Source organism: Mesorhizobium sp. WSM4822 (assembly GCF_055811155.1).
Window position 1 is genome coordinate 347,974 of the sequence record NZ_JBVVQM010000005.1, and the last position, 52,746, is coordinate 400,719.

Annotated in this window: 58 protein-coding genes and 1 riboswitch (1 of these 59 only partly in view); of the genes, 10 read left to right on the plus strand and 48 right to left on the minus strand. The window is 62.2% G+C overall.

Translation table 11 applies throughout. The features are described from left to right. Positions 1 to 1,781, plus strand: the 3' portion of a protein-coding gene (locus tag AC0L3E_RS14705; RefSeq protein WP_473605035.1) for a TonB-dependent hemoglobin/transferrin/lactoferrin family receptor. It extends 346 nt beyond the left edge of the window; only the last 1,781 of its 2,127 coding nucleotides appear in the window; its start codon lies off the left edge, out of view; it ends in the stop codon at positions 1,779 to 1,781. 2 nt (positions 1,782 to 1,783) lie between these two features. Then, a complete protein-coding gene (locus AC0L3E_RS14710) occupies positions 1,784 to 2,869 on the plus strand; it encodes an SIP domain-containing protein (protein WP_473605036.1) in 1,086 nt (361 codons plus the stop codon). A gap of 242 nt (positions 2,870 to 3,111) precedes the next feature. Here AC0L3E_RS14710 and AC0L3E_RS14715 read toward each other — a convergent pair whose 3' ends face one another. The 10 genes from AC0L3E_RS14715 to AC0L3E_RS14760 form a co-directional block, all read right to left on the minus strand. Then, complete coding sequence (locus tag AC0L3E_RS14715) at positions 3,112 to 3,537, minus strand: aconitase X swivel domain-containing protein (RefSeq protein WP_128309943.1); 426 nt, start codon at positions 3,535 to 3,537, stop codon at positions 3,112 to 3,114. Next, on the minus strand, positions 3,534 to 4,784 hold the full coding sequence (locus AC0L3E_RS14720) for an aconitase X (RefSeq protein WP_473605037.1): 1,251 nt from the start codon (positions 4,782 to 4,784) through the stop codon (positions 3,534 to 3,536). Before AC0L3E_RS14720 ends, AC0L3E_RS14715 begins: the two co-directional genes overlap by 4 nt. Before the next feature lie 235 nt (positions 4,785 to 5,019). Then, positions 5,020 to 6,084 carry an ABC transporter ATP-binding protein gene (locus tag AC0L3E_RS14725; protein WP_473605038.1) on the minus strand — a complete coding sequence of 355 codons (1,065 nt, stop codon included), beginning with the start codon at positions 6,082 to 6,084 and terminating at the stop codon, positions 5,020 to 5,022. Beyond that, on the minus strand, positions 6,084 to 6,872 hold the full coding sequence (locus tag AC0L3E_RS14730; RefSeq protein ID WP_473605099.1) for an ABC transporter permease: 789 nt from the start codon (positions 6,870 to 6,872) through the stop codon (positions 6,084 to 6,086). The genes AC0L3E_RS14725 and AC0L3E_RS14730 overlap by 1 nt, the downstream gene beginning before the upstream one ends. Beyond that, positions 6,872 to 7,735 (minus strand): ABC transporter permease, encoded by an 864-nt coding sequence (locus tag AC0L3E_RS14735; protein ID WP_473605039.1) that lies wholly within the window; start codon positions 7,733 to 7,735, stop codon positions 6,872 to 6,874. Before AC0L3E_RS14735 ends, AC0L3E_RS14730 begins: the two co-directional genes overlap by 1 nt. Before the next feature lie 66 nt (positions 7,736 to 7,801). Beyond that, positions 7,802 to 8,863, minus strand: coding sequence for an ABC transporter substrate-binding protein (locus AC0L3E_RS14740; protein WP_127273265.1), 1,062 nt, complete (start codon positions 8,861 to 8,863; stop codon positions 7,802 to 7,804). A 58-nt stretch (positions 8,864 to 8,921) separates the two neighbouring features. Continuing rightward, positions 8,922 to 9,893 (minus strand): PfkB family carbohydrate kinase, encoded by a 972-nt coding sequence (locus AC0L3E_RS14745; protein WP_473605040.1) that lies wholly within the window; start codon positions 9,891 to 9,893, stop codon positions 8,922 to 8,924. After that, positions 9,890 to 10,930, minus strand: coding sequence for an ADP-ribosylglycohydrolase family protein (locus AC0L3E_RS14750; protein ID WP_473605042.1), 1,041 nt, complete (start codon positions 10,928 to 10,930; stop codon positions 9,890 to 9,892). The genes AC0L3E_RS14745 and AC0L3E_RS14750 overlap by 4 nt, the downstream gene beginning before the upstream one ends. A gap of 3 nt (positions 10,931 to 10,933) precedes the next feature. Next, positions 10,934 to 11,659 carry a GntR family transcriptional regulator gene (locus AC0L3E_RS14755; RefSeq protein WP_127268782.1) on the minus strand — a complete coding sequence of 242 codons (726 nt, stop codon included), beginning with the start codon at positions 11,657 to 11,659 and terminating at the stop codon, positions 10,934 to 10,936. A gap of 228 nt (positions 11,660 to 11,887) precedes the next feature. Then, positions 11,888 to 12,157 (minus strand): DUF982 domain-containing protein, encoded by a 270-nt coding sequence (locus tag AC0L3E_RS14760; protein ID WP_027035091.1) that lies wholly within the window; start codon positions 12,155 to 12,157, stop codon positions 11,888 to 11,890. An 84-nt stretch (positions 12,158 to 12,241) separates the two neighbouring features. Between AC0L3E_RS14760 and AC0L3E_RS14765 the strand changes: the two genes are divergently transcribed. Further along, positions 12,242 to 12,499, plus strand: a complete 258-nt coding sequence (locus AC0L3E_RS14765) for a hypothetical protein (RefSeq protein ID WP_127268781.1) — start codon at positions 12,242 to 12,244, stop codon at positions 12,497 to 12,499. Positions 12,500 to 12,833: 334 nt separating this feature from the next. Here AC0L3E_RS14765 and AC0L3E_RS14770 read toward each other — a convergent pair whose 3' ends face one another. From AC0L3E_RS14770 to AC0L3E_RS14800, 7 genes are all read right to left on the minus strand, one after another. After that, on the minus strand, positions 12,834 to 12,998 hold the full coding sequence (locus tag AC0L3E_RS14770) for a DUF3309 family protein (protein WP_127268780.1): 165 nt from the start codon (positions 12,996 to 12,998) through the stop codon (positions 12,834 to 12,836). A 272-nt stretch (positions 12,999 to 13,270) separates the two neighbouring features. After that, entirely contained in the window at positions 13,271 to 13,894 is a 624-nt protein-coding gene (locus tag AC0L3E_RS14775) for a hypothetical protein (protein WP_352584621.1), read from the minus strand. Positions 13,895 to 14,273: 379 nt separating this feature from the next. Further along, positions 14,274 to 14,969 (minus strand): methyltransferase family protein, encoded by a 696-nt coding sequence (locus AC0L3E_RS14780; protein WP_128309269.1) that lies wholly within the window; start codon positions 14,967 to 14,969, stop codon positions 14,274 to 14,276. A gap of 172 nt (positions 14,970 to 15,141) precedes the next feature. Further along, a complete protein-coding gene (locus AC0L3E_RS14785) occupies positions 15,142 to 16,161 on the minus strand; it encodes an ABC transporter substrate-binding protein (RefSeq protein ID WP_127268777.1) in 1,020 nt (339 codons plus the stop codon). Then, positions 16,154 to 16,921 carry an ABC transporter ATP-binding protein gene (locus AC0L3E_RS14790; protein WP_128309270.1) on the minus strand — a complete coding sequence of 256 codons (768 nt, stop codon included), beginning with the start codon at positions 16,919 to 16,921 and terminating at the stop codon, positions 16,154 to 16,156. The genes AC0L3E_RS14785 and AC0L3E_RS14790 overlap by 8 nt, the downstream gene beginning before the upstream one ends. Positions 16,922 to 16,923: 2 nt before the next feature. After that, a complete protein-coding gene (locus tag AC0L3E_RS14795) occupies positions 16,924 to 17,670 on the minus strand; it encodes an ABC transporter permease (RefSeq protein WP_128309272.1) in 747 nt (248 codons plus the stop codon). Positions 17,671 to 17,773: 103 nt separating this feature from the next. Continuing rightward, positions 17,774 to 18,382, minus strand: a complete 609-nt coding sequence (locus AC0L3E_RS14800; protein WP_127331098.1) for a YkoF family thiamine/hydroxymethylpyrimidine-binding protein — start codon at positions 18,380 to 18,382, stop codon at positions 17,774 to 17,776. Beyond that, positions 18,373 to 18,486, minus strand: a riboswitch (TPP riboswitch). Its footprint overlaps the gene before it by 10 nt. A gap of 195 nt (positions 18,487 to 18,681) precedes the next feature. On the opposite strand from AC0L3E_RS14800, the gene AC0L3E_RS14805 reads away from it, so the two are divergent. After that, the gene (locus AC0L3E_RS14805) at positions 18,682 to 19,002 is read left to right on the plus strand and encodes a RodZ family helix-turn-helix domain-containing protein (protein WP_127272385.1); all 321 of its coding nucleotides are present in this window, start codon (positions 18,682 to 18,684) and stop codon (positions 19,000 to 19,002) included. 39 nt (positions 19,003 to 19,041) lie between these two features. Here AC0L3E_RS14805 and AC0L3E_RS14810 read toward each other — a convergent pair whose 3' ends face one another. The 3 genes from AC0L3E_RS14810 to AC0L3E_RS14820 all read right to left on the minus strand — a co-directional run bounded on the left by AC0L3E_RS14810 (position 19,042) and on the right by AC0L3E_RS14820 (position 22,650). Continuing rightward, positions 19,042 to 20,073 (minus strand): formyltransferase family protein, encoded by a 1,032-nt coding sequence (locus AC0L3E_RS14810; RefSeq protein WP_128309271.1) that lies wholly within the window; start codon positions 20,071 to 20,073, stop codon positions 19,042 to 19,044. A gap of 381 nt (positions 20,074 to 20,454) precedes the next feature. After that, a complete protein-coding gene (gene msrA / locus AC0L3E_RS14815) occupies positions 20,455 to 20,973 on the minus strand; it encodes a peptide-methionine (S)-S-oxide reductase MsrA (protein ID WP_473605044.1) in 519 nt (172 codons plus the stop codon). Between the two features lie 132 nt (positions 20,974 to 21,105). Then, positions 21,106 to 22,650, minus strand: coding sequence for an ArnT family glycosyltransferase (locus AC0L3E_RS14820; RefSeq protein WP_127331102.1), 1,545 nt, complete (start codon positions 22,648 to 22,650; stop codon positions 21,106 to 21,108). Between the two features lie 89 nt (positions 22,651 to 22,739). On the opposite strand from AC0L3E_RS14820, the gene AC0L3E_RS14825 reads away from it, so the two are divergent. Together AC0L3E_RS14825 and AC0L3E_RS14830 are read left to right on the plus strand one after the other, a co-directional pair. Then, positions 22,740 to 22,910, plus strand: a complete 171-nt coding sequence (locus tag AC0L3E_RS14825) for a hypothetical protein (protein ID WP_164762750.1) — start codon at positions 22,740 to 22,742, stop codon at positions 22,908 to 22,910. Between the two features lie 38 nt (positions 22,911 to 22,948). Next, the gene (locus tag AC0L3E_RS14830; protein ID WP_127270889.1) at positions 22,949 to 23,656 is read left to right on the plus strand and encodes a hypothetical protein; all 708 of its coding nucleotides are present in this window, start codon (positions 22,949 to 22,951) and stop codon (positions 23,654 to 23,656) included. 126 nt (positions 23,657 to 23,782) lie between these two features. Here the strand turns inward: AC0L3E_RS14830 and AC0L3E_RS14835 are convergent, their stop codons facing one another. The 5 genes from AC0L3E_RS14835 to AC0L3E_RS14855 are packed head-to-tail and all read right to left on the minus strand — an operon-like array spanning position 23,783 to position 25,436. Further along, the gene (locus AC0L3E_RS14835) at positions 23,783 to 24,106 is read right to left on the minus strand and encodes a hypothetical protein (protein WP_127271121.1); all 324 of its coding nucleotides are present in this window, start codon (positions 24,104 to 24,106) and stop codon (positions 23,783 to 23,785) included. Further along, entirely contained in the window at positions 24,106 to 24,291 is a 186-nt protein-coding gene (locus AC0L3E_RS14840; protein ID WP_292634578.1) for a hypothetical protein, read from the minus strand. The genes AC0L3E_RS14835 and AC0L3E_RS14840 overlap by 1 nt, the downstream gene beginning before the upstream one ends. Beyond that, the gene (locus AC0L3E_RS14845; protein WP_127331701.1) at positions 24,276 to 24,509 is read right to left on the minus strand and encodes a hypothetical protein; all 234 of its coding nucleotides are present in this window, start codon (positions 24,507 to 24,509) and stop codon (positions 24,276 to 24,278) included. The genes AC0L3E_RS14840 and AC0L3E_RS14845 overlap by 16 nt, the downstream gene beginning before the upstream one ends. A gap of 1 nt (position 24,510) precedes the next feature. Then, positions 24,511 to 24,729, minus strand: a complete 219-nt coding sequence (locus AC0L3E_RS14850) for a hypothetical protein (RefSeq protein WP_473605046.1) — start codon at positions 24,727 to 24,729, stop codon at positions 24,511 to 24,513. Further along, complete coding sequence (locus AC0L3E_RS14855) at positions 24,726 to 25,436, minus strand: glycoside hydrolase family 108 protein (protein ID WP_128309389.1); 711 nt, start codon at positions 25,434 to 25,436, stop codon at positions 24,726 to 24,728. The genes AC0L3E_RS14850 and AC0L3E_RS14855 overlap by 4 nt, the downstream gene beginning before the upstream one ends. A gap of 55 nt (positions 25,437 to 25,491) precedes the next feature. Here AC0L3E_RS14855 and AC0L3E_RS14860 point away from each other — a divergent pair, with 55 nt between their 5' ends. Next, the gene (locus AC0L3E_RS14860; RefSeq protein WP_127320022.1) at positions 25,492 to 25,680 is read left to right on the plus strand and encodes a hypothetical protein; all 189 of its coding nucleotides are present in this window, start codon (positions 25,492 to 25,494) and stop codon (positions 25,678 to 25,680) included. A gap of 322 nt (positions 25,681 to 26,002) precedes the next feature. Here the strand turns inward: AC0L3E_RS14860 and AC0L3E_RS14865 are convergent, their stop codons facing one another. After that, on the minus strand, positions 26,003 to 27,007 hold the full coding sequence (locus AC0L3E_RS14865; RefSeq protein WP_256746888.1) for an EpsG family protein: 1,005 nt from the start codon (positions 27,005 to 27,007) through the stop codon (positions 26,003 to 26,005). A gap of 195 nt (positions 27,008 to 27,202) precedes the next feature. Here AC0L3E_RS14865 and AC0L3E_RS14870 point away from each other — a divergent pair, with 195 nt between their 5' ends. Then, entirely contained in the window at positions 27,203 to 27,367 is a 165-nt protein-coding gene (locus AC0L3E_RS14870; RefSeq protein ID WP_256746887.1) for a hypothetical protein, read from the plus strand. Between the two features lie 4 nt (positions 27,368 to 27,371). Here the strand turns inward: AC0L3E_RS14870 and AC0L3E_RS14875 are convergent, their stop codons facing one another. The 16 genes from AC0L3E_RS14875 to AC0L3E_RS14950 all read right to left on the minus strand — a co-directional run bounded on the left by AC0L3E_RS14875 (position 27,372) and on the right by AC0L3E_RS14950 (position 45,308). Continuing rightward, positions 27,372 to 30,338 carry a hypothetical protein gene (locus AC0L3E_RS14875; protein ID WP_473605047.1) on the minus strand — a complete coding sequence of 989 codons (2,967 nt, stop codon included), beginning with the start codon at positions 30,336 to 30,338 and terminating at the stop codon, positions 27,372 to 27,374. Then, positions 30,301 to 31,773 (minus strand): hypothetical protein, encoded by a 1,473-nt coding sequence (locus AC0L3E_RS14880; protein WP_473605049.1) that lies wholly within the window; start codon positions 31,771 to 31,773, stop codon positions 30,301 to 30,303. The genes AC0L3E_RS14875 and AC0L3E_RS14880 overlap by 38 nt, the downstream gene beginning before the upstream one ends. Before the next feature lie 83 nt (positions 31,774 to 31,856). Beyond that, the gene (locus tag AC0L3E_RS14885) at positions 31,857 to 32,648 is read right to left on the minus strand and encodes a hypothetical protein (protein WP_473605050.1); all 792 of its coding nucleotides are present in this window, start codon (positions 32,646 to 32,648) and stop codon (positions 31,857 to 31,859) included. A gap of 156 nt (positions 32,649 to 32,804) precedes the next feature. Further along, positions 32,805 to 33,296 carry a hypothetical protein gene (locus tag AC0L3E_RS14890; protein ID WP_473605051.1) on the minus strand — a complete coding sequence of 164 codons (492 nt, stop codon included), beginning with the start codon at positions 33,294 to 33,296 and terminating at the stop codon, positions 32,805 to 32,807. Continuing rightward, positions 33,208 to 33,825: a T6SS immunity protein Tdi1 domain-containing protein gene (locus tag AC0L3E_RS14895; RefSeq protein ID WP_473605052.1), complete on the minus strand. Its 618-nt coding sequence runs from the start codon at positions 33,823 to 33,825 to the stop codon at positions 33,208 to 33,210. The genes AC0L3E_RS14890 and AC0L3E_RS14895 overlap by 89 nt, the downstream gene beginning before the upstream one ends. 362 nt (positions 33,826 to 34,187) lie before the next feature. Then, complete coding sequence (locus AC0L3E_RS14900; protein ID WP_473605053.1) at positions 34,188 to 34,613, minus strand: hypothetical protein; 426 nt, start codon at positions 34,611 to 34,613, stop codon at positions 34,188 to 34,190. Beyond that, positions 34,613 to 35,959 carry a hypothetical protein gene (locus tag AC0L3E_RS14905; RefSeq protein ID WP_473605054.1) on the minus strand — a complete coding sequence of 449 codons (1,347 nt, stop codon included), beginning with the start codon at positions 35,957 to 35,959 and terminating at the stop codon, positions 34,613 to 34,615. The genes AC0L3E_RS14900 and AC0L3E_RS14905 overlap by 1 nt, the downstream gene beginning before the upstream one ends. 198 nt (positions 35,960 to 36,157) lie before the next feature. Beyond that, positions 36,158 to 37,129 (minus strand): hypothetical protein, encoded by a 972-nt coding sequence (locus AC0L3E_RS14910; RefSeq protein ID WP_473605055.1) that lies wholly within the window; start codon positions 37,127 to 37,129, stop codon positions 36,158 to 36,160. Position 37,130: 1 nt separating this feature from the next. After that, entirely contained in the window at positions 37,131 to 37,643 is a 513-nt protein-coding gene (locus AC0L3E_RS14915; RefSeq protein ID WP_127809890.1) for a hypothetical protein, read from the minus strand. Between the two features lie 3 nt (positions 37,644 to 37,646). Further along, positions 37,647 to 38,315, minus strand: a complete 669-nt coding sequence (locus AC0L3E_RS14920) for a hypothetical protein (protein ID WP_473605056.1) — start codon at positions 38,313 to 38,315, stop codon at positions 37,647 to 37,649. 257 nt (positions 38,316 to 38,572) lie between these two features. Continuing rightward, on the minus strand, positions 38,573 to 41,056 hold the full coding sequence (locus tag AC0L3E_RS14925; protein ID WP_473605057.1) for a phage tail protein: 2,484 nt from the start codon (positions 41,054 to 41,056) through the stop codon (positions 38,573 to 38,575). Next, complete coding sequence (locus AC0L3E_RS14930) at positions 41,056 to 41,667, minus strand: phage connector family protein (protein WP_127408835.1); 612 nt, start codon at positions 41,665 to 41,667, stop codon at positions 41,056 to 41,058. Before AC0L3E_RS14930 ends, AC0L3E_RS14925 begins: the two co-directional genes overlap by 1 nt. 120 nt (positions 41,668 to 41,787) lie before the next feature. After that, positions 41,788 to 42,072 carry a hypothetical protein gene (locus AC0L3E_RS14935; protein ID WP_473605058.1) on the minus strand — a complete coding sequence of 95 codons (285 nt, stop codon included), beginning with the start codon at positions 42,070 to 42,072 and terminating at the stop codon, positions 41,788 to 41,790. Positions 42,073 to 42,349: 277 nt separating this feature from the next. Further along, positions 42,350 to 42,577 (minus strand): hypothetical protein, encoded by a 228-nt coding sequence (locus AC0L3E_RS14940; RefSeq protein ID WP_473605059.1) that lies wholly within the window; start codon positions 42,575 to 42,577, stop codon positions 42,350 to 42,352. A 134-nt stretch (positions 42,578 to 42,711) separates the two neighbouring features. Then, entirely contained in the window at positions 42,712 to 42,897 is a 186-nt protein-coding gene (locus AC0L3E_RS14945; protein ID WP_473605060.1) for a hypothetical protein, read from the minus strand. Positions 42,898 to 43,100: 203 nt separating this feature from the next. Then, a complete protein-coding gene (locus AC0L3E_RS14950) occupies positions 43,101 to 45,308 on the minus strand; it encodes an LPD3 domain-containing protein (RefSeq protein ID WP_473605061.1) in 2,208 nt (735 codons plus the stop codon). Between the two features lie 83 nt (positions 45,309 to 45,391). Between AC0L3E_RS14950 and AC0L3E_RS14955 the strand changes: the two genes are divergently transcribed. Next, complete coding sequence (locus AC0L3E_RS14955) at positions 45,392 to 45,847, plus strand: hypothetical protein (RefSeq protein WP_473605062.1); 456 nt, start codon at positions 45,392 to 45,394, stop codon at positions 45,845 to 45,847. Between the two features lie 102 nt (positions 45,848 to 45,949). Here AC0L3E_RS14955 and AC0L3E_RS14960 read toward each other — a convergent pair whose 3' ends face one another. The 3 genes from AC0L3E_RS14960 to AC0L3E_RS14970 form a co-directional block, all read right to left on the minus strand. Next, the gene (locus tag AC0L3E_RS14960; protein WP_027052511.1) at positions 45,950 to 46,939 is read right to left on the minus strand and encodes a hypothetical protein; all 990 of its coding nucleotides are present in this window, start codon (positions 46,937 to 46,939) and stop codon (positions 45,950 to 45,952) included. A gap of 186 nt (positions 46,940 to 47,125) precedes the next feature. Beyond that, on the minus strand, positions 47,126 to 48,037 hold the full coding sequence (locus AC0L3E_RS14965) for a hypothetical protein (protein ID WP_473605063.1): 912 nt from the start codon (positions 48,035 to 48,037) through the stop codon (positions 47,126 to 47,128). 203 nt (positions 48,038 to 48,240) lie between these two features. Beyond that, positions 48,241 to 48,810, minus strand: a complete 570-nt coding sequence (locus tag AC0L3E_RS14970; protein ID WP_473605064.1) for a hypothetical protein — start codon at positions 48,808 to 48,810, stop codon at positions 48,241 to 48,243. A gap of 255 nt (positions 48,811 to 49,065) precedes the next feature. Between AC0L3E_RS14970 and AC0L3E_RS14975 the strand changes: the two genes are divergently transcribed. Continuing rightward, the gene (locus tag AC0L3E_RS14975; protein WP_127809883.1) at positions 49,066 to 49,380 is read left to right on the plus strand and encodes a YMGG-like glycine zipper-containing protein; all 315 of its coding nucleotides are present in this window, start codon (positions 49,066 to 49,068) and stop codon (positions 49,378 to 49,380) included. Between the two features lie 275 nt (positions 49,381 to 49,655). On the opposite strand, the gene AC0L3E_RS14980 is transcribed toward AC0L3E_RS14975, so the two are convergent. Genes AC0L3E_RS14980 through AC0L3E_RS14990 form a run of 3 tightly spaced genes read right to left on the minus strand, consistent with a single transcriptional unit; the run spans position 49,656 to position 52,544 of the window. Beyond that, the gene (locus tag AC0L3E_RS14980; protein WP_127366055.1) at positions 49,656 to 49,970 is read right to left on the minus strand and encodes a hypothetical protein; all 315 of its coding nucleotides are present in this window, start codon (positions 49,968 to 49,970) and stop codon (positions 49,656 to 49,658) included. Beyond that, complete coding sequence (locus AC0L3E_RS14985; protein WP_473605065.1) at positions 49,960 to 50,277, minus strand: hypothetical protein; 318 nt, start codon at positions 50,275 to 50,277, stop codon at positions 49,960 to 49,962. Before AC0L3E_RS14985 ends, AC0L3E_RS14980 begins: the two co-directional genes overlap by 11 nt. Next, positions 50,274 to 52,544: an HNH endonuclease gene (locus AC0L3E_RS14990; RefSeq protein ID WP_473605066.1), complete on the minus strand. Its 2,271-nt coding sequence runs from the start codon at positions 52,542 to 52,544 to the stop codon at positions 50,274 to 50,276. Before AC0L3E_RS14990 ends, AC0L3E_RS14985 begins: the two co-directional genes overlap by 4 nt. Positions 52,545 to 52,746 lie beyond the last annotated feature (202 nt).

Below are 52,746 nucleotides of genomic sequence, written 5' to 3' on the forward strand. Positions count from 1 at the left end.
CAACCGCCATCAACATTCGCGGCCTGGAACAATATGGCCGCGTCGTCGTGACACTCGATGGCGCTCGTCAGGATTACTGGCGCGTCGGTCACGGTTCGGGCTCGTTCTATGTCGAACCCGACCTGATCAAGGAAGCCACTGTCATTCGCGGTCCGGTGTCGAATGCTTATGGTTCCGGCGGCATCGGCGGCGTCGTCTCCTTCGAGACCAAGGATGCCGGCGACTTCCTCAAGAAGGACGAGCGCTGGGCGCTGAGCGAAAAGCTCGGCTATGAGGACAATGGCGACGGCTTCACCACCAGCACCACCGGCGCCTACCGTTTCAGCGACGATGCCGACATCATCGGCAACCTCATCTATCGCGACCGCGACAGCTACACCGACGGCAATGGCGACACCGTGCCGTGGACCGGCGAGCGGGTGACCAGCGGCTATCTGAAGACGACTCTGCGGCCGGCCGATGGCCACGAGCTGAAGCTCGGCGCCATCCTGCAGCGCTACAACGACCAGATCACCGGATCCAGCGGCTCGACCTCGCCAACGCTGAGCCGCTACGACACCAACACCACCAACCAGACCTACACCGCTGCCTACACCTGGAGACCCGACGACAACGCGCTGATCGACTTCAGCGCCAATGCCTACCACAACCGCACCCGCGCCGAGCAGACGCAGGTCGCGCCCGCCTCAGGGATCGGCAATTTCCGTTTCTATGATGTCGCCACCTCGGGCTTCAACGTGAAGAACTCCTCGCGCTTCGACGCCTGGGGGCTGGCCCACACGCTGACCTACGGACTCGATTACTACTATCTCGAAGCCTCCTCGGAAGCGGCGCATTTCGGCGCTGGCCAACAGCAGGGCTATGGCGGCTTCCTGCAGTGGCAGGGCGATTACGAGGACTGGCTGCAGGCCATAGCTGCGATGCGCTATGACGGCTACCAGCTCGATGGCGAGACGCGCATCCCGTCGCCACAGGAAGCCTCGATCTCCGGCGATCGCTGGTCGCCGCGCCTCACCGTCGGCGTCACGCCGTTTGACGGCTTTCAGCTCTATGGCACCTACTCCGAAGGCTACCGGGCGCCTGGCCTGCAGGATGTCTTCCGTGGCGGCGGCGCGCATGGCGGCGGCGACACCTATCGGCCCAATCTCCTGCTGCAGCCCGAAACGGCGAAGAGCTGGGAAGCCGGCATCAATGTCAAATACGATGATTTGCTGACGCCGGGCGACCGGTTGCGCGCCAAGCTCAACGTCTTCCACACCGACGTCGAGGACTATATCGACGTCGACCTCACCGTCCTGCCGCGCACGGCAATCAACATCGGCGACGCCCGCCTGAAGGGCGTCGAGGCCGAGATGGTCTATGACTACAACTGGGGTTTCGTGAACCTCGCCGGTGCGCTGATCAACGCCAAGGTCGTCAGCGGCGTCTATTCCGGCCAGGCGCTGAACAACACGCCGCTCGACCGCTTCTCGGCCACAATCGGCTTTCGCATGCTGGAGGACCAGCTCACGGTCGGCGCGCAATATCTCAGCGTCGGCAAGATCACCCGCACCAGCCGCACCAATCCCAACGCCGTGCCGATTGTCGACGACGCCTTCGATCTGGTCAATGTCTTCGCCAACTGGCGCGTCAACGACAACCTCAAGCTCGATTTCGGCGTCGATAACATCTTCAACACCGCCTACACCGACCCGCAAAGCGCATGGTCGACCTCGGCGGCAACCGAACAGGGCAAGGGCCGCACCTTCAAGGTGGCCCTCACCGGCAGGATCGGAGGCTGACAATGAACGAAGCATCGGTGCGTGAACTGGCCTGCGAGGCGCGGCTCAACCTGAGGCGTCTGCCGGACTACATGGACAGCATCTCAGACAGGCTGCGGAGCTTCGAGGCCGATGCCTCGCATGAGGGAAAGCGCATCGATTTCCGCTTTGCCTTCGGCGGGGCCTCTTTCGACATGGAACGGCTGGTGATGCGGGCCAATGCTGCCGACCGCGACGGGCTCGCCCGTATCAAGGACCTGCTGGCCACAGCCGTACAGGTCTACGCCAAGGAGGAAAACCCCGAGATCGTCTGGACCGGCGATCTCTCAGGCGAAACCAGCCTCGCCCAGTTCCGCGAGATGGTGGTGACGGATATTCGCGACCTCACCCCGCACATGCGCCGCATCCGGCTGGCCGGCGAGAATCTCTCGCGTTTCACCAAATTCGGCGGCATGCACATCCGCATGCTGTTTCCGACCAGGGAGGTGCCCGATCCGCTGTGGCCAGTGCTGGGCGGCAATGGCCTGCCGGCTTGGCCCGCCGACGACCGGCGCCCGGTGGCGCGCGTCTACACCATCCGCACGCTGGACGTGGCCAAGGGCATCATCGATGTCGACTTCCTCGTCCATCCCGGCGAGAGCGTTGGCTCCGCCTGGGCCATGCAGGCAGCGCCCGGCACGAAAGTCGGCATCATGGGACCGGTCGGCCGCCCGGTGCGGCAGGCGGAGTGGTACGTCATGGGCGCCGACGAAACCGGCCTGCCGGCGCTGGCGCGGCTGCTGGAGACGCTACCAGCCGAGACAAAGGGCGTCGCCTTTGTCGAGATCGCCAATGATGGCGAAAGGCAAGCGATCAACAATGCCACGGGCATCGAGTTGCATTGGCTGACAAGGAACGGCGTGCCGGCGGGCGAGGACAAACTGCTGGCCGAGGCTGTCCGCTCGGTAGCGTGGCCGCAGGACGGTTCGGCCTTCGGCTGGTTCGCGGCGGAAGCCGCTGCCGCCAAGATCGTGCGCGAATATTGGCGCGACACGCTGGGCCTTGGTCGCGATCAAACGCTGGCGGCTGCCTATTGGCGGCGTGGTGCTGCCGGATTGATGGCTGGTTGAGGTCTGAAGCGCGGTTGATGGCAGCGTGAACTGAGAGGCGTCGGCGGTGCCCCTCATCTGCCTGCCGGCATCTTCTCCCCGTAAACGGGGCGAAGGACACTGTCGCCGATGATTTCGCCAATCACCAACGTCACAAAAAACAGCGCCGGCGTTGCAACAAGCCCCTTCGCCCCGTTTACGGGGAGAAGATGGCGGCAGCCAGATGAGGGGCGGCGCTGAGTTCGGTTAGCAAGCGCTCGTCCCTAGACTTTGCGAATGACCGCCTCGCCATCCTCGCCAACACCAATCATGATCTTGTCGCCGGAAGCTATGCCGGCAATGTCGCACACCACCAGCGGCATGCGGATGTCATAAAGAAATTCGGCAACGATGGCGCCGACCGCCAGGATCGGGTCCGGCCGCTCCAGAAGAATCCCGGTTGGCGCGGTTCCCCTGCGGATCGCCTCGGCCAGGACCGAGGATGAAGACGATGAGCCGCGCCCGCTCGGCATGACCAGGATCTTGCCAGCGACATTCTGGCCGAGACCGGGATGCGAATGGTCTGTTATGTCGCCCGTCTCGGCATCGATGCCGCCCCAGAAGCTCAGCGGTTGCGAATACACCAGCGCCTGGCCCCTGGCTTCGCCGGCCAACTGGAAGATGCCGGTTCGTTCCACCGGTCGCGTCATGAGGCGCTCCGCACGACATGCCCGACGGCAGCGGAGCGGATGCAATCCTCCATCTCGGCGAAGGCGACGGACACGCCGATATTGCCCGGCGCGTAATGCGCCCACTTGCCGGAATTGGTCATCACCACGCCGTCAAGGCGTTCCAGGATCGAGGTGACATAGGTGCAGGTGTCGGTGACCGGGATCAGGCCGAATGCCTCCATGCCGGCCAGCGCGCCCTCCTCCTGCAGTCGCGTCAGGGTCGCGCGCCCGGTGTTGACATAGATCGGGATGTGCCGGCCCGGTGCAACCTCGCGCAGCAACGGCAACAGGCGCATCCACTCCTCATGCGAAAAATGCGGAGTGCCGAGCGACACGGCCGCCAGCGGCGAGCCGTCCGGCACACTCGATAGCCTGGCCAGCGCATGGTCGATATCGGCGCGGGTGATGCGGATCGTCTCGTTAGGCGCATGACCCTGGAACGCCTCATCGAGCGTCATCGCTTCCGGCGTGATGCCGACCGCATGGAACAGCGCCACAGCACCCGTCGTTGCAGCCGCCGCGCCCAGCGCCTTCAGCTGGTCCTCATCGCGCGGCTGCGGCAGACCGGCAATCACCGGAACGCGGTCGCCACTCGCTTGCCCAATGAATAGCCCGACGCCGACGAAAAGGCTGTCGCTCGGCTCGCCGTCCGGAACATCCAGCTCAAACAGGATCCGGCCGCGCCGGTCCTCGCTCAGATGCAGACCCCAAGCCGGCGCGCGTCCGGTCATGGCGCAGCACAGATCGATGAAATCGCCATAGCGGTTGGTGCGCGCGCCGATCACCGAATTGGCAAAGACGATGGCGTTGGACTCACCCCAGGCGATCTGCTGGCCAAAGCTTGGCCGAAAGCGCGTCTGGTAGGGCGCGCAGGTGAAGGTCGCCTGGCAGCCGAGTTCCAGATGCGCCTTCATCAGCCGCCGCGCCGGCACCTCTTCCGCTAGGGGCATCTTGACCATGCCGGGATGGATGAGATCGAACGAACCGACATTCAGCGTCGTCGGCACCTGAACGCGGCCACCGCCTTCGACCAGCCGCTCGACGAAATCGAGACCGGCCTTGCCGTGATAGAGACAGCCATCGATATGGGCGCCGGTAATGTCGAGTAGGCCGCCCGCCCCGACAGCATTGGAAAACGCGGCCAGGATTTTCATGGCAGCGGCGGCGGACGGACCCTGCTCGCCGTCGAGCATGGATCGGTCCTGTGCGGTCAATTTAAGCGTCATCAGTACTCCAGCCACTTACGCGATCGTATGGCGGGGCAGCGCCCCCTCTGCCCTGCCGGGCATCTCCCCCACACGTGGGGAGATCGGCAGCTTCGGCCTTATTGCACTTTTTGCAATGTGGGAGATTTGCGAAACCAACGATGACAGCCGATCTCCCCACTTGAGGGGGAGATGTACGGCAGGACAGAGGGGGCCGCCACGGAACGCCAACCATCCGATCCGTCCACAGTCCTACTTAACCCGCCGCGATCAACACCGTACTCTCCGGCGACCAGCGCAGAACGACGTCCTGACCTTCCGCCAGCCTGTCGACACCCGTGTTCTGTACAATCACCTTCAACGTCTGGCCGCCACGCTCGACGAAATAGGTGCTGTTGTTGCCGGCGAAGATGCGCTTGGAAACCTGCCCCTTGAGCATGTTGGCAGTGCCATCCGGTGCTCCGGCATCCGTGGCGATGCGGATGCGTTCGGGGCGCACGGCACAGCTCGCCTTGGCGCCGGCGGCAAGCTTGGCACCCGCGCCGGCGGCAATCGCCGTGCCGTCCGGCAGCCGGATGCCATCGCCCGTCGTATCGCCGCGAAAAATGTTGGCGTCGCCGAGGAAGGTGGCAGCGAACTCGCTCTTCGGCCTGTTATAGATCTCCTCCGGCGGCCCCTCCTGCACCAGCCTTCCGTCGCGCAATATGCCGATGCGGTCGCTCATCGTCAGCGCTTCTTCCTGGTCGTGCGTGACGAAGATCGTGGTGATGCCGATCTCGCGCTGGATGCGCTTGAGCTCAATCTGCATGTCGACGCGCAACGCCTTGTCGAGCGCACCCAATGGCTCGTCGAGCAGCAGCACGCGCGGCTTGGTGACGATGGCGCGGGCGAGAGCCACACGCTGCCGCTGCCCGCCGGAGAGCTGGTGCGGCCGGCGGCCACCAAGCTTGCCAAGCTGCACCAGATCGAGCGCGCGTTGCACCTCCGTCGCAATCACAGCCTTGGCCTCGCCACGCACCGACAGGCCGAAAGCGACATTGTCGGCGACGCTCATATTGGGAAACAGCGCATAGTTCTGGAACACCATGCCGATACGGCGCTTCTCGACGGGCACCCGCTCGACGCTCTCGCCGCCGATGGTGATGCGACCCGAGTCAGGAAAATCGAAACCGGCGATCTGCCGCAGCAGCGTGGTCTTGCCGCTGCCCGACGGCCCGAGCAGCGCGTAGAAGCCGCCATCGGCGAAGTCGATGGAGACGTTGTCCAGCGCCTTGTGTGCGCCAAAGCTGCGCGAGACATCGGATACCTGCACGCCGGCCATTATTTCTCTCCGCCGAATTTGAAGAACCGCGCCGTCAGCAGCATCAGCGCCATCGACACGACAATGATGATGGTCGAGACCGCGTTGATCTCGGGCGTGAAACCCTTGCGGATCGCGGCGTAGATTTCGACCGGCAGCGTCGTCTGGCCCGGCGTCGCCAGGAAATAGGACACCACGAACTGGTCGAACGAAACGGCAAACGCGAACAGCCCGCCGGCGATGACGCCGGGCATGATCCAGGGCAGCGTGATGCGGCGCGTCACCTGCCACTGGTTGGCGCCTAGTGAGCGCGCCGCCTCTTCCAGCTCCGGCGCGAAGGTCTGCAGCCGGGCCGAGACGACGACGATGACATAGGGCAGCGCCAGTGCGACATGGCCGAGCAGGATCGCATGCAGGCCACGGCCGATGCCAACGCCGAAGAAAAAGATCAGCATCGCCGTGCCGGTGATCAGCCACGGTATGGCGATCGGCGGAAACAGCAGCGCCTGCAGGAATTTCTTGCCACGAAACTCATAGCGGTAGAGCGCCAATGATGCCGCCGAGCCGAGCACGACGCATATGATGGTGGTGATGACCGCGATCTCGACGCTGTTCCAAGTGGCCGCGATCAGCTGGTCGTTCTGCCACAGCGAGGCGTACCATTCGGTCGTCCATTCGAACGGCAGCTGGTAGAAGGGCGAGACGTTGAACGACATCAGCGCCATGATGATGATCGGCAGATAAAGAAAGGCGAGCAGCAGCCAGATGTAGAGGCGGCCGAGCCATTCAAGGATGCGGGTTGTCGCCATCACGCGGCCCTCCGCAGCACCGGCGAGGCGATCGCCAGGATGACCAGCACTACCGCCAGCAGGATGAAGGAGAGCGCGGCACCGAGCGGCCAGTTGAACACGGCGACGAACTGGTCCTCGATGACCGTGCCGTAGAAGGTGCCGGTGCGGCCGCCAAGGATGCGCGGCTCCATGAACGAACCGACGACCGGCACGAAGATCAGCGCCGCACCCGCGACCAATCCGGGCATCGACAGCGGGATGATCACCCGCTTCAGCACCTGCAACCGCGATGCGCCAAGCGAGCGCCCGGCCTCGATCAGCGAGTCGTCGATGGCCTGTAGCGTGAGATAACAGGTCAGCACCATGTAAGGCACATAGGAATGCACCAGCCCGATGATGACGGCCGGATAGGAATACATGAGGTCGATGTTGATCTTGAACGGCAGCACGGCATTAAGCGCGGTGTCGAGGATGCCGCCTTCGCGCAAAACCATCGCCCAGGAAAAGATGCGCACCAACCCATTCGACCAGAACGGCAGGATGACGAGCAGGAAGATCGCCTCGCGGCTGCGCCCCTTCAGCACCTTGGCCAGCACGTAAGCGGCGGGATAGCCGATGACGACGCACCACAGCGTCACTTCGAGGCCAAGGCGCAGCGAGGCCAGCAGCAGCGTCAGATAGAGGCTCTGCGAGAAGAAGGCGGCATAGTTGCCAAGCGTGAACGCCCACGGCTTTCCCGACAGCGGCAGCTCGGTCATGAACGAGAAGAAGACCATAGCGGATAGCGGCAGGAAAATCGCCACCGTCAGCCAGAGATAGGCCGGTGCCAGCAGCGGCAATGCCGATCTCAGCCCGCTTCGCGACGCTGTCGCAGCTGCCATGGTACCCTCCTCCCAGGATTGGAAGAACCAGCCGGCGCGTACCGCCGGCTGATCCGGATGTCGGCTTTATTTCACGTCGACCTTGAGCTGCTGCCACAGCGCCAGATAGGCTTCACGCTGCGCGTCGGTGATCGGCGCCTGGAACTGGATGCGCTTGGCCACTTCGGGGTCGCCCATGACCTTGCGGTTGAAGGCATCCTCGGGCAGCGCTTCCACCGCCTTGGTGTTGGCCGAGACCGGAGCGCCGACCTTGGTGACCCATTCGACGTAGAATTTCGGGTCGATCATGTAGTTGATGAAGGCCTCGGCCCCGGCGACGTTCTTGGCGCCGACCGGAATGGAAAACGCGTCGAGCCAGGCAACGGCACCTTCCTGCGGCACCACCAGCGAGACCGGCAGCTTGAAATGCGTCTTGGCGCGGTCGGCCGAGCCGCTCCAATAGGTGCCGATGTCGATCTGGTTGGAGGCGACCATCTGGTTCCAGTCGTTTTCCGAGCTCCAGAAGGTCTTGATCTGCGGCATCAGCGAGGTCAGCTTCGTCTTGACCGCATCCATATCCTTGATGTCGTTGATGTTCTGGCCGGTGGCGATGGCGCCGAACTGCACCGCTTCAACGGCATCATCGCGAATGACGACGCGGCCCTTATGGGCGGCATCCCACATTTCGGCGATGCTCGTCGGTGGCTTGTCGAAGGACTTTTCGTTGATGGCGAGTGCGGTGAGGCCCCATACCCACGGCACGCCATAGACCTTGCCGTCGTGGACGAGCATCGGCGATCCCGCCTTGTCCTTGCTGATGTCGGCGTAGTTCGGCAGCTTGGAAACGTCGATCGGCTGGATCAGTTTCCCGGCCATCGCCTGGTCGTTGAAGGCGGCGTTGATCATGACCACGTCATAGAGGCCGGGATTGGTCCGGATCTTGGTCAGCATTTCCTGTTCGGAATTGAAGAAATCGTTGACGACCTTGTTGCCGGTCGCCTTTTCGAAAGCCTCGACGGCCCACGGTTCGTCGGCGCCGTAACCCTTCCAGTTGAGCACATGCACTTCGTCGGCCTTGGCGGCGAACGCGAGTGCGGAGGTAAAGACGGCGGTCGCCGTCAGCAGAGCAGTCAAATCAGGCATGCGCATGGTTGGTTCCTCTCTGTGGGTTTGCCCGGTTCCCGGGCTTGTCAGGCTTTTCCAGCTGTTATGCATTGGCCTTCTGTGTCCGGCCTGCTCCCGATGGGTCGGCGGCATGGCTCAGGAATGTCTGGATTTCACGGTTCGTCGGCGCCGACGAGCCACCATGGCGGGTAACCGAAATGGCCGCCGCAGCATTGGCATAGCGCGCTGCCTCGAAGGGCGGGGTGCCGCGCGCCAACGCGCTGACAAAAGCGCCGATATGGGTGTCGCCGGCGCCATTGGTGTCGACGGCGTTGACCTTGAAGCCGACAATGGTCTGCGCTGAGCCATCGGCCAGCCTGATATGGCAACCCTTCGCGCCGGCGCGGATGACCACGCCCGCAGCGCGTGGGCAATGGTCGACCAGAAGTCGTGCAGCGACAGCCTCGACATTGCCCGAACCGGCGATCTCAGCCGCCTCCGTCGTGTTGCAGCTCAGCCATGTGGTGCGGGCGAGCACCCGCGACAGGATGGAGCGTGGAATGTCCGAGATGACCGGCGTCGGATCGAAGACGAAAGGGGTTTCGTCCGGCAGTGCCTCGATCCAGTCGGTGAGCGCATCGCGGCTCTTGGGATAGCTCAGCGTATAGCCGGAGGTGAACACCCAATCACCCGGTGCCACCGCGACCGGCGCCATCATTTCGAGGCTGAGTATGCTCTCCGCACCTGGCCATGACACGAAGGTGCGTTCGGCGTCGCTGGAGATCATGGCGACGCAATTGCCACTGTCCATCAAGGGCGATGGCGGCGTCAGTGTCGCGATGTTCTCGGCCATGAAGGCGGCGTGCAGGAAGTCGCCATTCGGCCCACTGCCGAGCTGGCCGCCGAACACCACCTGCATGCCGGTGCGGCTGGCCGCCACCATCATGTTGAAGCCGCCGCCGGCGACCTGGGCGAAGCTCGATGCCGTCTTTTCCATGCCGGGCGCCGGCAAAGCGTCGATGCGGTAGACATAATCGACCACGGCACTGCCGATATGGACGAGACGGCCGCTCACGCCGCCGCGTCCTTGCTGGAGCCGGCTTTCGCCGCCCTTGCCGCGACAAGGTCGGCGGCGAGCGCGCCAACCTCTGACAAGTCGATGCCGACAAGCCGGAGGATGTGCTCTTGCGGCAATCGGGAAAAGCCGGTGCAGGCGCCGGCCATGCCGGCAGCGATGGCGCCGATCGTATCGGTGTCGCCGCCGAGATTGGCGCTGATGATGGCTGCTTGCCAGGGGTCGCCACGGGCGACTTCCAGCACGGCGAAAGCCGCCGGAACGGATTCCTGGCTGGCGACGCCGGTGCCGACCAGATCGGTGATCAGCCGGAGCGCATCCCGCATCGCCTTGCCACGCACGATGTCCTGCGCCCAGACGATACGCGCGGCGATGTCGCCGCCGGTGACCCAATGTCCGAGCGTCGCCCCTCGCCTCGCCGCCGCGACCGCGCTGGCCGAAGCATCGCGCCAACCGCCGCCGGCGACGCCGCGGCTGACGGCGGCTGCGACGGCTGCGGCCGAGGCTATGGCGATCGAGGTGTTGTGCGTCGCCCGGCAAGTCTCCGCCACCTTGCCGACGAACGTCTCCAACGGTTCAAGCGGCATCATGATGCCGACAGGCGCGATACGCATGGCCGCGCCATTGGTGTCGCCGCTGCGTCCCGCTTCCTCGGCCGGTACGCCATTGTTGATGGCATTGATGGCACGCTTGGTCGACGGCCCCAAAAGATCATAGCTGCCGCGCGCCTTGACCTCGCGCTCCCAGTCGAGCAGCGCATTGACCCAGCGCGCGTGGTCGAAACGGTCGCCGGATTCGACCAGGATGCGGCCGAGCAGCAGCGCCTGTTCGGTATCGTCGGTGATGGTTCCAGCGGCCAGGCCCTTCGACACCGGATGATCGGCGAAAGGCTCGATGAAATCCTCTACATGGCCGTAGAGTTCGGCAATGCGAGCCGGCGACAAAAGCTGCGTCGGCATGCCGAGCGCGTCTCCCAGCGCTCCGCCGACAAGCGCGCCCATGGCGCGATCGATGGTCTTGCTGGTTGCATCCGACATCGCTCAGAACCTCATATGCAGCGCAAAATGTGCCGGATTGAGCAGGCTGGTGACATACTCGATCGGCCGATCGTCAGCCGCACGCGTCAACCGGCGCCCGCGCAGGAAGGGCGTGCCTTGTGGGCAACCGAGGATGGCCGCATCCTCGGCATTGAGCATCTCGATCTCGACCCATTCCTCGCCATGGTCGGGAATGAGGCCGGCGGCGCGCAGCGTCTGGTGCAGCGAGCCCTCGCGCAGTCCGCGCAACGGTACGTCCTCAAGCTCGGAGGACAATGGCAGCCGGCTGCGCTCGATGGAGATCGCATGGCCGTCGCTGGCGTTGGTGCGCACCCGGTCAACGGCAATGAAGAACGGGCTTTCGATAGCAAGCAGCGCAGCCAGATCGGGGTCTTCGATGACCTCCAGCCGCAGCGTCCGCGTCTCGGCATTGGCGCCGGCATCGGCCAGCGCGCGCGACCAGCCGATGGAGTCATCGACCGGCTTGCCGTCGAAGGTGACGAACGAGCCGATACCAACCCTGGTCGTGATCAGCCCCCGGCTGGACAATTCCTCAAGGCCCTTGCGGACCGTATTGCGACTGACGGAGAAGCGCTGGACAAGTTCATTCTCGCTTTGCAGGCGGTCGCCGAAGCCGAGAACACCGGAGCGGATTTCATGTTCGAGAACGGTGGCGATCTGCTCGGGTTTGCCCGTGCCGGGAGACAGCTGAACCGCGCGCCGCTTCATAAGGGTACCTGTTCAATGAACCTGTATAATCCTGTTCAATACAGAGGCCCGGACGCCTTGTCAACGGATGCTGAAGACTGACCGAAAGGCAGCGGAATGGGCGGAATAACCATGCAGGGCGTGCCGAGAGGCAGGTCAATAGCCCCGAAAAGCCGGTCGGCCGTCGCCAAAAGAGGCACACATCCAAGGGGATGGAGCCAAATCCTGATTCAATTTCACCGGGGCAGGCTACGGGATCGACACCTCACGCGGTTCGACGAGGATGTCCGCCTCGATCGCCGCGTTGATGAACGCCGCCCTTGCCGCCGAGACTTCTTTCTTTCCCTCGAGCACGGCCAGACAGACCTTGCGGGCAACCATATGCTTTTGCCCGGTCGCAACCGGCCAGCGGTTCAGCAGGATGTCTGCAGCCTGAGCGACCCGCTCGACGTTGAAGATCGAGTTTCGCGATCGGCCGAGCGCAATCCTGACCGGCTCATCGAAACGCTGATCTTGCACGATGCCACTCCCCAAAGTCGGCATTCATCGATTCGCGGCCTTCAACCCCGAGCAATGTGATAGGTTCCGCGCCAAAGGTGCAAGATGTCCGATTCCAGTGGCCAGAAAAATCCCAGGCTGATCGTCGTGGTCGCCTTCGATCGCGGTGAGGATGGCGAGCTGTTCCCAGCCTTTGGACCCGCCGACCAGCAAAGCGAAGACCGCGCTATACGCACCGCCAAGGCTCTGGCGGCAAAGCATGCCGGCGTCATCGCCTGGAGCCGTGAGGCCGATCCGACGCTAGGCGAATACGGCCCGCCGAACACGCTCTTCGTCAGCGGCGACGTACCTGACATGGAGTAATCTGGCGTCAGGATCGGGCCTGCGCTCAATGCCGCAGCCAGAACGGAGACTTCTCAGAAAACACCCGCCTTTCCTTGAAGCTTGATGCAAGCCGGTTCCCTCGCCCATCAAGCAAAAGCCCGCCACGGTGAACCGGAGCGGGCCTTGGAGGAGGATAAGGGGTGGGACCCTCTCCTCTTGTTTCCACGGGGGGGGTGTGGACCGCAATGACCATACGAAAGTTTTGCAGAGTGCAGGATCACAAGCCGGCTTGCCTGCATCACAATCCGGTGCGCGCCGACATTGGGGGCGCTCACGAGATTGCGATCTGTCGGCGACAACCGGGCGGGCCTGGCTAGATGCGCCCGAGCACGACAAGCACGATGACGATGAGCAGCACGAGCCCGAGGCCGCCGCCGCCATAGTAGCCGGCGCCATAAAAAGGACCTCCGCCGAGGCCGCTGAAGCCGCCAAGCAGGGCAAGGATAAGAATGATGATCAGTATGGTTCCAAGGCTCATGGCTTTCAGCTCCCGTTAGCGCTGACGCATTGGGTCGAACATCGCGGCCGCGATGTTCGAGGACGAGAACGTTCCCAAGGCTCTACCGTTCCGTGCGATCGTGGCAACGGAAACGGCCATCCAACGTGATGGAAGCCAGAACTTTGATACCGGCACGCCAATGAACGCGGAAAGCCCGCCAGTGTGGCGGGCCTTCCGACCAGCCGGAGGCCAGGAACATGCGGCCGGGCCTCAGGGCCGGTTCGGCACCTCCAGTCCCGGCACCTCCAGCATCAGCGGCGCGCGATCAGGAGGCAGAGTTGCCGGAGGTCGCGGTCGTAAGCGCCTTCGCTGCCGAGCACGTCGACGCAGCGCTTCTTCATTCGCGCCACGTTGCTATCCGACATCTGGGCCACGACACCCGGCAGGCTCGGCCTGCTGGGGTTTGACGGATTGGACGGATTGCTCGGGTTCGACGGATTGGACGGATTGATGCCGCCCCCAATACCCACGCCGACACCGACACCGACGCCGACGCCGCTCGTCCCGCCCACATTGGCGCCGAGTCCGGCAGCAATGCCGCCAGATCCTCCAACATTGGCGCCCGCGCCGGCATTGATGCCATTGCTGCCGCCGACCGAAGCGCCGAGACCAGCATTGACACCGCTCGAGCCGCCGACATTGGCACCGGCCCCGGCCTTTACACCACCGCTGCCGCCCACCGAGGCGCCCACTCCGGCGCTGATGCCGCCACTGCCGCCAACGGAAGCCCCGACGCCGGCATTGACGCCGCCGCTACCACCCACCGAGGCACCAACGCCAAGGCCGATTCCCGCAGCATTGGCGGGCAGGGAAAGGGCTAAGATTACCGCACTACCCGCCAACATGTTGGCGACTGTCTTGATGGTGTGAGCCATAACACTCTCCTGTTGTCGTTGCGCTAAAGCAATTGGCGAGAGCCGATTGCAAGATCAACTACGCGAGGTGGTGAATTTCAGTTTCAGAGAGAGAATACTGAACCTGAAGCGTGGTATACATCAACAAAATTTCTGAAATAAAATTGTAATAAAGTTGGAATAATTTCTCTTTACACAGTGCGTAAGACCATTGATGATCGGACGTTACTCTGCTCGTCTTACTGCGAGGCCGTACACCGCACCGGACAGCGCACGAGCCTCTCGCAAGATCAGCAAGACCGCCACGATGATTGCAAGTGGCCAGAGTCTGTCGGCGGATGCGGGAGCGAGAGAGTGCAAGCGTGATTGCAGGCCGAACGATTCTGCGCTGGCCGGCTTGTTAGACGATCCCGTAGAACAGCCTGTAGTGGACGCGCTTCATATAGTCCCGGTATTCCGGCGTCGCGGCTAACAGCGCCTCTTCGCGCAGGATGCGATGAACCTGGAAGAAGGTGATCGCGGCGTAGACAGCAAGATTGTAGAAGGAAAAGGCCGACAGCAGGAACAGGACATGACCGGCAAGGTATCCGGCATAGATCGGGTGCCGCACCAGGCGGTAGGCACCGTCGGTCATCACGCCGCGATTGCCCGGCAGAATGGCGAAAGAACGCCCTAGCGATATCTTCCCCCAGATCACGAACCCCAACGCCAGGACTTGCAGCGGCGCGGCGGCATAGATCGGGATGATGGCCACGCCCGGTTCCAGGTCGATGAAGCCGACACCGAAGCTGGCGACCACCGAAACAACCACCGTCAGCGGGTTCCAGTCGCGAACCTGCGGTCGCCGCGACAGAAGCAGCCAGGTAAAGGTCAGGATCTCGGAAATTGCCACCAGCGCCACATTGATGCGGGTCGGGTCGAGCATCAGGTGAGATACGCCGCGGTAGACGAACATGCCCGCGAAGGCCAGCGCGCAGATCCGAAAGAAACCTTCGCGCAAATCCACCAGGATTTCGCGCTTTCGGGCTGCGGACAAAATCCTGCCGTCACTGACGTGCGAAAGCGCCTCGCTTTTTGATATGAGCAATGCAAACACCCCAATGATCCCTCAGGGCGACCTTTGCACGCAACCATTGCCGGGCAGTTAATCAACAAGATCAGTTCGGCATTAAACTGGCTGTCGGGGAGCCAGGGCGCCACTTCCAGACGACCTGCTCCACGCGGTCGCCCAGAAAGACTGGCGACCCATCTCATTTGGTTTTGCCAGACTAGCTCAGATAGTCGTTGCGGAAATAGCTCCCGAAATCCGGGCGTTGAGCAACCAGCTTGCCGTCGGCATCACGCAAAATGCCGGACGCGAAGAGATAGCCGCCGATCGCTCCCATCTTGGCCGGATCCATCGTCCCGATGGCGCCGCTTTGGCTGCGCAGATAATGGCCGTCGATCAGCGCCTTCAGTGAGGCGTGGATCAGCGCCGGATTGGTCAACGCATCCTTGTTGGCCGCGATCAGCAGGGCTGCCGCATCTTCGGGGTGATCGACCGCGAACTGGTAGCCGCGCCGCGTCGCCTGGACAAAGGCGGCCGCAGGCTTGGGGTTTGCCTGGAGATAGGCTTCGCTCGAAGAGATCAGTGTCGTGTGCTCGTCAGGCACGCCGTAATCGGCATAGACGAAGCTGCGTTGTTTGACGCCCTTGAGCTCGGCGTCGACACCCTCCCAGGTCGAGACTTCGAGCGTGAAATCGACCGAACCATTGGCCAGCGCCTCATAGGCTGAGGTGCCGAGCGTCACCGTCTCGAAATTGCCCTTGCCGCCATCATGGCGGATGATGGTCGATATCAGGGCGTTTTCCCAGGCGCTGCCGAAGCCGCCATAGGTCAGGCCGTCGAGGTTTCTCGGGCTTACGATCTCGCTGCGGGCCGCATTGAAGACCACGCGGCCGGTTTCCGATTGCACCACCGCATAGACGCCCTTCAGGTCCGCTCCGGCGGTTCTCTGGGTGAACAGGCTGATGGTGCCGTTGATGCCGAAATCGGCGACGCGATTTGCAACCAGCGTGCCCGCACCGGTATCGCTGTAAGGCAGGATGTCGACCTCGAGCCCGGCCTCGCGATAGAAGCCCTTGTCGCGGGCGACGAACAGTCCGATGTGGTTGGTGTTGACAGTCCAGTCGAGGGCAACGGTGACCTTTTGTGCCGATTGTGCTTGGGCTCGCCCCGATCCGGCAACGAGCGGAAGGCCTGTGGCAAGGGTCAGCAACAAGGCCTGCCGGCGCGTCAAGTCAGTCATGATCGTGTCCTTTGGATGGGGTGGCGTTGAGGATGATGTCGAGAATCTCGGCCTCGAGCGTACTTGCCTGGCGCGCGGCATCGCCGCCAAGGCTGCGCGGGCGCGGCAGCGGCACCTTGATTTCACGCACGATGCGGGCCGGGCGCGCCGACAGCAGATAGATGCGGTCGGACAGGAACACGGCTTCGCGCACGTCATGGGTGATCAGGAGCGCCGTCCAGCGATGATGCCGCCACATCTGTTCCAGCCAGCGCTGCATGGCCGTGCGGGTCAGCGCGTCGAGCGCGCCGAACGGCTCGTCGAGCAAAAGCATGTCGCGTTGCTGCACCACCGTGCGCAGCAAGGCCGCGCGCTGGCGCATACCGCCGGACAGTTGCGCTGGAAAATGCCGCTCGAAGCCGGCAAGCCCGAATTCGGCAAACAACGGCGCAACGCGCGCCCGCGCCGCCTGTCTCCTCATGCCTTGCACTTCGAGCCCGAGCGTCGCGTTTTCGAGGATGCGCCGCCACGGCATCAGCGCGTCACGCTGCGGCATGAAGGCGAAATGCCTGCCGTGGTCGTCGAGCGGCGCGCCGTCGAACAACATCTCGCCCTCGCCATGCTCGGCGCCGGTCAGGAGCTGGAAGAGTGTCGATTTGCCGGCGCCCGAGGGTCCAAGGATCGAGACGAATTCACCAGCGCCGACGCTAAGCGAAATATCGGCCAGCACGTCGAGCCCACCGAACGCCTTGCGCACATGCCGCAGTTCGAGCCGGCTCATCGCTAGGCCCCCTTCCCGGCGGTTTCCTTGCCGGCCCGCTCCCAGGGCATCGCAAGGCGCTGCAGCAGTACAGTCAACCCGAACAGGACAAGGGTCAGGGCAGCGCTCACTCCGACGGCGGCAAGAACCAGGTCAGGACGGAAATTGTTCTTGGCGTTGAGCATGTAGATGCCCAGCCCCTTCGCGGCCCCCGCATATTCGGCGAAGATCGCGCCGACCACGGCGTAGGTGATGGAGATCCTCAAACCAGCGAAGAAATAGGGCAGCGCCGAAGGCAGCCGTGCCAGCATGAAGATGCGCCAGCGCCCTGCTCCCATGGCGCGCAGCATTTGCCCGATCTCGGCCTCGGTCGACTCATAACCCTCGACTAATGCAACCAGCATCGGAAAGAAGGTAACCAGCGCCACCAGCATGATCTTGGGCGCCAGCCCGAAGCCGAACCAGAGCACCACCAGCGGCGCGATCGCCACCAGCGGCAAGGTCTGGCTGACGATTAAGACAGGAAACAGCGCACGCCGCAGCGGCTGGAAGAAGTCGACCAGCATCGACAGCACGAAGGCAGCGCTGAGCGAACAGGAGAAGCCGAGCAGCGTGGCGCCGATGGTCGGAATGGCGTTGTCGGCCAGCGCCTGGCGATTGAGCAGCGCTTGCTCGAAAACGCGCGACGGCGCCGGCAGTGTCGTCGGCCTGATGCCGGAATAGGTGGCATAAAGCTCCCACGCCAGCAGGAGCAAACCGACCGAGATCATGGCCGGCATTGCCTTGACAAGAAGGCTCGCGATCGGGCGCGAAGCGACTGATGATGTGGCCACGGGAGACAACCTTTGACGGCAGCGCGAAAGCGCGGCTGGCTCAGACAGCCGACGGGCTGTTGGCCGAGACCGTGACGTCGAGGGTTACGTGGCCGGCGCCTGGTCCGAAGCGGCAGAAGGCCTCGTCCAGCGCCGAAAAGATCGCACCGGCATCACCGCGCAGTTTCGTGCAGAAATGCTTGGAACGCTCATAGACGCCGGACTGCTTGAGAAAATCGATGCAGCCGTAGATCTCGTCCATGTGGTCGTCGGTGCCCATCACATAGAGCGAGAACTGCGCCGCCGCCGACTGGCCGGTGGCAGCAGCATTGCGCACCGCCGCGATGGCCGCATCCTTGCGCGGGCCGAGTGGCCCGACAGGCCCGCCAAGTGCATCGGAGCGGCAGATCGGGTCATCCGGCTCGCCAGGGCACCCGCGCGAGATGGCGGCCGACAACACGCAATGTTTGCCGCTGCGTGCCGCCGCCACGAAGAGGTCGCGCATGGCGGGAAACAGCACTTCGGGCGGCCCGACCAGCAAGGTCGAGATGTCGTCGGTCTCGATCCTGAGCTTGTCGCGCCAGGGATCGAGCGCACCGAGCGCGCCAAGAATGACACCGACGAATTCGTCGGTCATGGGGTATAGGGAAATCTGTGCGCCTGAAAACATCGCCCGCCTCGCTCCGCTGGTATTACCCAGATCAGCTTCTAGGGTCTGTGGGCTTGCCGCCCCCGTCTCAGCCCCGACCGTACGGAGCACCCCTGTGGATGTGCGCCTTAAAGCATCATTCGAGTTCAAGGGAAAGCCGTTTTTTCAGAGCACTGCGCCAAAAGCATTGCGCCAGTCACGGTGCGCCTGAGCGGAATTTTGTCGGGAACCTTCGCCGCCGCGACCGGTTGTCCCCACAGTCGCAACGCGATCACTTTCGTAGAAAACAAGCGACGACTTCACAGAAATGGAGACAAACCATGTTCATGAAAATCCTCGCAGCTTCCGTTCTCACCATTGGTCTGGCCACGTCAGCCATGGCGCAAAGCGCCGGCAGCAACAACGCAAATGGAAGCGGCAGCGGCAAATCGGTGACGGTTGAGCCGAACACGCCGGCTTCACCGAATACGGTCGAGCCGGACACTGTCGACCCGGGCACGACCAACAGCACGACTGGCACGGTAGGGGACATGAATTCGAACGCGGATCAGAATTGCCCGACCAACCCGCAAGGCGCACAGACGGACGCCGATGGTAACGCGACGGCGCCAACGGTAAACGATAATAATTGTGGCAAGTAACCGCACACAGATGAAGCCGCTGGGCATCGCCCAGCGGCTTCATCCGTTTCTCTGGTCCGCAGCACTCGTTTTGCCGAACAGCCGGATTTGTGGAGCGGGTTTTCCGGCGGGCGGGCGCAAAAACAGGTGTTTTGAATTGAGCAGCCGTTTGAGCACTCTACCGTAGGTAAAATACAGGACCCGACCGTTGGCGAGATCGAATTCCACTGTTCCCCACCGCCTGACCGGAGCCTTTCCTGTGCAAGGCCCCAGCCTTCTGATCTGGAATCCCAGTCTGACTTTGCGCGTTCCGATTTCAAGATAGATGCCTGGCAGAAGGCCGAGCACATGCCATAGCCGTACAACATGCTCGACCGACATGGCCGGCGAGATTATCAGGTGGCTGGGCTGAAGCCGTGCCCAGACGAAGTCGCCTTTCGGCTGCGGCATTCCTGACAACAGCCCCCGGCAGTAGGCCGGCACCGCCTCGCTCACCAGAATCCGCATAGCGGTTGCCGTGCTGTCGGCCAAGGCTTCTCTCGAGGTCCAGTCAGCTTCGGAAAACGGCACCTGCCCGAGAATGTCACCCTCGTCAAAACCGGCGGACATCTTGTGGAGCGTGACGCCGCCATGAGCCGCACACCGGCCGTCCACGGCCAAGCGCTGGGTCGGATGTGGCCCTCGATAGTCGGGGAGCAGCGCCGGGTGGAGGTTGACCCCGCCTTTGGAAAAATGGCCAAGAACCTCTTGAGGGATCAAGACAGGCAAAGTGTAGCAGACCAGCACATCGGCGCGGAGGTCAGACAATTGGCGACCAAGCGCATTCCAATCGTAAGGGCGGCCAAATTCGATCAACTTGACAGGCGTGTTACCGACAAACCGCCTGAGCAGCAGCTTGCGTTGAAGCCTTCGTCGGAAATTGCCGATGCTGAAACCGGTGGGACGACGCCGGAACCCGGGCACGATGATCGCGCCAATTGCATTTCCAGCCTCTAGCCAGCCGGCGAGCAGAGGCCCCGTATGGTTAGAGATATCGAGGACAAAAACGGCTGTGATCGGCTCCGAGTGATCGGTCGATTCGATCGGCCTCATCTTCGGCGGCTCAAACGGGCCGACAGATCAGGGCGAGCTTGTCAGGTCGGCTGAGTGGAAGGCGATGCCAAGGCAGTGACAACCGAAAGACGCTCGCGTTTTACAAACACTGGCTTTTCGTAGATTTTCTTCACGGCCCGTCTCCCGAAATCAACTCTTCCTGCGCAATTGGACCGCGATACGGCAGGCTGTCAACCACCTGACCGTGTTTGCCTACCGCATCCGCATTCGCCGTTGACGAAGGCGTTCGAAGAGCGCTCGGACGTTGTGAAAGCTCAATGGCCGACGCGACACGGTGCGCTGACTGAAAGGGGTTTGGATGCGATGACCTGCTCGACGACACCGTCGAGCAGCAATGCAGGGCAAATCGCAGTTGCGAATCTACGAAACCGCCGTCTCGCGAACCGGCAGCTTCCAGCCTGGCCTGACGAAGTGGCAGGTGTATCCGTTGGGATATTTCTCCAGATAATCCTGATGCTCGGGCTCGGCTTCCCAGAACGGACCAACGGGTGCGACCTCGGTGACGACCCTGCCCGGCCACAGGCCCGAGGCATCGACATCGGCGATGGTGTCCTCGGCGACGCGCTTCTGTTCGTCGCTGGTGTAATAGATCGCCGAGCGATAACTCGTCCCGACATCGTTGCCCTGGCGGTTGCGGGTCGTCGGATCGTGGATCTGGAAAAAGCGTTCCAGCAGCGTGCGATAGCTTGTGATGGCCGGATCGAAATTGATCTCGATGGCTTCGGCGTGGGTGCCGTGGTTGCGGTAGGTGGCGTTGGGCACGTCGCCGCCGCTGTAGCCGACACGGGTGGAGATGACGCCGGGATAGCGCCGTATCAAATCCTGCATGCCCCAGAAACAGCCGCCGGCAAGGACTGCACGTTCGGTCGAAGTCGCCATGTCACGTCTCCTCAAAAGCAATTCCAGGAAAAGTGTGTAGCGGTTTTCCGTCTGGAATTGCGTGAAAGCAAGTGGTCTCGCCATAAATGGGCATTGTCACCTGCTTCGTCCAGCGGACGCGGTGGATCTACCTCAATTGCTCGGTTGGGCGAGGCTGTCGATCAAACCCGGTAGCTTCATGCCAGGCGGAATGGCGGCAAAGCTGATCGCCACCGGTGGTGCCCTGAGCGACCAGTCGAAAAGAACGGTCTTGACCGGGATGTTTCCCAGCCACGCCAGCAGCCGAGGTGGCACGCCGCTCCCGGGCCAGACCAGAAGCATACCGTGATCGCGCAGCCGCTGGCTGGTGATCCAGGGGGCGAGCCGCATGTCGAGGTCTGTGAAGATCGACGGCTTGTCATAGGCGTTGAGGCCCGCCAGCAACGCGATACGGGTATCGCCGCCGACGATGTCGAGCCGACCGGGCACCGCCGCGTGCCAGACCGCCTCGGCTTCGTCCGAAATCTGCCGCGCTGGCCAGCAGACGGCATCCATGCGCCCGCGCAAATTGCAACTCGTCCAGCGGATGCCCGCATAGGCACCGGACATGCCGAGGATGCAGGCGAACGCGCAGATCGCCAGCCGTCGCAGTTCGACGGCGCCAAGCCGATGACCCAGCAAGGCGATCGCCACAACGCCGACCAGATTGTACATCGGCGCGCCCCACGCCTCGCCGGCGCCGGTAAACAGCGAGGCCACCATGACAAGCACCGCCGGACCAAGCCCCATCCACACGAGATAGGCCAGCGCGCCGCGCTCAATGGGCTGTTCCGGCGCGGGCGAACGCCGCAACAGCCCCGATATCGACAGCACCAGCAATAGGCCGCAGAGCCCCGCCATTTGGACACCGATATAGTAAAGGCGGGCGCGGTGGACCAGCACCCATTCATCGCGGCCGGCGACATAGGTCAGCGGCAGGAAATCGATTCGGTAGAGCTGGATGGCCAGTGGCGCGGCAACGGCGAGGAAAACCGCGAGCCCAAGCCAGGGCCAGGGCGTGGCGAGCCGATTGCGTGCCCGCGTGTCCGACAACAGCCAGATCGCCCCGAAGAGCAACAGCAGCCCGGTGGAAAACTTGGCATAGAGCCCGACGCCCGACACCAATCCGAGCGCCAGCCACCAGCCCGGCCCACCGCTACGGCCCGCACGCCACAGCAGCCAGCAGATTGCGGCCCAGAAGGGCATCTGCGCGTAATCATGATTGAACTGCGGTGTCGGCCAGCCGAAGAAATACAATGACGGCATCAAAAGCACGGCGGCCAGCGCGCGGGTTCTCCCGAGCATGTCGCGGGCCAGCAGGTAGACGAAGACGAAGGTCGCCGAGACGACAAGCTGGGCGAGCAGATATTGCGGCCAGCGGAACGATCCGGTCAGAAGATGGCTGATCTCGAGCAGCCAGCCGGGGAGCTGCGGATGCTTATAGGTCAAAAGCACCCATTCGCGGCCCCACATGAAGCTCTCGACGACATCGCCGGGCGGGGCGGCATCGACAAGCGCCGGCACCACGGTCCAGCACAGGATCTGCGTCAGGCATAAAAGCGCCAGGGCGGCTTCTGGATAGCGCGTCAGCCCCGGCCAGATCGACGACTGCCACCAGTCGCCTGGAACAGAACTGCCGACCGGCAGCCAACCGTTCATGGGTTCGTCGATTCGCGTCATGCGGTGGATAAATCACACCGGACGGTTTTACGAACAGCCCAGAACTTGAAGCTTACGAAAATGTATACTTGGCCGACCATGGCAAAACCAAGATTGAGGCAGAGTTTCGCGCCACCATGCCGCCTCTCCCGTCATCACATGCCAGCAAGACAACAATGGAACACGCCATCCCGCAGCACCCTGAACATGCCGGGCATGGCGCCTTGGGCGTGATCGCGGCAGGCGTCGCCTACGCCTGACCGGTTACCGTCCCCAAAAAGCATCCAGGATTTGAAAAATGCGCCACCACCATGCCGTCATTCACTACCGCGCGCTCGATTTCTGGATGGCCCGGGCGGCCGTTCTCGTCATCATCTGCCTGCAGCTTCTGGTCATCAACAATCTCTCATTCGGGCCGCGCTGGGTGGCGCCCGCGCTGGAGGCGGCCCTGCTGCTGCCCTTGTCGGTGGCCACCGCCTGGACGCAGGCCGCCACCCGAAAGGCGGTCGAGGACCACGAGTGGCATGCGATCGGCCAGTTTCGGGTCATGATCCGCAGAACAGCCCTGACCATGACCGCCATCATCAGCATCATCAATTGCGGTTCGCTGGTCCTGCTGGTGCGTGCCTTGCTGGAGGGCCATGCCGGCAGTAGCGGTACGACGCTGCTGATCGACGCGCTCAACATCTGGGTCACCAACGTCATCGTTTTTGCCTTGTGGTTCTGGAGCACCGACCGCGGCGGTCCGCCGACCTGCGGCCTCGTCAAGCTCGCACAGGCCGATTTCCTGTTCGCGCAGATGACGTTGAACGACCGTGAGCTTCGAGATTGGCTGCCCGGCTTCGTCGATTATTTCTTCCTCGCCTTCACCAATGCGACCGCATTTTCGCCGACCGATACCTTGCCACTCTCCCAGCGCGCCAAGCTGCTGATGATGGCCGAGGCCATGATCTCGCTGCTGACCATCGCGCTGGTCGCGGCACGCGCGGTCAACATTCTGGCTTGATCAGGCCAAAACGCAAAAATGGCCCGCCCGGCGAACCGGAACGGGCTATTTTGGGTTGTCTTCGATGGTTCGATGCCGCGGGAAACGTGCCTCGGCAATTCCGCCAAGCAATCGCCGCCGCACCAGCTATTCGTCCCGGGCGCGGCTGACTCTCCGCACCACGAACTCGAACAGGACGTCCGAAATCCACATGGCGCAGACGCCGATCAGGAAGGCGGCCGCCAGCGTGGTGGTGTCGTCGGCGGGATCGGGCATCGGCAGGCCGGCGATCCTGGCGTAGGAAACCGCCGGCAGCGTCAGATAGGCCGCCGCAAGCGCGCCGCAGATCGGCGAGGCCACCATTTCGCGCAGCTTGTAGCGATGCCGCGACAGCGCGCGCAGAACGCCGCCGGCGAGGCCCGCCGCCACGACCGGTCCCTTGATGCCGAGCAGGTCGAAAAGATCGTTCATCATGGCCTCCAGCCGCAAAGCTTCTGGCCCTTTTCGTTGTGAGCCAGGATCGCCGCCACCGACGCGTCGGAAAGGGTCGCCGCCTCCGCCCTTGTCGGCCGGAGGGGATGCCCGGCCGCGCAGAACGACCCGCCTGATGTGGTGCAGGCGGCCAGCAGGAGCGAGAGCGCTATGATTTTGACCATCTGGCCAGCCTCCCTCTGTTGTCGTCCGGCGTCCGGCCGGCGACGGCATCGTCGATCTTCTGGGCTTCGGTGCGCGCCGCGGCGTCGGCGGCATCCTGCCTGGCCTTCTGGCTGGCCTTGCCCTTGGCATAGGCCGTCCAGACACCGGCAAGCGCGGCGCCAATTGCCAGAAGATACGGCCAGGCCTGGCCAAGCAGCGCGAGGGTGAGTGTTCCCATCTCATGTCTCCTTGGCCGGCGGCGCGACCATGCCGCGCGGCCCGTCACGCACCGCGTTGATGATGATCTTGGCAAGGGCAATGGCGCCGCTGATCTGAAGCGCGGTGCGGTCGCTCACCCCGAGCAGCGTCCAGTCGAAGCCGGCGAGCGCGCCGCCGCAGATGATGGCGATCAGCGTGCTGAGGAGATTGTGCAGCGCATTGGTGTTGAACCATCTCATCGAAACAGGCTCCCGAAAAGAGCGGCGACCTGATGCCGGAAGGCAGCGAGCGCTCCGGCCAGGAGAACGAGGATGCCGGCCGCGGCAGCCGCCTTGCCGCCGGGCGCCGGCGGCACGGGCTGGATCGACGACGCCCCATTGGGCGATGTTTCGACCCTGGGCGGCGGCGACGCGGTCACCGGCGCCGCGGGGCGCTGCGCCGACATCAGCAGGGCCTGAACCCGCACCGACCTGACCCGATCGGACCAGCCGCGACCGAATGTTGCCCATGTCGGCAACCGCTTGAGGAACGCCAGCCGCGCATCGCAAAGCGCATCGATGGTCACACCGGCCGGCTTTGCCTTGGCCGCCGCGACGGTGACCGGTCCGATCCGCCCGTCCTGCGCAACGCCGACGGCCGCCTGCAAATATATGGCCGCCCGGCCAGGCCCGCTGTTGACGGCGAAATCGAACACAGCGTGGTCGACGCCATCGGGCAATTCGGCGCCGAGCACAGCGTCCCAGTAGAAGCGGCGATAGACGGTGGCGACCTGCGCGTCGCTGATCGCACGCAGATCCGCCTTCGTCGCGTCGGCCTTCACATAACGACGGAAGCTGGCAAGCGTCACGCCCTTCATGGTGGCGCCGCCGGGATCAGCCGGATTGTCCGACCACCCGCCTTCCGATTTGAGAACAAGCGCAAGCGCCCGCGCGAAGTTGCGGTCCATGGTGGTTTTCCTTCTTCGGATGATTTGGCTATGGTCGGCGCCGGGGAGCGGGCTGATGGATGATGAGCGACGCAAAGACCTAGTGATACTCGCCGCGCCGTGGGCTAAGCACAACGCTAAGTTTCGTGCGAACGCAGCGGCGAAGGCTGGCGAAATCAGAACCCACGACGGCGGGCTCTTGCTTCCCTACGACGGCGGGTGGGAAGTCATTCGACCCGGCGACAGCAACGCGGAAACTGGCTGACACAACCCGAGCGCCCGCCGTCCCTGCCGGCTTACGGGACGGGGAACGTCCCATTGCTCTCAGACTGTCTGGTTTGTCTGGTTTGTCTGGTTTGTCTGGTTTGTCTGGTTTGTCTGGAACAGGTACGACCCTCTGAGGCTGCATACCCATGCCGAGCGGCGCAGCCTACATAAGGTTGACGATGGCGCTCGCACTATTTGGCCCTTGGTAGCGAGCCGCGACGGTTCTTCGGTTGGTTGCGAAAATTCCGGCAATTCTTGCGGAACGGCTATAGCCGATGGCCGATGAACCGGCCTGCGAAGAAGGGTTGGCGAGATCGTCTTTACCCGACGCGCCGCAAGAACGGATAGTTCCCGGGATCAAGCATTGATCTCAGCCCCCAGCGAGGCAAAGTTATTCGGGAACACAGGGTCACGACCACCACCGGCAGCAGCAGCATCGGCATCATCGCCACTCGATTGTAATAAGGCAGGCCGCTCGCTGCCATGTAGATCACGGTCATGACAATGCAGTATTTAGCCAAGCGCGCATCCGATTGCTTCTCGGCCTTGTGAAGCAGCAGGACGCTCACGACGCACTGAAACAGTGAGTAGTAGAAGAACAGCGCCTTGTAGCCCACCTGATAAGTCAAGAACGCGTCGGTTGAGTACTGGGTGTAAAGCCCAGTCCATAAGAGGATCGGGGTGACGATCATCCCAGATAGAACAGTGATGTAATCGGTGACATAGCCGACGAACGTCAGGACAACGACCGCGACAAACAGCTTGCCGGACCTCGGCAAGAAGTCGGTGAGGATGTACACGCTCACGAACAATGCGGCGCTGTAATGGCTACCTATAGCGAGCGCCGCGAAGAGGACGGCCCAACGTTTTTGCTGATAATTCACCGCGCGAAAAAAGGTGAGAATGAATATCAGCGAAAACCCTTGCCTTAGCGTGTTTTGCCCGAGCTGTTCAAACCATGGCAGCATGATGAAGGCCACGGTAGCTAGTGCGCCAAGAAGCACATTGTTGCACTGCCGGGAGGCATAGAAGAAATAGGCTGCGATCATCATCATGCTGTTTGCCAGCATACTGTCGGAGAGCGAAAATCCCAGGTTTGCATACAGCCAGTGCATTGCTAGGAACACGCGCTCGTGCGCTACAGATGTCATATAGAGGACAAAGCCAGTTCGCGTCGCATAGGAGAAACCACGCGAATAGCTGACGATGTCACCATCGGCTGTGTATGCCACGTAATTGGCATAGTCAGTCCTCGAAACCGCAAATAGCATCACTGGCACTAAGCAGGCCAGTGCCGGGAACCAATTCTGGCGAACGGGCCGCATTCGAAGGACTCTCTCGTATAACGATGGCTGCAACCATTGCTCAACTCTTGCAATTTAATCAATGCCCACGGCGGCCGGCTGCCCAAAAACCGGCAACAGCCCCGGCGCCGCGTCGATACGCGTTATTGACGTTCTTTGCTTGGCTAGCCGCTCCTTGATATGGGTCTGCGCTCGTGCTGCTGGCGAGGATGGACCATGATCGAAAGAGGCGCCAAGGACAAAGACGCCCCATTCGATGAAGAAGCTGAGCTTCAGATCATGACCAACGAGAAGGTATGGTTGGCGATCATCGTGCTTGGCCCGACCGCAACCTATTTCGTCTACCTGTGGATCGTCCTGCTGTTCAGCGCGCTTCGGTAGCCGATCAATACTCGATATAGTCGACCGTCACGCCAAGCCCGGACAGAGCGACCCCGGACCCGGCAGAGTTGGAGTTGAGGATCAACACGTCCCCAGGCTCCAGATATGCGCCGGCCGGGCTCGCAGTGACCCCGGCATCTCGCGACACAAAGGCAGTGAACCCGGTTGCGGTCGTGTCGATTGTCGCAGCGTTCGCAGATGAGCCCGCCCGATACCGCCGCAGGATGAGGTTCCGGTAGTTGGAGCCGCTTGCGGCAACGTCGGCGAGCACCTGATAGCTGGCCCGGGCGACAAGGCACCGACGCCGCGCGACGAACACGCACTTGTTCACGGTGCCGGTCGCCGAGTAGTCGCCCGCGATCGCCGTGATGCTCTCGCCGAACGTGTGCTTCTGCGCATCCCCTTGAAAAGTGACGGTGCCCCTGACGCGGTTGTTTTTGCCCCACCGGATGGAGTAGGGGTGGAGGAGATATTCCCACCTTACCAGCCCCTCAATGGTACGCCAGACAGCCGTGCCGTCGGCAATCCGCTGGTCGGTTCCGCTCGGGCCACCCGACGCCGCAGAGGTGCCGGCAGTCATGCAGATAAAGTAGGCACTCCCATTCCTCCGCACAGCATCAACCGCATAAGGTGTAAAGGCAGCCCACGCGGCAATGGATGCGCTGCCATCGTCAGTCACGGACAGTGCCGTCCCGGTTGGTCCCCCGCTGCTTGCCGAACGGCCCTCGGTGGTCGCACGGTAGAAATTTCCCCCGTTCGTCACCATGGCGTTGCGCTTGTAGATCGTGTCGGCAGCCCACGAGGCAATTGCGGTGCTGTCCCCATTGAGGTTCACGCTGCCCTCAATGTCGCACTCATCGACGGTAGCGCAACCCGCTCGCTGGTGTAGCGCGGTGATGACAAGGTCAGCCTGGGTTGATCCTGAAGTGTTGTTGCCCCGAGTGATAAGGCGACGCACTTTTACGCTCGATGGGGATTGAATACTGATGCCACCTTTATCGGAAGCCTCGATGCGCATTCCATCGATGTCGATATCAAGGTCTGACCATCCTATCTGATCGGCGTTGGCTACGCTTGAAAAGCAAGTAAAGGCGTGGTTGAAACCGCAGATCGCACGATAGGACGTTATGTCCTTGAGCTTCAGGTTGACGGCTTCGCGGATCCAGAAATACCCATGATCATCAAGCGTGATGTTCTGTAGCGTGATGTCCTGCACCGGACCCGTGCCTGCATGGCCGCCAGCCGCCCAATCCCACCCGATGTAGAAGGCAGGGGCCGTGGTCGAGCCGATGGCCGAGCCGCTGATGTTGGACAAAATAATGCGCTTGCTGACCTGAAAATTTCTGACAGCAGTACCGGCCACGTACTCTGCAAAAGTATCTGGCGTCGTCGTCTTGTAGTTGATGGTCGCGATGTTGCCGGTGTTGTGGACCGAGAAATCGCCGATCGACGCATCGATCTGGTCGTTGATATCTATGCACTGGTTAACGCGCGCGACCGATTTAAAGACCCCGCCTCGGATCACGACAAGCTGGCTTGTGCCGTCGAGATCGATCGCCTCCGAGAAGTCCTCGAAAATGAAGTTGGTCATCACGAAGCTGTCGACATAGCGGACATTGAATCCGCCTGTCATTTTCTGGTGACGATGGCCGTTCACCTGCACGTTCTTGCTGTTCTGAATGTGGGTATAATAGCCGCGACGGCCGCCACTCGACTCGGCCTTGGTGTTGATAAACCGCAGACCATCAACGCCCACGGCGTAAAGGAAACGCTGGTTGCTGTTCGTCGCGTCGCCGTCATTGTTGGAATCGAAGGTGACGCCGTCGAACGCGATATTCTTGCGTGCGCCGACTGTCATATTTTTGTCGGTCGAGAAGACCGGTTGAATGTCGGTAGCGACAACACTTGCCCGGCTCACGCCATGCAGCACTGCTTCATGTCCGCTGAAGGTAACATTGTCGGCGGTCAGTGCCACCGCGCGATAGACATTGGCAGTGGTGTTGCCGAGCGTGAATGGCGAGACCGAGCCGGGCACCATCTTGTAGATGCCGGACGGAAACTCTACGCCGCCCGAACCCAGATTGTGCGCGGTCTGCACGGCTGCGGCATCATCAGTCGAGTTGTTTTTCCGGGCACCCTTCTGCGAAGCCGTCGGCGTGTCAGAGAGCGTGTATCCGACGACCGTCACGCCATCGTGCAAGGTGATCACGAGGTCGCCGGTCGTCGTGCCATTTTTGCGATAGACGCCGCCGCTGCCTGCCACCTGGTTGCCGTCGTAGAATGCCGTGCGGATGTAGTCGGGCGCGACATCCGGCGAGAATGCTTCAGCCGTCGCTTTGGTAGCGAACTGAGGATCCATGACGGTCGTCATAGCGCCCGTTACGAGATCGAGAATTTCCTGTGCCGCCTCCTGAAGATCGCCGACGGCGTCGTCGGAGAGATAGAAGCTGATCACGATATTGTCGGTCCCGATCACCGGGTTATCGGTCTGAAAAGCGTAGACCTTGCTGGAGTTCGCGTTGCCCTCCTGGACATGCACCGTCGTTCCCTTCTGCATGGTGCGCCCGGTGCGGGCATCGGCAGCGCGGAACCATCGGCCTTCGCTTACCGTATAGATACCGTTTTGCGTCAGGTCGGCCTGGTCCTTGACCAGCACGCGGTCGCCCACCTCCGTCGCCACCCCGTCGATGGTCTGAAGGCCGGAAAGCGCAATGCTGGCGGTCGTCGCCAGGCGAACAGGTTCGCGCTCGCCGGTCAGAAGGCGAACGGCGGCGGCTGAAGATCGGGCCATGCTGGCGTGCTCCATGAAAAAAGCCCCGCGAAGCGAGGCTGAAAGAGATTTTGGTCTTGAGATAGAGGGGGGCCTTTGGATCAGCCGGCAGATATCAACTGCAATTGTGATGGCATTGGCAGCGTCGAACTTCCATGCAGCATCAAACCTCCTGAAGCCGCACAACGGCGTTCCAGCCATAGGTCTTTGCCGCGACGCCGGTAACGGTCACCTCAATTCCGGAAGCCCCCACGGCGACGGAGGCGTCGAGCGATGCGGCGTCGGTCGCATATTCGCCGATCACCGTTTTGGTGATAGCACCTTCGACCGCCAGGGTACCGCCTGTGTTGCGGATCACGCCGGCGAACACATAGCCGGCGCTGGTCGACGACGAACCATCCGTGCGGCGGGCAGCGACATCGACGGTGAACTTCGCGCCTTGCCCTGGCCTGATCGGAACAAAGCTGTTTCCGGCTTCGAAGACCATAAGAACGGGCGTTGCGTCCGGCGTCGATTTATAGCCCTTGAAAAGATCGCCGCCCCGGTTTCCTTCAATCAGCGCCATGTGCGATCCGTCATCGGTTGGCTTGCCCGTCGCCGTACCGGAGTAGATGTTGCCCCGCACCTCGACGTTTGGCGAGGATCCGCTGATTTTCACATCGTTGACGACGCTGCCGGTCGTCGCCTTGAAAAGGCCACCCGTCGCCCTCTGCCGTTCGCCCGATAATGTCGACAGGGCGACATAGGACGATCGCGCATCCGCGATGCCTGCATGGGTTTGCGACATGTCGCCGTTCAATCGAACGCCAATGGACGCCGCCGCGCCGCCCATGTCGACAAGCGTGTCGGCCGACACAATGGTTTCATCCGCCGCGCTGAAGACGCCGTAGGCATTGGCCTGGGTAAACCCAAAGATGCGGCCGGCACCAATCCTGACGCCACGCGAGATCTGTTGCCCGGCCGGGGTTTCGATATAGATCCCCTGATGCGTCGCCTGGATGTCGAACGACAGCAGGCGAAGATCTTCGATATGATGACCGGTGCCGGCGCGAATGCCTTGCTGCACGCCTTCCGTCACCAGGCTGCGCACCTCGATATCCTTGGCCCCTCGCAGCACCAGACCATAAAGGCCATCCCTGGACTTGGCACTGATGTGAAGGCGTTTGTACTTCAACACCGATCCGGCGGGCGCAGCGCTGCGGGTGAAGGCGACGGCCGCGCCAAGCTGAACGCCGCCAAGCTGCGTCCAGTCGATATCCACCTCGATATCGCTCACCGGCCAGTCGTCGTCGCTCTCCGCATCGAAACCGTTCAAATAGGCACTCACGCGAGCGCGGCGGACAAACACGTGACTTGTGCCGGAAACCTCGTCGTTGATGGTGACGATGTTGCGCGCCGTGTCGCCCCTGGCGTCGTCGATGTAGACCCAGCTGGAATCGGCAATGCGGTAGTGGTCGCCTTGCGTACCGGTGAGCGTGCCATGCTCGATCGTGACACCTGAAATGCCGCTGATGTTGAAGACGCCAAAGCCGTTCGCAGCCGCGACATGATTCCAGGCGCCGTTGACCTTCGGCGCGATGATGCGGTTGTCGCCCTTCAGGTTGAAAAGGTGCGTGGCGTCCTCGGTACGCTGCAAAAGCGCCCTGTCATCAAACTCGACCGTCAACCCCTGCGGAATGTCGATATTGCCCGCCAGCGAGAATGTGCCAGCCGGGATGATCAGCCTGCCCTGCCCGGCGGCAGAATGGCGTTGACAAACGCGGTCCTGTTGTTACCGGCTGCCGTGTCGGCGCCCGCCGCGCGAATGTTGATCTCCTTCGACCTCGGTGCGTTGACGATGTCGAAGCCGGCTCTTGCTCCACCTTGCAACGTGATCGCCAGACCGCCCCCGCCCGCCGAAATGGTGCCATTCTTCCTGTAGAGGGCTTGGCCGTCGCCGACCTGCGAATAGCCGGCAGTCCTGATATAATCCGGCGCGATCGCCGGTGAGTACGCCTCCGCCGTCGCCTTGGTCGCAAATTGCGGATCGAGCACGGTTGTCATGGCGCCCGTCGCCACATCCGCCGCCGCCTGGGCCTGGTCGATGATGCCTTGCGCGGCTGCCTGGATATCGCCGACGGTATCGTCGGACTGGTAAAACGACAGCACAATGTCGTCGGCACCGATCACGGGGCTCACTGTCTGGAAGGCATAGACGAAATCAGCCGAAGCCGTGCCCTCCTGGACATGCACCGTCGTCCCCTTCTGCATGGTGCGACCCGTGCGCGCATCGGCCGCGCGGTACCAGTAGCCTTCCGACGCCGTATAGATGCCGTTCAGCCTGGCGTCCGCCTGGTCCTTGACCAGCACCCGGTCGCCGGTCGCGGTCTGGACGCCGTCAACCATTTTGAGGCCCTGGATCCAGGCGACGCCGTCGATGACGATCGTCTCCAGGTTCGCGGTCGTCGCCAGGCGCACGGGTTCGCGCTCGCCGGTCAACAGGCGAACGGCGGCGGTTACAGGTCGGGCCATAAGGCTTGCTCCATGAAAAAGCCCCGCGAAAGCGAGGCTGGGAAAAATTGCGGTTCAATTACAGGTCGGCCCGCCCTGCCGACCCCTCATGCAGCAACTCGGTTGCCGCCCGGCCTCAGCCCTACTCACGATGCTCGCGCGGGTACGTGCGGCAGATCAGTGCGGAAGCAACGGCAGAATCTGTTCGTCGAGGAATTTGAGCCGGCTCGCCAGAATCTCGGCGTTGGCGGGATTCGCGTCGACATTGACTGGTATCAATTTCGCTACGGATTTTCCGTGGCGCGCGGTCTCAATCCAGACTTCAAGGGCACCAATATACCCATCCAACGCTTCAAATGGGGTCTTTCCATCGTCGGCTGGCAAATACGTCGGCGGCACATCACCGACGATCACCCATGTCCATGGGTTCACATCTGCTCGGTTGGTCTCTATCTCGAAAAGGAAAATGTAAATTATCCCTTCCGCGCCGTAACCAAGATATTCGCCTTTGATGGCTGATACCCAAGTAAAGAATTCAAGGTATTGGCGCGCCTCGATCCGGGCGGAATCAAGCTTTTCGTCACCGGTGCTGACATCGGCCGGAGGCAGACGTGTGACGCTGTTTAAATCGGGTTTGGCATTGTTGTTTATAACTAACTCCGTCGCCATCCTGCTCAAGGTGAGATGCGCACTTGTGTACCTGGCGGCAGGCCTCGCACCTTCGCGATAATTTGACCATGATGTGCCAATAGACATCCAGATCAGATAATTCGAGGTTCTCAATTGAGTCCTCGCCACCTAGAAACAGCGGTTTCTTACTGCCTATGCATTGCGTATAGGCAGGCTCGGCGCCGCCGGCTTCCCGCCACATTGCGTATCCATCGGACGCCAGCGCAGCATCCTCGTCTTCGATAAGTTCAATATCGTGGAAGGTTCTGATATTGCACGGTATCTGCAGAGCCTCGCCCGTGTCTGGTTCAAACATCACCACCCCGGGCTCGCCTTTCTCCAACCGTCCGGTATCGACAGCAAACACCGTCCCTTGCCAATCGTAGCCGAAGCAGGTGATCCGCCCGGTGAACTCAGGAAAGCCGAGGCCGACTCTGGCATTCCAACGCGCCACATCCTGTGCGCGGACGATCCGGTACAGACCGTGCTTGAATGATCCGCCTCCGAAGTTCATGAGCAGTTCTTTCAAACCCTGGCGCCTTCGAATCCAACGAAGAATCGCCCGCATCCGTTGGCACAGTGCTATCCACCGGAAAGTTTTTTTGGAATGTCTCGAACACCGCGATCTCCAATCGTTACCTTGCTGATTTTAGTTCCATAAGACAGCAGCTTGATTTGCTGTATTATCTGCGACCCAAGACTGGTGTTAACACTGGGATCCAGTGGGCCCATATTCTCCAGTATGTCTCCCCTCCTAGCTGCAAATAAACTCTGGGGAAATTTCGGTGACAGTGCACTACTTTCTAGTTCTCAGTCCGAATGTTTCACTGCAGTCACATGGGTGCCGTCGACAAAAAATGAACTGTCATCGCAATTCAAAGCGCAATCCCGTTACTGTTCGTAAGGCTCGACCACGGCAAACGGTATTCCCAATGACTCCAGCAAATCGAGAATGCGTTTCGAAATGACAAGGCGGAAGGGTATCGCGATCCCGAAATCGTCGCGACCAGCCTTCCCATTTACCTTCAGCCATACGAAAGGTGGTAGCTCCAGCCCGGGTTGATCCTCTTGACACTCTTCCGAGGTCGTCACCTCGGCTTCGGCGAAGGTCGCACCCGAAAAGCCCATCTTCTGCAGGGCGCGCTGGGTTTCCTCAGTGACGAGGAAACAGGGGAATGTCGCAACGATCACATCGCCGAACCAGCCTTCTACAACATAGTGAAGCTTGGTCACGATCGGCGGATGCACGCTGCGGTCGAGAACGGTGTTTTTGCCGATCCCGCCAGCGACGTTCGGTCGTATTTTAAAGTATTGCATCACTCACCTATTGGGGGATTGAACAGATGCCCATATTTCTTATCGATATAAGTCACGTAGTCCAGCACTTGCTGGCGAGTTGCCTGGGGGTGCGCCTCGTAAAATTGATCCCACTCGAATCGAAAAACGATCTTGTGCAAAAGGTTATCTAATTCTTTTGGTATGCCTCTAAGATTTTCAAGAGAGTGCATCTCATCTGCAGCAAAAAGGTCTGGGAATCTTTCCCACATCTGCCGCTCTGCAGCATGGTGGACGACAACATCTCCCACCAGATTCGGATTCGCGTCAAGAAATTTTTTCCGGTAATTTTTCGAAAATGCTTTTCCAAGCGATGCTCCTGGATATTTTACTTTGGACGGATCCCTTGCGATTGACTTGATTATCTCAAGAAGCTCGGCCTTGTCGGCCTTTACGCCGGTGCTAAGACGGTAAGCGGCCTCATTTGCTGCATTTATTGCACGAGCCTCCGCACCGACGGCTTGGCGAGCCACCGCGCCCTCAGCGGCAAGCTCCGTTGTGGCGCGCGAACCACTTGTTGCGAACTCCTCCAGCGGCTTGGCAAACTTGCCCCTCCCGCCGCGGATTATGGCCAAGCCTTTTGCAACAGCTTCGCCGACTGTCTCTAACGCTAAGCGCCCTCCACCAACCGCCCCCGAGCCAGGAGTGGCGGGCAGTTGCTCAAGGAAACCCAAAGGAGAATCGTGCAGATCCCGGAGGCCTAGCCCAATGTCATGGGGGACTCGGCCTAGGGCCTCGAAGCTTTCGCTGAGATAGTTGCCGAAGTCGTCCGCAACTCGTTGGAATGCAGACCGGGCTTCGCCAGGATGCGCCGGTGGAAGCCTTCCTTGCACTGTCGCAGTAGTGAGGATCGGGTCGACTTCAGTCGGCCCAGAAAGACCAGCTTGATTCAATTGCAGAGAGAGGGGATCGCGAACACCCGGATCGCGCACTGCTGTCAGAAGATCATGCAGGATGATATTCTTGTCGGCTTGCGGCACGTCTTCATTGCTGAAGGTGTCGGCAAGGCTTTGGACAACGGCCCTTGGTAGAGGTTGAGGGGCCTCGACGCCCAGTTGCCTCTGGGCTGCGACAGAGATGGCGATGGCCCATCTGTACGCCGCCGGATCACTGGTCCCCGATTTGCCGTCCGTGTTCGTTGCCGCCCTCCACGCGGCGTCGACATTGGGGAAGACCTCGCGGACGTAGCCAGCAGGGTCCGCCCGCCTCATGCCCAGAGTCTTGCGCGCAGCGGCAGCCGTAACCCGATACCGTGTCTGCTCTTCGTCGGAGCTGACCGGCCCAGGCTCCGCATCGCGCAGCGCTGCGTGGATCGCTTGGTTGGGCATCGTCCGCATGCCAAAGGCTTGGCGGCCGACATCAATTTGTCGGCTGAAATCCTGGAAGCGCTTCCCACCCTCCTCAGTGCCATAAACGGCGGTGAAGTCCGCGGGGCCAGGCACGCTGCCGGAATAGCTGCCCGTATTGGCGATTGCGTCCGGAGCGTTCTGCGAAGCGAGGGCGATGTTGGTGCGCGCCTCGATCCGTTAGGCCGTGGTCGCGGCATGTGCCTGGTTGATCAGCCGCTGAACATCATCTGGAGATAGGTCCGCGAGTCGGTCGGTTGCGGGCTTAATCGCCATAGGATCGAGCGCCGGAGCAATGTCGTCCCGGAAAGCCTGCGCCACTCGCTCGCCCGGCGCGAACTTGCCAACACGGTCGCCTGTCGCTGCCGCCGCATCCGAGCTGCCCGAAACGCGAATCCAGGTGACCGGCTGAACGCCGGAGGCATCGCTCCCCGAAGGCTCTCCGAGCGTCCCCGCACCCAGCATCTCCGCAACCCGCTTCGGGTCATGGGCGATCATCGCCTGGACCAGCGCCTTGGCCGTGTTGGTGCGCCAGGCAAGCTCAGCCGTTTGCCTGATAAGCGGGTTGCCAATCTTGGAGATCAGGTCAAACCCGCTCTGCCGGATCGCCTCGAAGTTCACGACGTCGTTCGGGTCGCTGTTTGCAATAGCGCTGGTCGACATGGTGTCGACCTTGGTCCACTCGGCCAATTCATAGTCGTCGCGCTGCGTCTTCTGCCGCTGAGCCATGCGCCGTGCGCCAACCGCGCGCATCGTCTCCTTCTGCCCGGCGAAACCAGCGCGCTGGCTTTCGGGCATACCAGGCAAGGCATCGTCGAACAGCCTGTCGAACAGACCAGTCTTCACCACCCGGCCGTTGTACGGATCGACCTGGCCGTACATCGCCTCATGCAGGCCGTTGCCGTCGGCCGGCGCGTTCGCCGCCACCTCGTCTTCTGCCTGCGCGATCCGGCCGTTGAACCGGCGGCGCGCCAGCTCGGCGTCGAACGCCTCCTGCTGGTCCTTCATCTGCTGGTAGCGCGCGGCGATAGCCGAGAACTGGTCGCCCAACCCTTGCATGGCGCCGCCAATCGGCGATCCCTGCGGATATTGCGGCGCGTTGCCGGTATCGAGCCGGCGCTGGCCAATGGAAAGGGGGATGATGTGGACCATTTCAGTAGAGCCCCGAATAGCCGCCGGCTATGGCCGCGCTCGCCCGAGGCGAAAATGCAGAACCGCCGAGGCTCACGGCCTTCGTCGGGTCGTAGATTTTGGATAGGCCGCCAACGAGCGCGCTGCCGGCGTTGAAGATCGATGCCGTCGCCGCCTGCTTGCCGGAGAAGCGCGAGATCGCGGCTTGCGTGTTCAGGTTGTTCTGGCGCAGCCGCGAGCCGTACAGCATCCCGTCGAGATCAAGCTGACCCTGCCTGGCATTGGCGGCCAGCACCTCGGCCGGCGAGCCTGATAGGCCGACGCCCGAGGCGCCGGCCTGGGCGCGCGCCTGGCCCAGCAGGAGATCCTGCTTGTGCCGCTCCTGGCTCTGTTCGAAGGCGGAACTCTGCGCCTCGGCCTGCGCCTGCTGCCCGTAGGCCTTGGCCTGATAGTCGGCCATCTGCTTCGACTGCTGGCCTTCGACCAGCGCACCGCCAACAGAAAGGGCGGTGCCGATAAGGGCAAGTGTGCACATGGTTCAGCCTCGTTCGCCAAAGGAGGTGGTTGCGGGAATGAATTTGCTTTTGACGCCGTCCACCGGCGCGCCGAGCGCCGGGCGCGGGTCGAGCACACCGCCGGGGGTGAGGAACGACACAAGCAGCCTGTCGGCCTGCAGCGCCGGCCGGCTGAGACGGGCCGGGGCAGCGGCCCGCGGGCCGGCCATAGCGGCGCGGCGGGTGGTGATCAGGTTGATCTTCAGCTCGGCGACGCCGGCGGCATCGAACAGGCCGTTGGCGGTGGCAATGGTGCGGGCGAGCGCATCGGCCTCGAACAATTCCTGGCGCAGAAGCTCGACCAGCCGGCGGGCGCTGCGCCAGCGCTCGCCAAGCGTTGCAGCTTTGGCCTTGATCTCGTCGCCAAGCGCGGAAATGTCGGCCCGCGCTTCGCTCCGAGCGGCCTCCGCACGGCATTTGCCGGCAGCGACGATGATCTTTTCCAGCAGCCCGATCTGCTCGTTGCAATCGTCCAGCGCGGCACGCGCGGCGGCCAGGTCGCCATCGCCGAAGACCGCGCGGTCCTCGGCTTGTGCCAGTTCGGCTCTGCAGTGAAGCGCTTCGTTGAGGTCGGTGTCGAGCAAGGCGATGACGGCGGCGAATTCGGCAGCCGTCCGCGCCCTGCCGAGGATTTCGGCATGGTGGGATGTCATTGGGGGGGTCCTTTTTTGGAGAGCGGGCCGGCGGAGCGTTATCTCCCCCCTCGAGGGGGAGATGGCCGGCAGGCCAGAGGGGGTCGGTTCGACCGGATGCGACCTTCTGCGGCAGATGAAGGTTGGCGCTTCGCGTGGAGCGCTGGCATCCTCTTTTCAACGCAGGAGGTCGCGTCCGGTCGAACCGACCCCCTCTGTCGCCTTCGGCGACATCTCCCCCTCAAAGGGGGGAGATCACTAGCTTCAACGCCGGCGCTCTACGGCTCGGCGTCGAACACCGGCGTGAACGCCCGGATGGTGCAAGGCGTGGGATTCACGTGGCGGATCCTCACGCGGCCCTGCCCTTCCCAGCTGTCGTCGATCGGCACCTCGACATTGCCGGTGAACAGCGTTGCCCGCCCGTCCGGCGCGACGATCGAGGGCATGCGCACCGGCTCCCAGCGGCCGCGCATTAAGGACTGGACTTGAAGCCCCGTGGTGTCGGTCTCCAGCAGCGACAGGATCACTTTCACCACCTTCTTGCGGCGGCCGATGATGGAGCCGTCGCGGCCGCCGACATCGAGCTCCAGCGTGTCGGCGCCCGCAGCATAGGGCAGGCCAAGCTGCCATTTGGCGGCGGTAGAACCGCCCGGCAGCGTGACGGTGCCGCCGCCGCTGACGGTCAGGCCGCGATAGACTTTTCCATCGGCGAGAACATCGACGGACTGGCCGGCGAGATGCATGGCGCCGCCCACCGTGGTGACCGCAAGACCCGTGTAGGTCAGGCCGCAATCGACCTCGAAGGCGTCCCCGATGGCGCCGTATTCGAACGGCGCGGTCTTGATTTCGATGTAGCGCCTGGTCACGCCGCCAATGCTGCGCTTCACGATCAGCCAGAGGTCGTCATTGCCGTCCTGGCCGGGGGTGACCGCAGCGCTTTCGACATCAGCCCAATTTGAACCATCGGGGCCCGCCCCGCTGACGCTGCCGCCGAGACGATGCCGGTGCATGCCGCGCACCTCCTGGCTCGGCTGGTGGGTGTAACCGCCAAGCTCGCCATTCTCGAGCGGGAACCACAGCAACGGGTCGGGATCGGTCTGGAAGGCGAGCTCGACCACGCCCTTTTTGGGAATATGCTCGGAGACCTGGCCGACATCGTCCGAAGCAAAACGGCTCTGCGCCGTCTGCGTCAGCTCGGCGATCGATTTGCGCGAGCGTGTGACATAGAGGAACGACTGGCCGGCATCGACTGGGCGGATGCGGGCGCAGCCGAAGGTACGCGAGCGCCGGTTCTTGAACGAGGATGGCGTCAGCGCCTCGTCGATGCCCGAGCCCGACAGAGCGCGGATGCCACCTGAGGTGCCGATCAGAAGCGCGCCGTCGCTGTCGGCGATCCAGACGATGTCGTTGGCCTGGCCGCCGCCGGCCTGGACGAACTCCAGAGCGTCGTCGTCCTTCTCGCCCAGTGCAAAATTGTCGAAGTCGCCGGTGGCCGAGGCATAGACCGAGAATTTGCGGCTGAAGGCCAGCCGCTCCTCGTAGAGCGACCCGCTTTCGACGTACTTGCCGGGCACGAAGGTGCCGAGCCGCCAGCGCGTGATCGGGTTCATGTTCGGCAGCGCATGGCCGTAGAGAATGATCTTGACGACCGTCGTGCCGGTGCGACTGGTGATCCTGGCCCAGCGCCAGATGCCGTCAGCTCCTAGAAGGCGAATGGATCGACCGACATCAGAGACCTGAAATCCGGTGTCGTTGTTGATGCCGATGGTTGAGGACGCCGTGAGATCGAACGGCGTCTGATCGAAAGCGGCGATATGCATCGCTAACTCGGCCGAGACGGTGACAACTGCATCGTCTCCACCGCCGCCGCTGAACACCAACTGATGGTATTCGAACGCCGATTTGTTCGTGAAGTCGTAGAAGCGGGTCTCGCCATTGCCCCAGCCGAGTTCGCCCGTACGCGTGTCCAGGGTGACCCAGTTGTTGCCATCATTGGAACCCTGCAATTCCCAAGCAGTGAAGAAATCGTAATCGCCCGTTGCCAGCCGCGACGTGGTGATCCAGTAGGCATCGACCACGTGCTGCACGCCGCCGGCATTGCGGAACCGGATGTAACCGTCGCCGCCGCTCGCAATTTCGATATCCTGCGTCTTGTCGCGGTCGAACATCTGCCAGGCAGAGGCGCTGCCGCTGCCGGTGGAAGCGGTGCCGGAAGGGGTCGTGTTGCTGGTCATCCGCGGCGTCAGATGCCCGGTATCGGACGGCGTCAGCGTTGTCGCTGTGTCATTGACCGGGTCGTAGGGACCGTCGAGGAATTCGAAATCCGTCAGAGCCCACGCTGTATGCGCGCTGCGGGTCAGCACCTTGGGCGGATGGTCCCGGTGAGTGATCCACATCTGGTCGGCCGATTGCACATAGGCGAGCTCGAACAGGTCCGCCTCGAGATAGGGCGAGGCGACCTCCACCGCGCCGACGCGCGCGCCATAGGCATGGACGCGGATGTACCGGTCGCCGAATTCGAGCGCATAGGCTTGATCGGCCGAGAAGATGAACGGGATCAGCCGCGTCGTCTTCGCGGAAATCTTCACCTCGCCGGCAAAATAGGTGCCGCCGCGCTTGCGGATGCCGCCATGCGGCAGGGTGATGAAGTTCTCGCATTTGGCCAGCGCCGCCCGATAGAAGTCGAGCGAGGCGCGTGCATGCAGGCGCGGCGAGATTTCGCCGCGGGTGAAGACGTCCTGGATCGGGTACAGCGTCGTCATCAGCGCGCAATCCTGTTATTGCCGGGCCTGCTGTCGCCGCGCTGGCTGGACCAGGACGCGGTGTAGAGCCGGCCGCCGCGCTGGACGGCGTTGGCGCTCAGCGCCGCCTCCAGCGCCCGGTCATAGGCAGAGCGGGCAATGTCGATCATGCCCGATTTGTGGGTCAGCGGATGTGCGACCTTGATGGCAAGCGCCGCCACCAGGACCTCGGTGAACAGCGCATCCCAGTCGTTGGGATCGGTGAGGTTGGCGACGTACCGGATGGTCAGCGGGCCGGACTGGTCGGAATAGATCAGCCCCGCCTCCTGGCGCCACGAAATCGGCGCGCCGTCCGGCTCGCCATTGTGGGTCAGCGGCAGCGGCCGCAGGCAGTCGGCCGGCAGTTCGTAGGCAAAGGTCAAGCCGCAATCGCTGCCGGTGTCCGCCCCGGCAACCGTGGCGCGCAGGATCGCGAACACCCAGGCGCATTTGGTGAGCTCTGCTTCCCGTGCGAGGTCGAAATGCAGGTTCAGCAAGCGCGCTGCCTTGACGTCCTGGTCGAGGCTGTCGATCGGTGCCTCGTCGAGCACGGCCAGCGCCATGTTGGCGATATCGAGCGGGGTGATGGCCATGGGTCAGCGCCTCGTCCATGTGGGTCGGGTCATGATTTTCTCCGGGCATGAAAAAGCCGCCCGAGGCGGCTTGGATTTGGTGTCGATGAGAGTTTGGAGCTGGCGGTATGGCCTGTCAGATTAGCCACTCGGGCTGGAGAACATCGCCAAGACGACGAGAGCACACCATACCAGCCCCAAGCCGGCCAAGAGCAAGGACCACCAGGCAAAACGATCGCCCCAGTCGGCCTGTCGTTTGAGCGCGCCATACTTTGCGTAGCTCGAAGTTGAATAGATCAGTGAATACAATGAATTGGCCTTTGAACGTTCGGCCTCGATTTCCTCTCCGAGAAGATGGCCTCCGTACAAATGGAACGGCGCAGACAGCACGAGGGCTATCGTGATGGCAAAGAGGAACCAGTTCACACTAATAGTCTCGCGCCGCAGTAGACCCGTATTCTATTCGCCCTCGGGGAAGAAACAGTTAAACCGTCAGTTACGAGTCGATATTTGTAAGGAGCGGAGCCGTCGAATTGCGGTGATAGTGCTGGACTGCACCCCTTGAGTTCGAAAGCAATTTCGTTCTCGCCCAGAACCCCTGAACCCAAGATGAAAACGTCCGGTCACAGAAATTACCGTGTCTCACTCATGGGGGCGCAGTCCAGCACTGTCACCGCAATTCCCCCTTTACCCTCCGCCCATTTTACGGAGGTGAAACATTCTGGCGTCGTGTGCTGGCAAATTCCAGCGGCGGGTCGAGCTCGCCGTACTCTTTGAACTGATCGCGCCATTCTTCTTCATCAAGCACATCGGCGGAATTTGCGACATCCGCGGCATTGACCCGGACCCAGGGAGATTTGGGCTTATGCATGGCGGGTCGATTGTCCCAATCGACGAAATTTGGTGGCCTTGTATCGGACAAGGGTCTCATGTTTGACTCCTAGATTTGCTTTTCGGCAATATGGCACTGCTTCCCACCGGCTTGTTCGACAAGCCGGAATCGGCCCGCCTATTCCGGCTTTGGCGATTTGGAAATTACGGCGACAGTGCACTATTTTCCATGTGTCAGTATTCCATCACTGTCACTGAAAATTTATCACCGCAAATGGTCTGCCCGCGACGCTTGCGCAGATATCGCAACCGTTTGCGCTGGGCCGGCGTCATGTAGCCATCCCCGACCTCAGCCAGAATGCGCTCTTCTTCGGTTGGCACCCTGTTCAGCCCGTATGGCAGCCCGAGTTCGACGCACAAGTCCACACCTGACCGCGCCCGATAAGTGAGACACGGGAATTTCTGTGACAGGCGTTTAGGCCTCTGCTGGCCGCATAGAGATCCTGCCGGCCAGCGTTGTTCTATGCGGCATTTCCTGCTATCTTGGAGCTAGGCGATGGTTCCCGACATCAACCGATTTGATGCACCGAAAGGTGTAGCTGCGGGACGGAGCCGTCGCCGCTTTATTTTTCATTACCATTGGCCGCCGAACCTGCACTCTTCACTTCGAAATGGTCATAGTAGCGTCTCCCGTCTTGGTGTTCACGCACGACTATATGAATCAGTGCTTCATGACCGTCCATCGTGATCGCGCGTTCATAGCGATAGATATTTGAGATTTCAGCTCTTGCCTTGCGATCTGCTTCGCTCCTTATGAAACGTGCTGAAGCGATCAATTCGTCGAGCTTGAGGGCTGCTGCCAGCGCCGCTCTTGAAGTCTGCCCCCCTGTCGTCAGGGACTTTTTGAGACTCCTCCAGGGGATGAGAATTTTGGAGCCGTCACCGACGTTGACAACGATTTTGCCGGAGAACATCGCACGAGCGAACTCGGCAACACTCCGCTTCGCCTCATACATCGGTGCGGTCCAGACATCGAGCTTGAAAGCTTGAGGTCGTTCAATCTTGAGCGGCAGCAGATCGGTCGAGGCGTTAGTGACAGATGATGCAGGCAACCAGGTTTTTGCTGTTGGCTTCGAGATGCCATCCGCCGCTGCATCCCCGCCAGCGGCTGGACGCACTTCCCCGATTTTCTCGCCAGCAACCTGACCAGGGGCAACGTCGGAAGTTGGAGTCTTCGCCACCTCCGAACTGCCGATGGATCGTTCCGCTCGCGCTGCCGCTCTAGAACCGACCGATGCAATTGCGCGCGGTATCCCCCTTTCGGCAACAACCACTCGACCAAACCCCGGCCACGGTATCAACCAGGCCAATGCATCAGATTCTTGATGCATCATCAGATTTTCAACACGGTTCGACGGCTCGTAGTAAGCACCCGTGAAATCGGGAGGGCTGAGCGTTGCCTGGGTATTGCCGTCGGCAGCCATGGTAACCACCTTGGCCGCGAGTTCAGCCGCGCCGATCCCCGTACTGGCGACCGCCTTGGCAAGGGCTTTGCCCTGTGATGCCAACACCGAAAGCGTCGAAGGGACCTTGTAGCCAGCAACCGGAATGATCCAACCCAGACCGGCGTCGGCCAGTTGCCGGGCGACGGCTGCTCGAGCAACAGGGCCGGACGTTGCCGCAAGCAGCCCGCTTACCTTCGCGTTTATCTCCTGCTGGTACGTACTCGGGCTGTCATATTTATCGGAGAGATCACGGATAATGGACAGCGGCACGGGTTGAGGGTTCTCGATACCCAAGTGTTCCTGCGCGGCGAAAGATATGGCTATCGCTTTGTCATAGGCGTCCTTGTCATAGCCGTTTGGATCCTCAAGCCCGCCGCCGATCACTGCTTTCCAAGCGGCAGCGATATTGGGGAACACTTCACTGACATAGCCCCCGCCATCGGCACGTCTGTGGTTCATCACCAGCCCTACCGCAGCGGCGGTCGCCCCACGGCGCATCTGGTCTTCCTGCGAACCGTTCGGCCCCGCATCTGCATCGCGAAGGGCGGCATGGATTGCCTGGTTCGGCATGGTGCGCAAGCCGAAAACCTGACGACCGACATCGGCCCGCCAGTCGAAGTCCCGGAAGCGTCTGTCGCCCTCGTCGACCCCATAGGCGATCCTGAACGCGTCCCGGCCGGGCATCTTGACGGTATAGGTGCCGGTCCTTGCGATTGCGTCCGGCGCGTTCTGCTCGGCGAGACCGATATTGGTGCGAAGCTCAACCTGCTGAGCAGTTTTGGCCGCCTCAGCCTGTCGGGTCAGCGCAATCTGTTCCTCTTGCGGAAGGTCGTCCCTGAACGCCTGCGCCAGCATTTCATCCGGCGTCTGCTCGCCGACGCGTTCACGTTTCCTGGCAGCCACCTCTGAACTGCTCGAGACGGAGGTGCCTGCTGCATGCGTATCGCCGAAGGCATCGCTGCCGAAGGCCGGCGTCCCGACACCAAATATCTCCAGAGCGCGTTTCGGATCCTTGGCAATCAGCACCTCGAATCGCGCCTTGGCCGCGGCGCCGAACCAGTCCTTCACCACCTGCTGCCTGATCTGCGGGTCGAGGCCTCTCTTGGAGATCAGGTCGAGCCCGTCCTGCCTGGCCGTTTCGAAGCTGATGATGTCATCGGGGTTGGCGTTGCCGATGGCGGTGGTGATCGCTTGCAGCACCGTGGTCGTTTCGGCCTGTTCATAGTCCTTGCGCCGCTGAAGCTGCCGCTGCGCCATGCGCAGTGCGCCAACCGCACGCATCGCTTCCTTCTGCCTGGCGAAATTGATGCGCTGGCTCTCGGGCATATCAGGCAGGGCATCAGCGTATCGAACAGACCCGCTTTGACCACCCGGCCGCTGTACGGATCGACCTGACCGTACATCGTCTCATGCAGGCCGGCGCCATCGGCCGGCGCGTTCGCCGCCACCTCGTCTTCCGCCTGCGCGATCCGGCCGTTGAAGCGGCGGCGCGCAAGTTCTCCGTCGAACGCCTCCTGCTGGTCTTTCATCTGCTGGTAGCGTTCGGCGACGGCGGGAAACTGGTCGCCAAGCCCCTGCATGGCGACGCCGATCGGCGATCCCTGGGGATATTGCGCCGCATTGCCGGTATCGATCCGGCGCTGGGCGATGGAGAGGGGGATGATGTGGACCATTGGCTGTTTCCTGCTCGAATGGCTTTGAAACAAAGGAGCGCTGCGCCGGCGATCACGGACCGCGTCGGCACAGTGCTGGGCGCCGCGCTTGCGGCCCGTCGTTTGGTTGGGTCGTGGATGGAGAGGCCTCCAACGAGCGCTTTGCCCGGGTTGAAGATCGTCCCGTCGCCGCCTGCTTGCCGAAAAGCGTGAGAGGGCGGCCTGCGTGTTGAGATTGTTCTGGCGTAGCTGGCCGGCGTTGCGTTCAGAAAAAGAAGCGGGAGCGCATCGCCCCCGCCCCCCACCTCGGTCCTATCAGGCCTCGGTCGTCTTCAGCGCGATGAACGTCATGTTCTTGACGCTCGACGCGGTGCGGTCCCAGTTCGCCGCCAGCGCCAGCTCCGCATCGGTGGCGAACTCGCCGGCCGAGGAGGCGTCGAGGAAGCGGGTGCCGGGCACATGCGGCACAAAATGCCGGCGGCCGACCATTTCGGTAACGCCGCCGCCATGGCCCTGGCGCGGTTTGCGGTCGAACTCCAGCGGGCCGCCCTCGGTGTTGACCGGCAGTTCGTTCCACAGGATCGCCTTGTCCTTGAACATGAAGGCGGTGTAGACGCCCGCCGTCACCGGGATGTCGTCGTCAACCACGGCGCGCAGCCCCATATAGTAGGGGATCAGCGGCCCGCCCTGCTCGGAAGACGGCACATAGTCGATGAGGTCGGCGAGCTTCAGCGCCTTCATCTGCTTGGAGTGCATCCAGATCGTCTTGAACTTGTCCGCGCGGTCGCCCATCAGATAGGCTGCCTCGATGATGTCGGTGTCGACGATGGAGGCGCCGGTGGTGCGCACCAGATCGCCGCCGTCATTGGCGATGTTGTCGGCGACGACGCCTTTCAGGATGCCGAGCAGGGTCAGCTTGTTGGCGCGCTGCCAGTACTCGGTCTGCCGCTTGACGATCAGCTTCTGCGGATCGTCGCCCGCCAGGATCGAGGTCAGGTCCGGAACGCCCCACGCCTGGGCGCGGACATTGCGGGCGGCGACCTCGCGGCGCGAGCCGATCTTCTTCATCTCGATGGAATCGGCCGGATCGTCATTGACCGGCTCGGACGGATCGTTGCCGAGATCCTTCCAGCCGGGCATGTCGACCGAGCGACCGCCCATCGACAGCTTTGACGAGATGGCCGGGTCGGAAAACAGGATTCCGGCCTGGTAGATCTCGAGCGACTGCACATGTTCCTCGAAAGCATATTGCGCATAGACGGATGGAACGATCGCGTCCGCGATACGGGTATAGGCATCTGCCATTTTTCTCTTCCTTCAGGTTTGGGTTGGCGGCGGGCGCCCCTACCCAGCCTCCGCTTCGCTCGGCTGACCTCTCCCCGGGGGGGGGAGAGGAGACTTGCGACGTCGGCGCGCCTCTTCTCCCCGGCGGGGAGAAGGTGGACGCGAAGCGGCCGGATGAGGGGGCGTTTCAGTGCGGCTGATCGATCGTCAGCGCGGGTTGTTGGGCATCCAGCGGTCGGGATTTTCTCCCGCCTCGCGAGCCAGCCGCCGGGCGCGGGCGGGGTCGCTTTTGACGAGGGCTGAAATGTCAGTCAGGTTGCGTTCGCCGGCGGCATTGCGCTTGAACGGATTGGCTCCGCTGAAAGAAGCACCGCCGTCGATCGTGTCTTCCCTGAACATCGCCTCGCCGATCGCCTGGAACGCCCTGGCGATCTGCGGATCGGTCAGCGCCCCATCAGGCAGAAGGATGCCCTTCGCCTTGTAGGCGTCGACCAGGCCGAGCTTCTTCATCGCCCGGTTGGCGACCTCCAGTCTCTGGCGAAAGCCGTCGCTGTCGGTCGGTCCCCAGTCCCTGACAAGCTCGTCATGGGTGGCTTCAACCGAGCGGGCCAGCGCGATCTCCTGATGCTTGGCCTGCTCGGCCATGTAGCCGACGAACCTGTCGTGATAGGCCTGCGCGGTCTTCGGCGAGGCACCCGCCTCGACCGCCCAGGCCTTGGACGCCTGAGCGAGTTCGTCCGAATAGGCGAAGTTCTCCGGCAGCCCTTCCGGCCTGAGGTATTCGACCTTCTCGGACGACGTGACCGGACGCATGGCCTCGGGAAGCCGGGCATGAAACCGGTCCCAGTCTTCCCGTGACGCGTCCAGGGCGGGAACGCGCAGGCTCTCACCCTGCTGCCGCTCCAGCTCCGCATAGGATGTGAAAACCCGATCGAGGCTTTCAGGCTTGGTCCAGCCCTTGGTTTCAGCGAGCTTGCGGTTGCCTTCGGAAAGACCGTCAAACCAACTTTTGCCGCCAGGCGCGGCGGACCCGTTGTCCGCGCCTGCCGGTGACTGTGCCGGGTTGCCCGCCGGCTGCGCACGCGCCGCCACGGACCCGGCGTCTGCCAGATCTGTCATGTGATGTTCCTTTGTTGAGAGTTAGAAATGGGCCGGCGGCAGGTATCTCCCCCCTCGAGGGGGAGATGGCCGGCAGGCCAGAGGGGGTCGCCGCGCGTGGAGCGCCGACTTTGTCTGTCTCGGAACAGGGAGTCGCGTCCGGTCGAACCGACCCCCTCTGTCGCCTTCGGCGACATCTCCCCCTCGAGGGGGGAGATTAGCGGCTAAACATCCCCCCAGTTTTCCCAAAGCAGCGTGATCGTGCCCGTCACGGCAATCGTCCCGTCGGCGTCGATATCCGTCCCGATAGCAAACGCCAGGTTGAGATAGAGATCGACCGGCGTCACCGTGCCATCCAGCGTCGCGGCGGCGGCGATGTCGGCCGTCGAGGCGGTCGACAGTGCGGCGCCGACACCGTCGAGCGTACGTGCCGTCGAGGCCAGCACGTTGACCATGGCGCCGGCCAGCGTCGCGCTCGATGCCGCCGCTGAACCAAGCGACCAGGTCAGCGCCGCATTGTCGTTGATGGTCGTCGCGCGGGTGCCGAGCACAGCGAACTGCAGCCGCGCCGTGCCGCCCTTGATGCGCACCTTGCCCTCAGTGAAGTCGAAGATCTTCTGGGCGGCATAGGCCAGCGCGTCGGTGACCGGCACCTGCATGCCGGCGAAGGTGAAGACGGTGCGGTACGATCCGCCCTGCCCTGTGGTGACGGCTTTCAGGCCGGGCCTGGGCGGGGCAAGGCCGGCTTCGCGGGCGGCGGCACGGGCAAGCGTCCGGGGAAGACCTCGGGTCATGGCATTTCTCCATTTTTCAGTGGCAATTCTGACAGCGCGACCAATCAAGCCCCAGCGGGGCGAGCCGTCGAAGGCTGAATCATTTTGACAAGGAGCACCGCTAGCGCCTTGTTCGAAAGAGATGTTTTCGGCCGCCGGTCTATCAACGCCCGAGAAACCATGTCTTATATCGTGAGGCCTCGTGCCCCCGTTCCGCCGCAATGCGACCGCACGTGGCCAGCCATAGGGATTTCAGGCCTTCAAGGGAGACCGCACATGAACTTTCACAAAGCCATCGCCGCCGTGCTGATGACCGCAGCACTGGCAGGCTGCGCACAGACCGAAGGCCAGCAGCGGGCCGGAACCGGCGCGCTGATCGGCGGCGCCGGCGGCGCCCTCGTCGGCCAGGCCATCGGCGGCAACACCGAAAGCACGCTCATCGGCGCCGGCGCCGGCGCCCTGCTCGGCGCGGTTGTCGGCAGCTCGACGACGCCGCAGCGCCGCGGCGAACAGATGTGCCGCTACCAGGACCGCAGCGGCCGCATCTACACCGCGCCCTGCGACGACCGGTATTATAACGGCGATTATTGATCATTTGGACCTTCTCCCCGTTGAACGGGGAGAAGGTCCCGGCAGGGGGATGAGGGGCAGCGCGATGTTCTGAGATGCTGGTGCTACCCTTACATTCGGAGCAGTTCGACGCTATCGTTTAGCACTCACGAGGGGGCGACGATGCGAATTACTGTCCAGTGCACTATTTTCCATGTTGCAGTCCGGTGGTTCAAGCCAGCTAGGTGATGCGGCCGATAAAAGGGTGAACTGCAGGCAGGACAAAGGGCGCAATCACCGCAATTCCAATCAAACGTTTAACTTTTGAAATTCTCGTCCACGAACATCTCGGCAAATCTCTCGGGCGGGAGGGTCGTGCCGTTGACGCGAGCGATTTCGACATTCCTCACCCACATATCCCGGATTGCTGCCGGCATTCCCTCGGGCATGTGCATGGACTGGGCGACTGCGTCATGCCACCGTCCATCGCCACCAAACAGAGATTGCAGTTTGGGGGCCATTCTTTTCAAGCCCTCTTCCGACTCTTGAGAAAGTTCTCCGATCGCCCAGAGCACATAAACATCCAGCAGTCTAAGCAGCGGCTGCCCGTCATAACGTGGGTTAGTCGACATTTAATTTCTCACGCAGCATGGGTGGCATAATAAATAACGCGTTCGCAGATAGCGGAACGCTTGGCTTTTCTTTCTGCGATGCAACCAAAGCCTCGGTAATCTCGATCGCAAGGTTGATTTCGAGAAAGTATGCCAGGCCCTCTTTAGCTGCCTCGGCTGGTACCAACACCCCATCCTGCTGAGGCAAAACCATTGCGTCTGAATCCTCTGTCCAAGGCTCCGCCGCGTAGATTGTGGGCTCCGCTGCGTAGACCGGGTCCTCCTCGTCAAATTCCGACAACCGTCCAACGATACCCAGCAACTTCATTTTTTTCCCCATAGGGAAAATCCTCCTCGGCCATTCGGATGCAGTGTCTTCTGGAAGATACTCCCTCCATCATGTTGAGATCTAGGGACGAGTTGCATCACACTGGGTTCGTCTGCGTGGTGCCAGCTGAAGCCGAGAGGTGCAGCGCGGGGGGCTAGCCCCGTCGGCGTTCGCTGAAGATTGAGACCCTGATTCAGCAAATCCTGAGCGAAAGCAATTTCTCCTTCCATCGTTTGCAATAGGGATTCGTTTGCAGCTTGGACGTGTACTGGGCGCAACGAGCCAGGATACAAGCTCGGGTCCAATCGCATTTCATGCATCACACTATAGAACTGACCTGTGGGTGCCCGAATTGCTCCGGTGCCCGCTTCCGAGGCAAGCTCGGAACCGCTCTTGTTGGCAATGAGCCGTTCGGCACGCCCCGCCGCGATGGCACTCGTCGGGTCAACTGCCCGCGTGATCCCTTTCTCGGCGACAGCAGCTCGACCAGCACCGGGCCACGGTATCGACCAACCCAAAGCATCATATCCCTGATGCATCATCAGGTTCTCGACACGGTTTGACGGATCGTAGTAGGCACCCGTGAAATCGGGAGAGCTGAGCGTTGCCTGGGTATTGCCGTCGGCAGCCATGGTAACAACCTTGGCCGCGAATTCGGCTGCGCCTATCCCCGCATTGGCAACCGTCTTGCCAAGGGCTTTCAACTGCGATTCAACCACCGAACGTGTCGAAGGGGCTTTGTACCCGGACGCATCCGGAATGATCCAGCCCAGACCGGCATCGGCCAGTTGCCGGGCGACACTTGCTCGAGCGACGGGGCCGGACGTTCCCGCGAGCAGCCCGCTTACCCTCGCGTTTATCTCCTGCTGGTACGCACTCGGGCTGTCGTAATTATCTGAGAGATCACGAATAATGGCCCGCGGAACGGGCTGGGGGTTCTCAATACCCAATTGTTCCTGCCCGGCGACAGACATGGCTATCGCTTTGTCATAGGCGTCCTTGTCATAGCCGTTTGGATCCTCAAGCCCGCCACCGATCACAGCCTTCCAGGCCCCACCGACATTGGAAAACACTTCGCTGACATAGCCTCCGCCATCGGCTCGTCTGTGATTCATCACCAGCCCAACCGCCGCAGCGGTCGCCTCACGGCGCGTCTGGTCTTCCTGCGAACCATTCGGCCCGGAATCGGCATCGCGAAGGGCGGCATGAATTGCCTGGTTTGGCATGGTGCGCATGCCGAAAACCTGACGACCGACATCGGCTCGCCAGTCAAAGTCCCGGAAGTGCTGGTCGCCCTCATCGAGCCCATAGGCGATCCTGAAGGCGTCCCGGCCAGGCATCTTGCCGGAATAGGCGCCGGTGCTTGCGATGGCGTCCGGTGCGTTCTGCTCGGCGAGACCGATGTCGGTGCGAAGCTCAACCTGCTGAGCAGCATGAGCCACTTCAGCCTGTCGGGTCAGCGCTGCCTGTTCCGGTTGCGGAAGGTCGTCTCGGAAAGCCTGCGCCAGGATTTCATCCGGCGTCTGCCTGCCGACGCGGTCGCCTTTCCCGGAGACCGGCATCCCGACACCAAACATCTCCAGCGCGCGCTTCGGGTCCTTGGCGATCAACGCCTCGAACCGCACCTTGGCCGCGGTGCCGAACCAGTCCTTCACCTTCTGCTGCCTGATCCCTGGGTCGAGCCCCATCTTGTCGATTAGGTCGAGCCCGCCCTGGCGGGCCGCTTCGAAGGTGATGGTGTCGTCGGGGTTGGCATTGCCGATCGCGATGGCGCTGGTCTTGAGCGCCGTGTCGACCTCGGTCTGCTCGTAGTCCTGACGCTGCTGAAGCTGCCGCTGCGCCATGCGCCGCGCGCCAACCCCGCGCATCGCTTCCTTCTGCCCAGCGAAGTTGGCGCGCTGGCTCTCGGGCATGCCAGGCAAGGCATCGTCGAACAGCGTGTCGAACAGGCCTGATTTGACCACCTGGCCGCTACGCGGGTCGACCTGGCCATACATGGCCTCATGCAGGCCGGCGCCGTCGGGCGGCACATTCGCCGCCACCTCGTCTTCCGCTTGCGCGATCCGGCTGGTGAACCGGCGACGCGCAAGCTCGGCGTCGAACGCCTCCTGCTGGTCCTTCATCTGCTGGTAGCGCTCGGCGACAGCGGAAAACTGGTCGCCAAGACCCTGCATGGCGCCGCCGATCGGCGATCCCTGCGGGTATTGCACCGCATTGCCGATATCGAGCCGGCGCTGGGCAATGGAGAGAGGGATGATGCTGACCATTGGCTGTTTCCTGCCCAACTGGCTTTGAACAAAAGGGCGCGCGATCACGGCGCGGCCGGGTCGCACGCTGGCTGTCGCGTTCGCGGGGTTCTGTCGGATCGACTTTTCTGGAAAATCCTGGAGCAGCGGTGCTGCCTGGGTGGGTCAGCCGACCAGAGGCGCCGGCGCCGAAACAGCCAATCTCCCCCCTCGTGGGGGAGAT

What these genes read in the sequence shown, in the direction of transcription:
- AC0L3E_RS14710 (WP_473605036.1), top strand. Translation starts at nt 1,784, where the DNA reads ATGAACGAAGCATCGGTGCGTGAACTGGCCTGCGAGGCGCGGCTCAAC.
- AC0L3E_RS14715 (WP_128309943.1), bottom strand. Translation starts at nt 3,537, where the DNA reads ATGACGCGACCGGTGGAACGAACCGGCATCTTCCAGTTGGCCGGCGAA.
- AC0L3E_RS14720 (WP_473605037.1), bottom strand. Translation starts at nt 4,784, where the DNA reads ATGACGCTTAAATTGACCGCACAGGACCGATCCATGCTCGACGGCGAG.
- AC0L3E_RS14725 (WP_473605038.1), bottom strand. Translation starts at nt 6,084, where the DNA reads ATGGCCGGCGTGCAGGTATCCGATGTCTCGCGCAGCTTTGGCGCACAC.
- AC0L3E_RS14730 (WP_473605099.1), bottom strand. Translation starts at nt 6,872, where the DNA reads ATGGCGACAACCCGCATCCTTGAATGGCTCGGCCGCCTCTACATCTGG.
- AC0L3E_RS14735 (WP_473605039.1), bottom strand. Translation starts at nt 7,735, where the DNA reads ATGGCAGCTGCGACAGCGTCGCGAAGCGGGCTGAGATCGGCATTGCCG.
- AC0L3E_RS14740 (WP_127273265.1), bottom strand. Translation starts at nt 8,863, where the DNA reads ATGCGCATGCCTGATTTGACTGCTCTGCTGACGGCGACCGCCGTCTTT.
- AC0L3E_RS14750 (WP_473605042.1), bottom strand. Translation starts at nt 10,930, where the DNA reads ATGTCGGATGCAACCAGCAAGACCATCGATCGCGCCATGGGCGCGCTT.
- AC0L3E_RS14755 (WP_127268782.1), bottom strand. Translation starts at nt 11,659, where the DNA reads ATGAAGCGGCGCGCGGTTCAGCTGTCTCCCGGCACGGGCAAACCCGAG.
- AC0L3E_RS14765 (WP_127268781.1), top strand. Translation starts at nt 12,242, where the DNA reads ATGTCCGATTCCAGTGGCCAGAAAAATCCCAGGCTGATCGTCGTGGTC.
- AC0L3E_RS14770 (WP_127268780.1), bottom strand. Translation starts at nt 12,998, where the DNA reads ATGAGCCTTGGAACCATACTGATCATCATTCTTATCCTTGCCCTGCTT.
- AC0L3E_RS14775 (WP_352584621.1), bottom strand. Translation starts at nt 13,894, where the DNA reads ATGGCTCACACCATCAAGACAGTCGCCAACATGTTGGCGGGTAGTGCG.
- AC0L3E_RS14785 (WP_127268777.1), bottom strand. Translation starts at nt 16,161, where the DNA reads ATGACTGACTTGACGCGCCGGCAGGCCTTGTTGCTGACCCTTGCCACA.
- AC0L3E_RS14790 (WP_128309270.1), bottom strand. Translation starts at nt 16,921, where the DNA reads ATGAGCCGGCTCGAACTGCGGCATGTGCGCAAGGCGTTCGGTGGGCTC.
- AC0L3E_RS14795 (WP_128309272.1), bottom strand. Translation starts at nt 17,670, where the DNA reads ATGATCTCGGTCGGTTTGCTCCTGCTGGCGTGGGAGCTTTATGCCACC.
- AC0L3E_RS14800 (WP_127331098.1), bottom strand. Translation starts at nt 18,382, where the DNA reads ATGTTTTCAGGCGCACAGATTTCCCTATACCCCATGACCGACGAATTC.
- AC0L3E_RS14805 (WP_127272385.1), top strand. Translation starts at nt 18,682, where the DNA reads ATGTTCATGAAAATCCTCGCAGCTTCCGTTCTCACCATTGGTCTGGCC.
- AC0L3E_RS14810 (WP_128309271.1), bottom strand. Translation starts at nt 20,073, where the DNA reads ATGAGGCCGATCGAATCGACCGATCACTCGGAGCCGATCACAGCCGTT.
- msrA (WP_473605044.1), bottom strand. Translation starts at nt 20,973, where the DNA reads ATGGCGACTTCGACCGAACGTGCAGTCCTTGCCGGCGGCTGTTTCTGG.
- AC0L3E_RS14820 (WP_127331102.1), bottom strand. Translation starts at nt 22,650, where the DNA reads ATGAACGGTTGGCTGCCGGTCGGCAGTTCTGTTCCAGGCGACTGGTGG.
- AC0L3E_RS14830 (WP_127270889.1), top strand. Translation starts at nt 22,949, where the DNA reads ATGCGCCACCACCATGCCGTCATTCACTACCGCGCGCTCGATTTCTGG.
- AC0L3E_RS14835 (WP_127271121.1), bottom strand. Translation starts at nt 24,106, where the DNA reads ATGAACGATCTTTTCGACCTGCTCGGCATCAAGGGACCGGTCGTGGCG.
- AC0L3E_RS14840 (WP_292634578.1), bottom strand. Translation starts at nt 24,291, where the DNA reads ATGGTCAAAATCATAGCGCTCTCGCTCCTGCTGGCCGCCTGCACCACA.
- AC0L3E_RS14845 (WP_127331701.1), bottom strand. Translation starts at nt 24,509, where the DNA reads ATGGGAACACTCACCCTCGCGCTGCTTGGCCAGGCCTGGCCGTATCTT.
- AC0L3E_RS14850 (WP_473605046.1), bottom strand. Translation starts at nt 24,729, where the DNA reads ATGAGATGGTTCAACACCAATGCGCTGCACAATCTCCTCAGCACGCTG.
- AC0L3E_RS14855 (WP_128309389.1), bottom strand. Translation starts at nt 25,436, where the DNA reads ATGGACCGCAACTTCGCGCGGGCGCTTGCGCTTGTTCTCAAATCGGAA.
- AC0L3E_RS14860 (WP_127320022.1), top strand. Translation starts at nt 25,492, where the DNA reads ATGGATGATGAGCGACGCAAAGACCTAGTGATACTCGCCGCGCCGTGG.
- AC0L3E_RS14865 (WP_256746888.1), bottom strand. Translation starts at nt 27,007, where the DNA reads ATGCGGCCCGTTCGCCAGAATTGGTTCCCGGCACTGGCCTGCTTAGTG.
- AC0L3E_RS14870 (WP_256746887.1), top strand. Translation starts at nt 27,203, where the DNA reads ATGATCGAAAGAGGCGCCAAGGACAAAGACGCCCCATTCGATGAAGAA.
- AC0L3E_RS14875 (WP_473605047.1), bottom strand. Translation starts at nt 30,338, where the DNA reads ATGGCTGGAACGCCGTTGTGCGGCTTCAGGAGGTTTGATGCTGCATGG.
- AC0L3E_RS14885 (WP_473605050.1), bottom strand. Translation starts at nt 32,648, where the DNA reads ATGGCCCGACCTGTAACCGCCGCCGTTCGCCTGTTGACCGGCGAGCGC.
- AC0L3E_RS14890 (WP_473605051.1), bottom strand. Translation starts at nt 33,296, where the DNA reads ATGGCGACGGAGTTAGTTATAAACAACAATGCCAAACCCGATTTAAAC.
- AC0L3E_RS14900 (WP_473605053.1), bottom strand. Translation starts at nt 34,613, where the DNA reads ATGCAATACTTTAAAATACGACCGAACGTCGCTGGCGGGATCGGCAAA.
- AC0L3E_RS14905 (WP_473605054.1), bottom strand. Translation starts at nt 35,959, where the DNA reads ATGCCCAACCAAGCGATCCACGCAGCGCTGCGCGATGCGGAGCCTGGG.
- AC0L3E_RS14910 (WP_473605055.1), bottom strand. Translation starts at nt 37,129, where the DNA reads ATGGTCCACATCATCCCCCTTTCCATTGGCCAGCGCCGGCTCGATACC.
- AC0L3E_RS14915 (WP_127809890.1), bottom strand. Translation starts at nt 37,643, where the DNA reads ATGTGCACACTTGCCCTTATCGGCACCGCCCTTTCTGTTGGCGGTGCG.
- AC0L3E_RS14920 (WP_473605056.1), bottom strand. Translation starts at nt 38,315, where the DNA reads ATGACATCCCACCATGCCGAAATCCTCGGCAGGGCGCGGACGGCTGCC.
- AC0L3E_RS14925 (WP_473605057.1), bottom strand. Translation starts at nt 41,056, where the DNA reads ATGACGACGCTGTACCCGATCCAGGACGTCTTCACCCGCGGCGAAATC.
- AC0L3E_RS14930 (WP_127408835.1), bottom strand. Translation starts at nt 41,667, where the DNA reads ATGGCCATCACCCCGCTCGATATCGCCAACATGGCGCTGGCCGTGCTC.
- AC0L3E_RS14940 (WP_473605059.1), bottom strand. Translation starts at nt 42,577, where the DNA reads ATGAGACCCTTGTCCGATACAAGGCCACCAAATTTCGTCGATTGGGAC.
- AC0L3E_RS14950 (WP_473605061.1), bottom strand. Translation starts at nt 45,308, where the DNA reads ATGCCCGAGAGCCAGCGCATCAATTTCGCCAGGCAGAAGGAAGCGATG.
- AC0L3E_RS14955 (WP_473605062.1), top strand. Translation starts at nt 45,392, where the DNA reads ATGCAGGCCGGCGCCATCGGCCGGCGCGTTCGCCGCCACCTCGTCTTC.
- AC0L3E_RS14960 (WP_027052511.1), bottom strand. Translation starts at nt 46,939, where the DNA reads ATGGCAGATGCCTATACCCGTATCGCGGACGCGATCGTTCCATCCGTC.
- AC0L3E_RS14965 (WP_473605063.1), bottom strand. Translation starts at nt 48,037, where the DNA reads ATGACAGATCTGGCAGACGCCGGGTCCGTGGCGGCGCGTGCGCAGCCG.
- AC0L3E_RS14970 (WP_473605064.1), bottom strand. Translation starts at nt 48,810, where the DNA reads ATGACCCGAGGTCTTCCCCGGACGCTTGCCCGTGCCGCCGCCCGCGAA.
- AC0L3E_RS14975 (WP_127809883.1), top strand. Translation starts at nt 49,066, where the DNA reads ATGAACTTTCACAAAGCCATCGCCGCCGTGCTGATGACCGCAGCACTG.
- AC0L3E_RS14980 (WP_127366055.1), bottom strand. Translation starts at nt 49,970, where the DNA reads ATGTCGACTAACCCACGTTATGACGGGCAGCCGCTGCTTAGACTGCTG.
- AC0L3E_RS14985 (WP_473605065.1), bottom strand. Translation starts at nt 50,277, where the DNA reads ATGAAGTTGCTGGGTATCGTTGGACGGTTGTCGGAATTTGACGAGGAG.
- AC0L3E_RS14990 (WP_473605066.1), bottom strand. Translation starts at nt 52,544, where the DNA reads ATGGTCAGCATCATCCCTCTCTCCATTGCCCAGCGCCGGCTCGATATC.